The sequence below is a fragment of the Microcoleus sp. SVA1B4 genome (assembly GCF_036700545.1).
In the GTDB taxonomy this organism is placed as follows: Bacteria; Cyanobacteriota; Cyanobacteriia; order Cyanobacteriales; family Microcoleaceae; genus Microcoleus.
Map to the genome: position 1 here is coordinate 122,318 of NZ_JAUBPB010000003.1, position 57,671 is coordinate 179,988.

Consider the following 57,671-nt stretch of genomic DNA (forward strand, 5'->3'; position numbering starts at 1 on the left):
GAAAGTGGATTAACCAGCTACATTGAACGATTGAATAATACACTCAGGCAGCGAGTTTCGCGATTGGTCAGGAAGACGTTATCGTTTTCTAAGAAGTTGGAGAATCACAAGAGTGCTATTTGGAACTTCATTCATGACTATAATCACCAAATCAGATTAGCAATGCTGAAGGCTCGACTGCCTGAATTTTATCCATCCTTTACATAAAAGCACTACCGCATAAGTGTACAGATTACTGCCCGAACAGTGAAACTGAACTGGTTGAAAAGTGGAGAAAAGCATTGCTGATTGTCCAAAACGTTTTTCTTGACTGAACCACACAAAAATAAGGATTTGACATTATGAAACTCCAATTAAAAGTTCCCAATATGACCTGTGGTGGTTGTGTAAACACCATTACTAAAGCGATTAGAACAGTCGATGTTAAAGCTACCGTTCAGGGAGATCCAAAAACCAAGATTGTATCAGTGGAAACTCAAGCCTCAGAAGCTGCAATCAAGGATGTAATTACGGCGGCTGGCTACAAAGTGGCTTAACAAAGTTCTGAAGGGACAAGACAAGCTTATTGACGTATTCAGAAATGAGAGCGATATGCCCATTAAAACCACTTACCAACATCCCCTAACCCGCCGAAACTTTCTTCGAGGGAGTGGATTTGCAGGCGGACTTGTCATCGGAAGCGGAATTCACAGCCTGCTATCCAGTTGTTCGCCTCAATCTTCCACCACAGAAATGGCTCAGGGGAACACCGTAGCCCGTGGGCCGAATGCAAAATTTATTCCCGATATTGAAATCAACCTGAAGGCTGCACCGACAACGGTTCCAATCTTGCCGGGACAAATGACCCAAGTTTGGTCTTACGCAGCACAACTGGTCAAGGGCGACCCAAACAGCTTACAAACCATTCCCGATAGTTATTTAGGCCCCATTATTCGCGTTCGCAAAGGTCAGCGCGTGCGGGTCAACTTCCAAAATAACCTTCCTCAAGGACAAGCCAGCATTGTGCATTGGCATGGATTGATTTTACCAGAGGAGATGGATGGACATCCTCGCTTTGCGATTCAGCCAGGACAGACCTATGTCTACGAGTTTGAGGTGATTAATCGGGCAGGTATGAACTGGTTTCATCCTCATCCAGACGGGCTTACAGGGCAGCAAGCCTATGCTGGCTTGGCGGGACTATTTATAGTCACAGATGCAGAAGAAGAAGCCCTTAATCTACCCACCAAGGCTTATGATGTGCCGATCGTACTGCAAGATCGCACCTTAGATGCCGATAATCAACTCCTCTATCTCGGCAGCAAAATAGGTACCCCCCGTAATAGCAACATGGGCGGGATGCAACAGGGTAATTCCGGTCAATCCAGCAACGGCATGATGGGTGACATGAGCAGCATGATGGGCTTTTTGGGTCAAAAGATATTCGTGAATGGTAAGCCCAACTTCACACTTTCTGCGGCGACACGAGTCTACCGCCTTCGCATCTTAAATGGATCTAATTCACGTATCTACAAGCTTGCGTGGAGCAGTGGCGATCTACTGACCATCATTGGCACTGATGGTAGCTTACTGCCTCGACCTACCGAACGAAAGTATGTCATGTTAGCGCCAGGTGAGCGGATTGATGTTTGGGCAGATTTCAGTAAGTTGAAAGTTGGGACAGAAGTATCTCTAAATAGTCTGGCTTTTTCAGGAGCAGAAAATGTAGGAGGTAGCAGCATGAGCGGCATGATGAGTTCTGACAATGCCCCGGAACTTGGTTCAGCGATGATGCTATTCAACGTCAAGATTGAGCGCAAAGAAAAAGAAACTCTGCGACTCCCCAGTCAACTAGCAGCCCTACCACTATTGCGTCCAGAAGATGCCGTTAATGCCACCCAGCCACGACCTATTGAGCTTTCTCTCAAAGGTATGAAATGGGTGATTAATGGGCAGCCCTTTGAAATGAATACTGTATTACCGCAAGAAACCGTAAAGCTAAATTCGATCGAACAGTGGGAGATTATCAATAAACTCAACCCCGGAGCCATGATGGATGCGAAGGGGATGGCGCACCCTATCCATCTACACGGCGTGCAGTTTCAAGTTATTAGTCGGGAAGTGCTGCCAGAACTTGCCGCAGGATGGCAAACTGTCAAGGATGGCTATGTAGACGAGGGCTTGAAGGATACTGTAATGGTAATGCCGGGTGAGCGAGTGAAGCTGCTCATGAAATTTGAGAAATACAGCGGCTTATATACATACCACTGTCATACCTTAGAGCACGAAGACGCTGGCATGATGAGAAATTATCGAGTCAAGGAATAATCAGGCATCTATCAGGCTAGTTAACCCGCTGTAATTGGTTATAACTTCAATTTCAAAGCCTTTCACTGGATGTCTAATTCTCAGGCTACAGGCGCTACAGCGATATTGTAAAGATGTTTATTGTTCGAGAGACTCTCTTATGAAACCGGATTACCTGATTATCGGCAGTGGTTTATCAGCATTGACCTTTGGTGCTTTGATGGCAAACTCCGGCAAGACTGTGCAAATCCTCGAAGCTCACGAGCATCCAGGGGGATTTGGGCATACGTTTACAATGGCTAAAAAGTATACATTCAATGCTCAATTTCACTACGTCTGGAACTGTGGTGAAGGGCAAACTGTCAATCAAGTGCTCAAAAAACTGGGCTTGGATAAGGAAGTAACTTTTGAACGTTATGACCCGGACGGCTTTGACCATATGCGAATGCCAGGGTATGCGTTGGATATTCCCTCAGAACCAGAAGAACTGATCCAGCGATTATCGGCTCTATTTCCGGCACATGGCGATCGCATTCGCCAATTCGTTAACGAAGTAGAAAAGACTGGCGTAGGCTTGAAAATAATTGCTCCTCCAATCAAGCCGATTAAATTACTCAAACACCCAAGTGAAGCATTATGTGCTTTCCAGCATCTCAACAGCACACTTCAAGATGTATTTGACAAGTTTCAGCTACCCCAAGCCGCTCAAACCCTATTGGCTCTGCAATGGCTTGATTTTTTATTACCTCCAAATCAACTGTCGTTTTATGCTTGGGTGGCATTGTTCCGAGGCTATCAAGCAGGTGCATTTTACCCAACCCAGCATTTTGAGGATGTGATTAATTCCTTAGTCAAGGTGATCGAATCACATGGGGGAGAGGTGTTGCTAAACCATGAAATCACGAATTTTAGAGTCACAGACAGAACGGTTACGGGAGTTCAAGCAATGGATCTCACCAATAATCAAACCTCCGAATTTACGGGTGATACGGTGATTTGCAATATTGACCCTCAAAGAGCCGCCAAGATGATCGGTGAGGAAAAGTTCTCCAAAACTGTGCGTCGAAAACTTAACTATGAATATTCGGCATCTAACTACATGGCGTATTGCGTCGTCAAGGATATAGACCTGCGAGACTATGGATTTGGCAAGTGGAACCTCGCCCATAGCGGGCATCAAGACCTGAATGAATCCTTCGCACAGATGTACGATCGCCATGACTTTTCTAATCCTAGTTTTGCGATTACAACGCCTACTTTACTGACGGAAGCGAGTCGAGATTGCCCAGAAGATTGCCAAATTGTGGAATTTCTCACGGTTGCCAATTACGGCTATTTCAAGCAATTGCGGGAGAGCGATCGCAAAGCTTACAACCAGAAGAAGCAAGAAATCTTGGATTCCATCCTGGATGTTGTGGAAAAACACTATGTGCCGAACTTTAGAAAGCACATGGTCTTCCATATTACGGGCAGCCCGACCACCAATGAACGCTTTTGCTGGTGTCCCAGTGGGAATTCTTACGGCTCCATTCTGACACCGCGCAATGTGGGTCTAGGGCGACTGAATCATGAAACCTCACTCAAGCAGTTCTATTTCTGTAATGCCTCATCTGGCTATCCAGGCTTTGCTGGCACAGTTTGGACGGGAGCATTGCTCTATCAACGATTATCGGGCGACGTGCTTTTAGACGACTAAACAGATGATGTCTACGACGAACTACGCCTACGCGCATTATCCATTTCATAAACTTAGAGGTCAATTATGAGAATTGCTGTTATTGGTGGCGGAGCTAGCGGCATGGCTACAGCCTACCTGCTTGATAAAGAAGGGCATCATGTCACCGTGTTTGAGCGGCAGCCCATGTTAGGAGGGCACATTCGGACATTGAACAAGAACGTGCAGCCGAACCAGTCCGATTGCGATGAAATTTTGGAAAGTGGAGTGCTCGAATTCCCGACTGTCTTTTACAACTTCATCGCGCTGATGCAAGAACTAGGGGTAGAACTAGAACCCGTCGATATTGGTTCAGCCATGTTTCTTAAAGATGGCAGCCACTTTCTATCGGCAGTCACGATCGAGAAGAACTTTGTAGGTGTCCACGGGCTGATCGAACAGTTACGCCTCGATACCATCTATGCCCGTTCTGCGGGATTATGGCTGAGAACGAAATTTGCTAACTTGCAAAATTTGTCCAATCGTCCGCTGTCGGAATATTTGCCAGGCTCCGGTAGCCGCGATACCTGGCTAAAGTTGTTGGTTATGTATAGCTATTCAATCCCATTTGAACTGATTGATGATTTTCCAGCAGAGTTGGCGATTCCGATGTTACGCGACTATCTCGCAGTCAACTGGGTCAGGGTTAAGGGCGGCGTGTATGCTTACATTGAAAAAATCCTGGAACGCTTTAAGGGTGAGATTTTGCTGAATGTAGAGATTGACCGTATTTCCAGAAGCTCGGATGCTGTGAAAATTGTGCGCTCGACGGGTGAAATTCAGGAGTTTGATAAAGTCGTGTTTGCTACGCCCCCTGACCAGGTGATGGCGCTGTTAGCTGACCCGACCGACGCTGAAACTAAACAGTTTTCCGGCTGGAAAGCCCACTATGCAACGACCTTAGTTCATAGAGATATTTCCATGTACGCCCGACATGGCGTTACACAACCCTCAGAATTTGATTTCTTCCAAAAGCCAGACAGTCGCTGGGGCTATAACGCCTGCCTAAATCAGCTTTGCGGTATCTCGTCGCCACAGCATAATTTTTTATCGTTCCAACTAGAGGAGTTGATTGCACCCGATCGCATCATTCACACTCAGGAACATCACACCCCACTCTACACCACGGAGTCGTTCCGCTATCGGGATGAAGTAGTTGCCACCAATGGCGAGAACAATACCTACCATGCGGGAGCCTACCTTGGCGATGGCTTGCATGAAGGAGCGATCGCTTCTGCCTTTCGAGTCGCTCAACTGATTGGGTCAAGCCTTGAGTCAGCTCCTTGACCCAAAACAAGGAACTAAATTTTTATTGAAGTGAGTAACTATGCGTTTCTCAATTCTGCCGACTCCTGCCAATTCTGAACTTTCGATCGCACAAGTCCGGGCGGCTCATCAGGCAGAGCTAGACGCGATCGCGCATTATTGTCGCCTAACGAGTTACCTTGCGGCGGCTCAAAATGCGCTCGATCTAAATGTTGATCTTTATGGCTCGCTCGATTGGGCATATCGAGAGATGGCCTTGCTTAATCAGGGTATGAAAAAATAACTTTAAAATCGAGAAGCTTTGTGATACTGGTTTCTATGATTTGCATATTTAGCCTTTCATACCGTAAATCAGCAACGCCCGATTAAAAAGTTTCTTTTTTCCAGAAAGTTGAAGTTGAGTCAGGACTTCAGGCCAATTCGAGGCGTGTGGCTCCAGTTCAGACCGATCGCATCCGACTCAACATCACTCAACACTTTTGCTTCCATCCCGTACAAATCATTCAGCACCGCCTTGACGTTCGGAAACGCAAAATACTCTGTCAGCTTGCCAATGCGATAATTAAAAGCTTTGTACCGGTGCTTGAAGTACAGCTCCACATTCCCCCGGTGTTCCCACAGTCCCAGCAAATTGACGGTCACATCCGAGTAATGCGCTTTCACATCCCGCTGCACTTCCGCGATGCGTTCCTCGATCGATCGAGTTGTTACCCCAATTTTATAGAAGCAGCTTTCGTCAGCTTTTACCTCAAGGAAGTAGAGCGAGTTCACCAGAATCCGACGAAGCTGTGCTCGATAAATCAGCAAATCAGCCCGCCGTTCATCCAAACAAGATAAACCCGCAGCTTCAGCAATCTCTACAGAGCCTTCCAACGAAGCCAGCTCCGACAGCAGCAAAGGTTCCTGGACTTTGTTGAACAGCGCCAGGGGAAGCGCGCCAACGGGGATTTTACCCAAGTCGGTAAAGTGATAAGTGCGATCGCCCGACGACTCCACCAATCCTTTGAGTTCCCACCGAAAGTTTACCAAGTCTTTGGGAATGGCGTAATTTTGTGCGCCGTACTCTTTCCACAGCACTTTCAATTGCTCTAATTCCTCACCTTTAAGTCGCACGTTGAAGTTATCGTAGAGGGGAAGCGATGGAAACGCTTTGGTTTTAATCCGCTGCGAAACGGGCTTGCAAGTTTCCCCGGTGTGCGCGAAGTGATGTTCTTTCACGGAACCCTTTTTCGCTGTGAGGGAGCCTCCGCAGTAGAGGCAAGCGAGGTTAGTTTTTCCGCGCACAACCTCATCAATGCTCGCCAGTTCTCCGCTGGGAGCAACACCAAATTTAAGCCACATAGTCAAAAGTTCTCCTAAAAGCAGGTTTTCGTAGATGCACCTGCTCCACACGATCGAGAATTGTAACAAATCCAGGGGTGAGAACTTCTGGCGGGCGTGAGTAAAGCGATCAGCACTCGATGCTGTTGATGCGTGACTTTAATCCTTGCATCCACCAAAATCTAAAATCTAAAATCTAAAATAGACCTCTTGCAAAAAAAATATGTGTTATACTTAAAAGTTTGCTCAAGTTTAGGTCAAACTTTGAATTATTGGGTTGATTGGCCTCTCCTTAAACTTGCCCAGCCTGCTAGATTATAAAATTGGCTAAACTTTCCATAATAGCACAAAATTATTTTGCAAGAGGTCTAATCTAAAATTGCTCGTCACCAATCGGGAATTTCTTCAGTCCGAGGCTGATAGGTATTGTGAGAGTTGCTCTCTCGCTAACGGCACAGCGGGCAATTCATGCTCTAATCCGCTACTTGGTTCAAGACGGGACTGGACAAAATTAGCCCGTTCCTTCGCTGACCGTCATACAGCGCGATCGCACTACTTGGTCTGGTAAGCACGATTATGCTTTGCTTCGGCTGCTGTGGGGTAATGCTTTGAGACGAAACAACGGCGGCTGCGACCAACAAGCCGTTACCTAAATGCTTGCCTCTATGTTTTGAATGTTTTTACTGGCTTGGATCAGTAATTCGTTGATTAGAGCTTGTTTTTGCCTGCGAGCAAGTCCTAGATTTTGCGGCATTGGCGACGATAGAGTATTGGCTGTCAGTGGTTTTACGTTTGAGGTGGCTAGAGAAGTTCTAAAAACTCTCCAGGAGAAGTATCCGGGGCTTTTGAGCGATCGGGAGCCAAACCGGTTAATTTTTGTCAAGGAGTCGCAGGCAGGAGATTCTAAGCTGGTAGAGTTCGATGTGGGAAAAGTAGTAGCAGCTTGGGCTGAGGGTAAGTTTGTAGTACCGGTGTGGTTAGATGTGAGATGTGATTTATGGGCGGTTGCGTGAGAGAGTGGAGGGGTAAAGTGCGATCGCTTAAACTGGTAGAGTTTGATTGGGAGAGTGCGATCGCATCCTTAGATGAAGGTAAAGCTGTGATTCCTGTGTGGTTGGATGTTATTTATCAGAGGTTAATTAGTAGAGTGGGTGATTAATACTAAAGTCGCACGATATTGTATATTGTGATCATCACTTGCTTTTAATGAAAGTGTGTTGACTCTAAATAAACTTCTATGAACTCTATTTAAATATTATTGCAACAGTGAATAATATCCTTCTACTCTTGAAGAAAATCAATCAATATCATAACAAGGTGATGGTTGAAATGCGAAATTATACATACTTTAATGCAGCGTAAAAAACGGAATGTCACAGTCTGGACTACTTGAACTAGCACATAAAAACCTTCACTGGCCGACTCCACAACAAATTTTGGAGCCATCTGGTGCTGGACCTAGTATTTATGCACGAAAGGCTAAGGAAAAATTAGGAAGGACTATAAGCAGACTTCCAGATGGTGATGGTGTACAAATAGGAGTGCTGGCCGCAAATCCTCAAGGTGACTCAACAGAAGCCCCCATTGCTTTGGTGTGCGATTTTCCTAGAGAAGTATCAGAGGACACACTGAGAAAAACTTATAGACTTGCTTGGAGTTTTTCTCGTACACCATCATTAATCACAATAGAACCTAACCGATTAAGAATTTGGACGTGCTACGAAGAACCACCAAAAGCAGAAGATGCTATCAAGCCAGTAATTCATGTTTCCAGACAGGAACTTGAATTATTGAATCAGCCTTCTCTTTCTGCTCAAGCTGCTCAAACTTTGCGTTTACACTGGGCTGATTTATTATCAGGTCAATTTTTCCAAGAACATAGCGAACGATTTAAACGAAGCCAGGCTGCTGACCAAATGCTATTGAAAAACCTGAAAAGTGTTCGGGAGAGACTTCAAGAAGAACAACTTGACGATAACACTATTCATGATTTACTAGCAAGAATTATATTTATTCAATTCCTTTTTGATCGCCAAGATTCTGAAGGAGATCCCACTCTAAATACAAACTTACTGGATTATTTATATAGAATTGAAGAATTATCAGTTAAATATTCTAGCTTGCCTCACATACTAACAAATCATAGGGATAGTTATAAATTTTTCCGTTGGCTCAATGGTAAGTTTAATGGTGATTTATTCCCAGGTAAAGCATCTACAGCAGAAGAACGTGAAGCTGAATGGAAAACAGAAGAAAACAAAGTTAAAAAAACTCACTTAAATATACTTGCTTATTTTGTCAGTGGTCGTGTAGACATTGAAAGTGGACAAATGAGTCTATGGCCCTACTATCACTTTGACGTTATACCTTTAGATTTTATTAGCAGTATATATGAAGAATTTGTGAGTAAAGAATCTGGTAAAGGAGTTCATTACACACCAGAACATATAGTTGATTTTGTACTAGATGGTGTTTTACCTTGGGATAGTCAAGAATGGGATATTAAGATTCTTGATCCTGCTTGTGGTTCAGGAATTTTTCTGGTTAAAGCATTCCAGCGCTTAATTTATAGATGGGAACAAGCTCATCTTAATAGGACAATTCAGCCAAGTGATTTAAAGTCTTTACTAGAAAATAGTTTATTCGGAGTTGATGTAGATGCTCAAGCGGTAAGAGTAGCATCTTTTAGTCTTTATTTAACCATGCTTGATAAAGTTGAACCTCAATACTATTGGGAAAATGAGTTTCGCTTTCCAAGATTGCGTGAATGCCAATTAGTTACTGCTGATTTTTTTGAAGAAAATAAAGAAGGTTTTCGTTCTGTCCAAGATGCTGGTAAATATGATTTAGTTATTGGTAATGCACCGTGGGGTAAAAATTCTGAAAAGAAATCTTTATACATAGATTCTTGGAAAAAAAATCACACTCAATGGACTACTAGCACTTATGGTAATATTGGGCTTTTCTTTTTACCAAAAGCTGCTGCTTTGACAAAGGAAAGTGGACAAATATCAATGATACAGCCTGCTATGCCACTGCTTTTTAATCAAAGTGGCCCTGCTAGGGAATTCCGTAACACTCTCTTTTCAGAGTTCAAAATTGAAGAGATAGTTAACTTGTCTGCATTACGTTTTGGAATTTTCAAAGATGCTATTTCTCCAGCTTGTATTATCACAATGTCAGTCACACCTCCTGACGGTGAGCCTTTGACATACATTTGTCCTAAGCCAGTAATGACTAATGAAGATGACTATCATATAGTAATTGAGCCACATGATATTAATACAATTGACCCACAAGAGGCAATCGCAAACCCATTAGTTTGGACAGCTTTAATGTGGGGAGGGAGACGTGATCTCTCCTTGGTAAGAAGATTGAATCAAGAATTAAGTATTGAAAAGCTTAAAGCTCGTGGCATTGCTGAAACCCGTCAAGGGGTAACAAAAGGTAATAGAAAAAAATTGCAAGATAATTTAAGAAATAAACGAATTCTGAGAGAAATTGATTTCCTGGACAAAAGTTTTCTCTACCTAAATGCGGAACAACTTCCTATTAATGATGATCCATATATTGACTCCGGTACAGGTTTGAGTAGCCTATCTGCATTTCAACTGCCACAAATGATTTTAAAGCTCAGTTGGCAGAAAAAGAGCGCCAGATTCCGTTCAGTAATAATTGATACTGATAATACAAATGAAGGAATTATCTGCTCTAAAAGTTATGTAAGCATACATATTCCTGAAAAGCATATTTCACAATTGAATGCTGCTTGTCTAGCATACAACAGTAAGTTAGCTGTCTACTATCTACTACTTTCTAGTGGTCGTTTTGCCTCTTATATCCCAGAAGTTAATGTAGATGATTTACTGCGTGTGCCAATACCTGAATTATCGGTAGGAGAATTGCATAATATAAAAACAGTTGAGGATATAGATGAGCGCATACGACAAGCTTTTGAATTTAAAGATAGTGAATGGGTGCTAATTAATGATCTATTCAATTATACTCTGCAAGACTTTCAAGGAGATAGTGCTTCTCCAGGAAGACAAAGAACCCTTCGTAGAAATAATAGTCAATCTCAAAATAATAGTGAACCTGAACTTACAGCATACTGCGAGTATTTTTTGCGAGTTATTAAAGCAGGATTTGGACAAGATAAACAAGTTTGCGCCACCATATTTCAGGAAATAACTAACACTCTTCTTCCTATTCGTTTAGTTGCCATTTATCTTAATAGACCTGACTGTGAAGGAGTACATATCGAACCTATTGATTCCCCTGATTTACTGGAACTATTGCAGAAATTAAATCAGTTGTATCTGAAGAGAGGAAATATAGAAGACGGTAGCATCTTTTATCAGCGAGTTGCCAGGATTTATGATTCTGTCGAATTGAGTGGGGTGAAAATTCCTACTATTTATTTGATCAAACCTGACAAAATTCGTTATTGGACTCGCTCTATGGCTTTAAGAGATGCTGATCAAGTAGCAGCAGATATTATGACTTAGATATATAGTCATATTAATTAACTAATTGAAACGCAAAATTATTAGTGGTATAGGAGTTAAATTATGGTTAAAAGACGGCAGACAATTTCAGAATTAAGATGGCCAGATACAGATGAATTCATGGCCATTTCCAAGCACTGGTGTGAAACGGCATCAACTAATATACTTACTTTCGTGTGGGAAGGATATGATTTATTAGTAAAGGAGGTATTATCAGAAATTGATTGTAGTCAAGCTAAAGATGACATTGAACGAGACATCACTCAATTGCTTGAGCCAGAAATTCGCAAAGTTATGACAGGGGATGAGCCATATTATGTTCAACATGGTTCTTATGAAAGGGAGACTCGTCAACCTGCGCCAGCACAACCAAAAGAGTATGACATTGCATTTATTCTTAGTGCTAATAGAAGGATTATATGGCCTTTAGAAGCTAAAGTATTAAAAACAGATGGGGATGTAGGAGAATATATAAAAGAAATAAATGAAAATTTTATCCCCTGCCTATATGCACCCTTTTCTTATCAAGGAGGAATGCTGGGCTATCTTTTTTCCGGTGATTCAAACAAAGCTTTTACGAATATTGCAACCAAAGTACCATGTACATTAAGCGATCATCCAAATTTTCTAAACCGTGACCACAAAACCTCAGATCACCAAAGGATAGTTCCCGCCGAAAAAGAAAAATCATATCCTGCGGAATTTTGCTGTCACCATTTACTATTAAAAATAATTGCTTCAGTTCCTACTAATACATCTTCAGTATAGATCCAAAACTCGCAATTACTTCATCAGTATCTATACTAGATTAACTAAGTTTAGCTTGTAAAGTAATTGCAAAACAGCTTCATCTAAATTGGCAGATTTATCCTCAGCATTACTAAATATTTATTCTTTTAATATTTCTCTAGGCTTCTGATACTTTGCCCTCTCAGCAAATGTCATAAAACACCTCGGACACCACCCATCAACCCACAATGCTGGAATCTTAAACCTCGCCACACAGTGGGGACATTCCGACAGCAACATTAATTGATGCCGTAGCTTGCGGGGCGGAACGCCATCGCACCCCGTTGCCGTCTTAAACTGCCACTCAATCTTATGACAAGGCGACTGGGGATAACACGCCCCACACAACCTAATCGGTTTCAACTTCATCCTCCGGGTCAAAACAGAAGGTTGCATTTCTTGTAACCATTCCAGGCTACTTTGGAGTAACACCCTACGGCAAACCGAGATGCCGAAACTCAGTATAAGGGGCTTCGATCGCACTGATGACACATTGAAGATTTTAGAGAAGAGATATGGCACTAAGGCAAAGATTATCGACTTGATTAACCCCTAGCCCTAACACAAAAGCCCCCAACCTAAGTGCAGACGGCTTTTTTGGGGCGTGTCACCGCTGCATAACGACCTATACATTCTATCGATCGCCATCACCGCTCAAAATTTTTAAAATTGTCTCCACATCTGCCCAGTCCGTCTTACATTTCTTACGTCGGTCTTTCAACTGGCGCGAGCAAAGTTGCCGATTCTGACACATCCACACGGGCAGGCTGCGATCGCAGTTCGGCGATTTCCCTTACCAGTTCCCGGTTTTTTTCCAACTGCTGGAGCAATTTGCTATTAGCTTCTGTTAAATCGGCTTTAGCATCCCTCGCGGGCGTTCTCGCTGCCAGCGTACTGCCGGAGAGTTCGATCGCCCGCCCTTCAGGCGTGAACATCAGCCATTTTATCTCTCAACTCTTGCTTGAGCCGCGCTAGTTCTTGGCTCACGCCTGCAACGATCGCAAGCTGTTCGGTAAGATTGTACACCTCCAGTCCCAAGTCGCCGTTCCGGTCGTGCAATTGCAAAAGCTCCTTTTCCCGATCGGCGACTTGCTTCTGGGCCGCTCTCCACTCCTACGGCTCGTGATTTATCGTTGCCATCACGAGCGCCGACTATTTCCCACAGATCTGCGCTCAACTCTGCTTTTGCTTGCTCACAGGATTTTGCCATTCGATCGCTGCTTGAACTAGAGCGGTTCCTCTGGATAAAGCTTTAATAAATTGGTCGATATGTTCTGGGCTGTTGCCGTGTTGGGAATTAAAATAGGAAAGTTTTTTCTGGATGTAATCGCATTTAGCTGCATCGGTCAACCAAGATTTCTCTGGTTCCAAGACATTCCAAACATCTTTCCATGCCCCATCCAAGTCTTCCGAAACGTTCATATCACATTTTTATGTTTATCTGTACCGGGTAAGCTTCTTAGGATATCTTGAACTATTTTCATTATCCATGCCTATGTTGTTAGAAGTCGTAGAATTTTGGTGTCAGTATTTCGATCGAAGGAAGTTTGAGGGAGAATTTTCCTGATGGGGGCGATCGCTGCGTTCGAGCCAACCCGTGAGAATTTTCAGCAGGTTGAGGGTTTGTTAAGCCTGCGACCCCTAAGACTGTCAAAACCCGTGCCAGCACTCAGCACCTATTTCTACAATTTCTGCCGTTACAGAGTGGGTGTGCCACTAAAAATCTAGGCGGGAAAACGCAACTTTCCCTATCTAAGACTTGGAAGTGCTACCCGTAGAGTTAATTAAAAATAAAACTCTTATTTTCTATAATTTTTTCTGACGTGAATAATTAAATAAATCTTAAATACTATGAAAGAAAATAAGTTCATAGCTAAACTATTTTAATAAATTTAGGAGCGAGCTGTATGTTTCAGTATTTTGTAATGATTCCTTCCCTTCTTAAAGAAGAAGATGTAGAAAAAGACGTAGACAAAGAAAAAGTCAATTGGTCGATGCAAGTTGCTAAGTACAATTTTAATCTGGGCTTACAAGTAGGGGATGACATTGAGCTGATTCTCCACTACGGTGACGAATGCTTTTCGTTTGCAAGTAAGGTTGTGAAGATATTAAAAGTTATAGAAAATGACAAAGAAAGACTTGATGATATTTTCAGAATTGAGGCTCATGTAGAGATTTCGGACAAAGAAGATTTTGTAAAAGTTCGAGAAATTCTTAAGGGACTGAATTCATCGTCTCGCTCTGGTTTCCATCCAATGGGTTTTTCTAGCTAGTGAGGAGGGTAAATAGTAGATGTGTAGTATAGACCCGTTATTATAATGGTTTGACGCTCAAAACCAGAAAACGCTGAAATTTTTAGTATTCAATAAATATAAAGGCGTTACTGATTTAGGGTATAAAGGGCTAAATATGCAAGTCATAGAAAGCAGTATCCACAAAACTTCGGGATTTTCAAGTTATTTTTTTCATACCCTGACTAAGCAACGCCAAAAGCAAATGTCACCTCACCGCATCCGTCACTCGGCAATCACGGCGGCACTGGACGCAACAGACGGGGATGTGCGAAAAGTTCAGAAACTCAGCAGGCACAAGAATCTGAACACTCTGATGGTGTATGACGATAACCGGGGGCGTGACCAGCGAGACGTTACTGAATTGCTTGATGAGATGTTTTAGGCGATCGGCGTACTATCGGCTCAACAACAAAAAACTTGAAGTTAACTTAGATAAGTAATAAAATGAACATTTCACAAATAACAATTACTGAATTAACGCTAGTTATTACTGGGGATGGAGGCTGTTCACCTCGTAGAACTTATTCAGAACTTAGAAAATTTTTTGAGGAGTTTAAAAGAATTGATCCAGAGAAAACATATTTACCTACAGATAGAAAAGACTATACGGAGTACACAATTAAAAAAATTAATGGAACTTCTGATTTACGTAAAGTTTTCCGTAAAGTTTTACATCCTAAGTATTTTGATAAAACAGAAAAAAATTATAACCTTGAAGAAGTAGTAGAACATTTAAATAGTTTTTTAGAATTTGATAATTATAAAATCGTAAAAATAAACAAATTATATGAAGTCAAGGATAACCGAGATATAGCTGTTCAATTTGAAATGCTGTTTAATAATGCTTACATTGAAGAACTAAGCCAGAAATGTGAAGAAAAAATTATGAACGGTGATTTTGATGGTGCTATTACAAATGCTCGTACATTATTAGAAGCAGCCTTGCGGCATATAGAAAACGAATTAAATCAAGCTCCTCCTACGCAGAATGGCGATTTACCTTCATTATTAGCCCGTGTGAAAGAACTTCTCAAACTTGATACGTCAAGAAAAGATATTGCTGGCTCTTTACGCCAGATGATTCAAGGTTTAACTAATGTTGTTGATGGATTAAGTGGAATAAGTAATATTATGGCTGATAGACACGCTAGAGAATATGCACCAGCAAAATCTCATGCACAACTAGCTGTCAATGCTTCAAAAACAGCAGCAAACTTTATTCTTCAAAGTTTTTCGCATCAATTAACTACAGGAAGTATTATCCCTAAAGTCACTGAAACAACCTCAAAAAATGAAAAAGAAAACTTAGAAGAATCGGAATCATAAACTTATCCCATCAAATTGCATAATCAATTGAGCTTAAAATCATCCCTAAGTAGCATCTAGCCATTGCTTTCTATTTCTTCCCTGTAAATCCAGTTTTTTTTTTACTTTTTTATCAGCCCACAAAGCAAAAATTCTGGCGGAGTTCGTCTTCTGTAACATTGATGGGTGTTAGATTCCGGCAGGAATCTTGAATGGCAATTTGTTTCATAAACCCGATCGGCTGCACGGTCGGTACGGTCGGAGCGGTTGCCTTAAGTGCGATCGGCAAGTGCCGGACTGTGGCTGGCGGCAAGGCGATCGGGCTTTTTGTGTTCTAGTACGAAAAGTCTGATCGACGCGGCAAAAGCTGTAATGCTGTGTAGATCGGCTGCACGGTTCAGTCAGAATAGCCCATATTTACTGGCTGAAGCCTAACCTACCAATATCTAAATTGTCAGGTGGCTGATGGCGGATGCGGCAAGGCTCTCTGCCCATTGCTGGCTCTGGCGTAGGCTGGCTTCAAGCTTGTCGCAGAGTTGCATTAGCTCATCGACTTTGGCGACAATGCGTTTTTGTTCGGCTAAAGGTGGAATGGGCAAAGTCAAGATTTGGATTTTGTTGATATACAAACATGGTTGAGCGGATTGTTTTACGTTGCTCCATACCTGCTGTTGGAGAAGAGGACTATTGATTGCAAGTGCTACGTATTCAGGATAAATAAAGTTTGCAAATGTTCTTATTAGTGCAACACTACGAACAATCACAAAATCTGGAGGCTCTTTTATGAGGCATAATCGTCCAGTCGTTGCACCTACACAAACCATCAAAATATCATTGTGGGTAGGTTTGCATCTCCTCCAGCATTTTTCCGCTGTTTCAGTATTTACATAATCGGTGTTATTGAAATCTAGAAAACCATCTCGAATATTTTTTGCAGTACCCAGAGGAACTTCAGGATTGCTGACTCTTGGTGGGGTTGCGTGTTCACCATCGGTTATTGACAGAGTAATGTCATCTAGTCTTGCCCACTTCCAAGTCTTAGGTAACTCAAAGAACTGCTGCTCTACTAATGGTTTGCTAAAAAGTGCAGACTTTTTAATTTTGCCTTGTTGAATGAGTTCTTTTTTACTACTGCTGATTTTTCCTAATAGGACTGATGCCGATTCATCCGTATAATCCTGTGGTACTAATTTTCCTCGCAAAGCTAATTGCAAAACTGATTTTCTTAAGCTATCCACATCTCCGGGCTGTTGGCTGAGGTTCTGCCAGTTGTCGCGGACAAAGGCCCAAGCAGTATCCAACTCCTTATCTCTTTCGGAGTTCATGAGGGAGGCGATCGCACTTCCCCTCAGTTTTTGCCGCAGGCTGTCTCGCGTTTGCTTGGCCGCTTCGTAGCGATCGCACAACGCCATCAACTCATCCACCTTTTCAACAATCCGCTTCTGTTCAGCTAGTGGTGGAATTACAACTTCCAACTCCGATAGTTTATTAAGGTAAATCCCCTTTTGTGCCGTGCCTTTGCCATGTTGCTCATAATATTGAAGTGCTATTGGTGAGCGTAAAAATAAAGATAGATAGTGTGCATACAAGTCTGTTCTAATTAAAGCAATACTTCTTTGTAGAGCGCATCTTGGAAATTCTTCAGGAACAACGGCTGAACGTCCAATAGAACCAACAATCGATAAGAAAACATCTCCTGCTTGAATAGGAGTTCGAGACATTTCGTGTTCATACTCTTTTTCAGTTATATATCGAGAAGCGTCTAATGTTATGTATCCATCTCGAACATTTTGACCACTTAACATGGGAATGCCTTTTTCCTGCTTAGGTGGTGGATTATGAGAGCCATCCACCAACAACAAACAGAGCATTCCCAATGGAGCAATAACCCATCCATCCAATGGAACTTTTGTTTTAATTAAGCCTTGTGAAGGAAACAAAGTTTCTGTTTTACGGATTTTCTTTGCCTTTAATAATTCTTGCTTTGATTCGATGGTCTGCTTTACCAGGAAAATGGCAGGCTCATCTTCTGAATTTTGCGGTACTAACTTTCCCCGCACTGCCAGCTCTAAAATAAGCGATCGCAGTTTGGGAATACCACCGGGAGCTTCTGCGATCACATCAAACTTTTCTAAAAACGTGTTGAAATCCATCAATACTCACCTCGTTCTAGGGCTGCTACCAAGCTGTTTTTCAAGGCTTGGCGGTCATTTTCTGCCTTAATAACAGCTTCCTGATATTGTTTCAGCAGCGCTATTGGGTCTTCATGGATATTTTCTGGGGCGTTAGGGCTCTTGATATCCAGGTTGTAGCCATTGGAAGCGATCGTTTCAACAGAGGTAGTGCCCTGAAGGAAAGGATCGAGTAAGTTACTATTAGAGAGAAGTGTTTACCATAGTGTGATATGACAATAGAGATTCCCCATTGTCCTAATTGTGGCTCAAAAGAAGTTAGTCGGAACGGTCAAACTCGACATGGTAAACAAAACTATAAATGTCGAGAATGTGGCCGTCAATTTGTTTTAAATCCGGCATGGAAACCTATTACAAAAGAACAAAAGGAATTAATGTCACGGATGTTACTTGAACGTATTTCTCAAGCGGGGATTGCTCGGGTACTGCAAGTGTCAGAAGATACAGTGCAGCGATATGTCAATAGCCAAGCGGCTGCTGTTAAGAAGCAAGTAGAGGTGACTCCCAAGGAAAAAAAGCGCTTGAATGTTCAGATGGATGAGTTATGGTCATTCGTTGATAGTAAAGGGAATCAGCAGTGGGTCTGGCTGGCATTGGATGCCGAGACTAGGGAAATTGTTGGTGTACATATTGGAGATCGTAGCGCAGTATCGGCTCAATCTTTATGGAATTCAATACCACCAGTGTACCGTCAATGTGCAGTAATTTATACAGACCATTGGAGTGCTTATGATTCTGTATTGCCCAGCAAACGTCATCAAAGTGTAGATAAAGACAGTGGTTTGACTAGCTATATCGAGCGCTTCAACTGTACTATTCGACAAAGAGTTTCTCGACTGGTAAGAAAGAGCTTAGCCTTCTCTAAAAAATTAGAAAATCATATTGCTGCAATTTGGCGCTTCGTACATCATTACAATGCTAGTTTACAACTCTAAATGCCTACTTTTCTTTGAATTCAGTTTTATTCTCTCGATCCTTTCCTTCAGGGGACTACCTCAACAGAAACCTTCCAGGCATATTCAGTTTCCTCGCGGTTCTCCCACCAGGCTTTCTCGACATCAAACTCCTCAATCCGCATTGGCTTGGTCTTGTTGTAAGACTTCGCCCCCGCTGGGTAAGGATGCTCGTAATACCAAACTTCTGTAGTAGGTTCACCTTTGGTGAAAAACAAGACATTGGTGCGAATGCCAGTGTAAGGACTAAACACCCCATTCGGAAGCCGCACAATCGTGTGCAGATTACAGTCGCGCAGCAGCTTCTGTTTAATGCGAGACTTGATACCCTCCCCAAACAACGTACCATCCGGGAGAACGATCGCCGCTCTACCCCCATCCTTCAGCAGTTCCATTACCAGCACTAAAAACAGGTCTGCCGTTTCCCGCGTCTGAAACTCACTAGGAAAACCCCGCTCAATTCCATCCTCCTCCATGCCACCAAAGGGCGGGTTCGTCACCACAATATCCACCTGGTCTTCGCGCCCATAGTCCCGGAGCGGTTTGCGGAGTGTATTGTCGTGCAGCACAGTCGTCGGCACCTCAATGCCATGCACCATCATGTTGGTCACACAAAGCAGGTGAGGCAATTGTTTTTTCTCCACCCCCAGAATGCTTCGTTTCACCCGTTGTAACTGTTCAGGCGAATTCGCTTGTTTTTTCAGATGTTCATAAGCACAGGTCAAAAAGCCACCCGTACCGCAGGCAGGATCAAATACCTTCTCGCCCAGTTGTGGATTCACCATATCCACGGCAAACTGAGTCACCGCACGAGGCGTATAAAACTCTCCGGCATTCCCGGCACTCTGAAGGTTTTTGAGAATTTGTTCGTAAATGTCACCAAAGACATGGCGGGTTTGGGACTGGTTAAAGTCAATGCCTTCGTTAATCTTGTCTACCATCTGCCGCAGCAATGTACCCGACTTCATGTAATTGTAGGCATCCTGAAACACACTCCTGAGCAGCTTGGCTCGTTCTAGAGCAATTCCTTCGAGGTCATCAACCGCCAGTTCCTTGAGTGTGGGAAACAATTGTCCATCAACTAATTGCAACAAGTCCTCTCCCGTGGGTGCATTCTTGCCCAATTTCTTGCTATCTGCCCATTCATCCCAGCGCAGATCCAAAGGCAGCGGTGAATCGTAGTTATCATCATTCAACTCCAGCTCGGCATCCTGGTCGCTGAAAATTTTGTAGAACACCATCCAGCCAAGCTGACCAATGCGCTGGGCATCGCCATCCACCCCGACATCTTTCCTCATGATGTCTTGAATCGATTTAATGGTGGCACTCAACGACATAAAAACGTCCTTCTCAAAAGATACTAAAAAACAGTTGTACTCTAGTTGGGTAACAGGCTCAAGCCCCTCGGTTTTGGTACAACAGAGACTCTAGCTCTCGAATCGCGGCTTTGTACTGCTGTTTGTTACCAAAGCTGCGGACGAGCTCCATCGGAGTTCCCAGTTTGGCAAACGGGTCAAGCTGTAAAACAGTCGTATCTTCGATCGCGATGATGCCCCGATCTGCATACTTATCCAATAGAGCATTCAATACAATACAGGCAGTTGCACCATATTTGGCAAATACATCCCGCTTCCGTACTTTATCGGCCCGTTCTTTACGAGTTAGGGGTGGACGGTCAAAAGCAACATGGCAAACTAAGTCGAAGAGGTCATAGTCCTTACCGACCATATCTTCCAAAGCTTCTAGAATTACCCCATGCTCTTTCAACTCTTCAACAATCGCTTGTTTGCGATCGGCTTCGTTCCACTTATTGAGAAAATGGTCGAGAGACTGGTATGCCTCGCTGACAGTGCGACGAGTATAATCCTTGAGCGACTCTGTAGTCAGTTGTCCATCCTTGTTGTAATAGCTCACCCGCTCCTTTGCTACCTCGAACTCCTGCCGACCGACTCGATACTTGATGCGAACTGACAAGTCAGTGCCGATGCGATCGTCATTATCGCCCACGTCCCTGCCATCATCATTCCCTTTTGCTTCTGTACTAGCGACCGTTCCGGTTGGTGGACTCTCTTTACCAAAGTCTTCATCCTGAATCGGTGGGCCGTCCCAATCCGGATCATCAAAGCGGTGGCTGGCGTTGCGGAAATCAATAATCGTGAAGAAGTTCTTGCCATAGTCGGGGCGTAAGCGTGTACCCCGACCAATAATCTGCTTAAACTCCGTTAGGGATTCGATACGCCGATCCAACACAATCACATGGCAGGTTTGGGCATCTATCCCCGTCGTCATTAGCTTAGATGTCGTGGCAATCACTGGATACGTTTCTTTGGGATTGATAAAGTTATCGATTTGAGCTTTACCTTCCTTCTCATCCCCCGTAATTCGCATGACGTAACGATGGTCTTTGAGAACAAGCCCTCGATTCAGCGTTACGTTAGCCAAGGCTTCTCGCATTCGTTGGGCGTGGTCAATGTCCTCACAAAACACAATAGTCTTCCGCATTGGGTCGCCATCGTGAAGGAACTGACTGACATATTCCGCTACCCGTTGAGTCCGTTTGTCAAAGGTAATGCTTCGGTCATAGTCCAGCAGGTTATAGTCCCGCTCCTCAATTAGTTGACCGTTATCATCATATTCTCCTGCTTCTGGTGTCCAACCTTCCAGGTCTTTATCTAAGCCAACTTGTATCCTGCGGAAGGGAGCCAGGAAACCATCTTCGATTCCCTGCTTGAGGGAGTATTCAAAAATCGGTTTACCAAAGTAATCAATATTTGAGACGTATTTGGTTTCCTTTGGCGTTGCCGTCAGTCCTACCTGAATCGCCTCTGAAAAATAATCGAGTACCTGTCGCCAATTGGAGTCATCTGCTGCGCTGCCCCGGTGACACTCATCAATCACCACCAGGTCGAAGAAATCTCGGTCGAATTTCTCGTAGAGATTATCTCGTTCTTCATTGCCGATGATTGCTTGATACAGTCCCAGATAGATTTCATAGGCGGTAGTAATCTCCCCAGTTTCATTATCAACCAGGCTGCGGTCTAGCTTGGTCATGACCTCACCAAAGGGGCGAAAGTCATTAATAATCGTTTGGTCTACCAGTGCATTGCGATCGGCCAGAAACAAAACCCGTTTGACAACTTTCGTCTTCCACAGTCGCCAGATAATATTAAAAACTGTGTAAGTTTTACCTGCTCCGGTTGCCATCACCAACAAACACCGTCTCTGACCACGAGCGATCGCTTCAATTGTGCGATTGACTGCAAGTTGTTGATAGTAGCGGGGTTCCTTCCCGCCAATCTCAAAGAAATAGGACGACGTTAGCAAATCCTGATTAACGGATTGTAAATCTTTCCCCTGTTTATAGTGCTGCCATAGTTCCTCTGGTGATGGAAAGGCATTCAGGCCGAGTTGCTGTTCTATCTGAGCGTAGGTTCCACTCTTGTCATGGAATAAGAAGGCATCCCCATTCGAGGAAAAGACAAAGGGAACTCGCAGAGCCTTTGCGTAGGCCAGTGCCTGCTGTATTCCTGCTCTCACACTATGCTTGTTGTTTTTGGCTTCAATGACTGCGATCGGCTGATTTGCTGGATAATACAGCAGGTAATCTGCCCGTTTCCTAGCTCCTCGCGCCGCCATCTGACCCCGAACTATCATCTGACCGTCTGTAAAGCCATATTCCCGGCGAATCTGACTCTTTTTCCAACCCGCCTCATAAAGGGCAGGTGTAATGTAGCGATCGCAAATATCAGGTTCACTCAGGTCTTTCTTATTCATTATTTGTCGCCTGAAAGTCTCTCTATAAAGTATTCCCAAGAAATTAGCTCCATCAGTAATTATGAACCTAGCTGACGGAAAGGCTTTTGGGAGAGCTTACATCAAAGCTAACTCATTAGGCAGTATCTCGTACCTGGTAAACTCACGGAATTTGGGTAAGTGAAATGGCTGAAGCGGAGTGACGGGGCGATCTGATTTATGATTGTTCGCGTTATTTGGCGTGTCTAACCGTTAGATATGTTTTTAGTGTAAGAAATTTGCCTGTGAAGTTGTCAAGGTTATCTCCATCCAGTTAGCTCAAGTTAATCCAGAAAAATACTTCGCTCAAATAGCTTTGTGATATGCACTCATCCCTCCAAAAGGCAACCGACACCGCTCACAACACCCATGCTCCCACAACGCCGGAACCTTAAACCTCGCCCCACAGTTAGGACATTCTGACAGCAAGCGTAACTGATGCCGTAGCTTGCGGGGCGGAACGCCATCGCACCCCTGCATCCTTTTAAACTGCTAGATGAATTATTTTCTATTCTTGAAGAAGTTTCTACACGGGCTGCTGCATAAGGCACAGCAGTAAAACCTGGGGCGTTACAAATAATCTGGGTTGAAGCCCAATTGTGATGGTACTGAAACCTGGCTTTTGGTGTTAAGGAACGCGGGAAGTGGCAGTTTTCCTCGCTCTTGAATGTTTAAACCGAAGACAGCCAGCGTTCTTCTTGCCAGTATCGAGAATAACCGCCGTTGCTAAAACCAACACCCACCGGATTTTTAGTATCGCAGTCTAAAAAAGTGTACGTCCAAGTTCACCCCCACCCTGCCACTTTTCCTGAGTCGGAGCAAAAACGCGCCACAGTCCAATCCCTCCACCGCCCACAAGGAGCAACACGAGCAATAACCAAGGGGACGATCGCCGACAAGAAGCAGACTCTGAATGGATTTGAAGATTGGTGTTTGAAGAAGGTTGTAATTCCGATGATTCCAGAGTTTACTCATGATTTATCGCCAAGGAGTTTTGCTATCAGCCACCAGTAGTTAGCTGATAGCAAAATGTTTATAAATCAAGCATTTGAAACAAAAATCTGTTTCTCGGCTTCAGAAACAAAAAATGCGAGTATAACTATTCCACCTTTACCCAAAAATCAGCCGTGACAATTTGACCATTACGATTGAACTGCCCCCAAAGCTTATATTTTCCTGGTTGGGGGAAACTGGTCATAAAGTGAACCTCCCCTGCTGGAGTATCTTTCAAGGCATGAGCATGAATATAGTCGGCTTTTGTCAACGGTGATGACTGCTTGAGGATAACTAAGTGTCCTCTTTCCCCTAAATAGGGCTGTAAATCCTTCAGCGGTTGGTTGCTACTAGCATCTTGCAAATTGAAAATTAAGTTAACTCCTTGTCCAGCTTTTATTTGACGTTGAGAAAACGTGAGGTTAGCCTTAGTATTTCCCGAAGTTTTGGTGGTAGCCATGTCAACTTTGGACAGAGCTAAAGCTTGACCCGGAACTTGCATTTTTAAGACAGAAACTTGTTCTGATTTTTCGGCTGGTTTGTAATCACTGAACAACGTGTAACCACCTGAGCCGGGAAAATCCGTTTGAACTTCAAAGCGTCCATTTCCTTTATAGGTGGGGTGAATATGATTGAAATATTGGAGGTCATCGCTAACGACAATCAGGTGCATTAATTGTTCTTGGAATTTATCAAAATCAGCAATAGACTTTCCCTCTTTGTTTTGGACTTCAATTACCAAAGGTACGGGAGTTTTGGGCGCGATATTGGAGGGAACTGTCAGCTTAGCGATAGCATTCGCAGGTTCGGCATCTGAATGTCCCGAATGACCACCATCATGATGTTGTTCTCCAGCGTCATGGGTTTTGGAATCCTCCATATTATGACCCTCATGAAGATTTTTATTAGCTCCTGATGTCTGGGAATTATCCATTACATGACCCTCATGAGAACTTGTATTTGCCACTTGTGAGGCAGAAGAAGTTGATGTTTCGCCAGATTTCGTGCTTGAGGGTGAGGAGCAAGCTTGAGCTAGGATGAGAGTTGAAGTGATAGCAATTGCAGTTAAAAATGGGTTCATTGTTTTCTCCAGTTAGTAAACTTGAGGTTGTCGATTTATCAGGGGTTCAGACTTTGCTGTTCTCGTTTGGAGTTTTTAGTTAAGGGCATTCTTGTAAATGAATCCTCTAAACTACTGATAAACTCCAGAGTTAAGATGAATATTTAGGATTGGCGGCTAGCCAAAAGCTAACCGCTGGCAGGAAAAAAAACTAAAAGGTTTACACGGATGGATAGCCAGCCGCAGCTATTGCTTCTTTGATTGCTGTTTCGGAGGCTTGAGTTTCTATGCTGACAAGTTTGGTTTTTGGATTGGCTTGAACCGAGGCAGTAGAATCAAGTGTTTGAATAACTTTGGTGATAGCATTCACGCAAGCAGAACAAGCCAGTTTAGGAACAGTTAGTTGCAGTACCATAGCCTTCAATTTCTAATCGATGGTGATTGATGGGTGAACTTTGTTGAGTAAATCAATCGTGAACTTACTCAACCTACTAATAACAGCTTAAATTCTCTATTCGACTGGAGAGTCAAGGGGGTAGCGAAAAAATATTGACAAATTTTTCCAGAATAAATCGACATATAAGTAGGTAGGCGGGAAAAATTATCTTTATGTAACGAAAAGCCTAGTGTAGTGATTGGATTTAAATTTAACACGTTGGGTACGGTAGTTTTTTCTTTCTCCTCTATCTAACTTCTACTCCCTGAATTACGGCGTAGGCAAGCTCTAGCTCATTGTCAAATATTTGCCCTGCTAATTCATCTTTTTTAATGTGTTGCAACTCTAATATTTAGGCAGGCAGAAAATATATAAACCCTGATTTTTTCACTTTGACCATAACTGTTGGACTTGCCTTAATCAGTGTATGGGGCCGTTGTCTTGAGCGATATTATTTTTTGATAAAAAACCAGTGTGTCAACTTCTATAACCTCCGTTGACACACCGATCGAAACAATTAAGTTATAGAAGAATTTACTTTTTTTGAATCAGAGGACAAATGATGGAATCAACCTTTTCTAGTAAGGTGGGCGAACCTGAAAGTAATCCTTCCAACTCTAGTTTGAGGATAAGTAGTTGCTGCATTTGTAGATCGATAGCGAGCAGTTTATCTTGCAACTGGACTTTGATGTGTTCACAAGGCAACTCTCCCCCATCGTGAACCGTCAATAATTCTTGAATCTCGGCTAAAGTTAATCCCAAAGTTTGGGCGCGTTTAATAAACCTTAGCCGAGTCAAAATATCAGAATTAAATAATCTATATTTCCCTTCGGTTCTGCCTGATGCCTTGATTAAACCGAGTTCCTCATAGTAGCGAATGGTTTTGATCGGTACGCCGCTTTCCTTCGCAACTAAACCAATGAGTTTTTGCTTTTCTTGAACTAACATACTCATTTCCTCTACTGAATCCAACTCTAAGCTTATGATAAACTATCCAGTGGGATGGAGAGTCAAGAGGGGCTAGAAATTTTTTTGAATGCCTGAGTGGCGATCGCCTGAATGTCGCAACTTTGGGTAGCAGTAGGCGTTTGGACAAACCATTCGAGCGATCGCACTTGGTTGACGGTCAGTTATTTAAGGCTTGAGCAGCCATTTCATCTGGGTCAGAGACGTTAGCGGCTTGCACTTCTATGGTACCGCGAAACATATTCATGCCACAACTAAAAGTGTGGTTTCCTACGTCTTCGGGAGTGAATTCAATGGTTGTTACTTGATTCAAAGACAAATCGGTAGCAATGCCAAAATCGGGAATCAGCACTTTCGCTAAACAAGCACTAGAAGTTTCACGTAAAAAGTGGAGTTGAACGGGTTTACCTGCTTTAACTACCAGATGATTGGGCGTGTAGCCTTTGTTAACAATGATACTCACTTTCTGGATGCCCTGGTCAACAGTTGGATTGATTTGCATAGCTTCAGCGTCAATTATTGTTTCAGGCTGATGTGTTGACATGGATGAATTGAACTGGGATTCTGTTAGTGTTTGAGGTTCCTCGAACCCCGTTGATTCAAGTTGTGGGTCTTCGGTGGCGATAATTTCGCCTCGAAACATATTCATGCCACAGCTAAAGACATAACTGCCAGCTTTTTTAGGTGTGAATTCAACAGAGGTTACTTGATTCAGATGCAAATCTGCTGCAATATGAAAATCTGGAATTAAGACTTGTTCCAAACAACTGCTAGGATCTTGGCGGTGAAAGTTAAGACGCACGGGTTGTCCAGCTTGCACAACAATGCGGCTGGGTTCATAGCCACCATCAACGGTGACGGTTACTTCTTGAATTCCTCCACTGGCTGTAACTGCTTTCTGAGATTTGGGTTTGCTAAGGAGAAACCACCAAAGTTCTAAACTAATTAACCCGATTCCAGCCAAAGTAACTAAAATCTTGTTACTTAAGGGTTGTTCAATGCGCTGAAACTGACTTTTTTGCTGTGTTTGAGTTTGGTGTGTTTCATGGGTATTTTGCGCTATTCCTTCACCAGATAACATTCCTAGTACAACCCCCAGACTAGCAATAGTACCGATAATTGTTGTTTTGCCGATCATTTGAAAACCTCCTAAAAAATACACAAGATTATGGGAGTAAGAGCGGGTTTTGAACAAAGGTATTTAGTGAATTTCCTTCGTGATTGACTAAACCCGCGCTATCGTTCGATGTTTCATTCATCAGAGTGCAAAAATAGGCTACGTTAACACTCCAAAAATTGAACCGGAAATTACCCCAAGCAGAAATCCAAATCCTGCTAATGTTCCTAGAAATGTAAGTTGCTTGTTCATCATTATTCCCTCTTAAGCACGAATCAAATTAGCCAACATTTTTGGGTCGAAAGTTACGGAGACGCAACGCATTTGTTACTACAGAAACGGAACTAAATGCCATTGCTGCCCCGGCAATAATTGGATTGAGGAGCCATCCAAAAATCGGGAAAAGAATTCCGGCGGCGATCGGAATGCCTGCCACATTGTAGACAAAGGCAAAAAACAGATTTTGTTTGATGTTTTGGATCGTAGCGCGAGACAGTTGGATGGCAGTAACAATGCCTTGTAAGTCACCAGAAATTAGAGTGATATCGCTAGCTGCGATCGCGACATCTGTTCCTGTGCCAATTGCCATGCCTACGTCAGCTTGAGCAAGTGCAGGTGCATCATTGATTCCATCCCCCACCATTGCGACAATTTTTCCCTCTGCCTGAAGATTTTCGATTTGAGCGACTTTTTGATCGGGACGAACTTCTGCAATAACTCGTTTGATGCCGACTTCCTGCGCTATGACTTCTGCCGTGCGACGGTTATCACCTGTTAGCATTACCACTTCTAATCCCATCTTTTGTAAAGTGCGAATTGCGACAACAGAAGATGGTTTTACGGCATCGGCAATGCCCATAATTCCTTCTACTTTGCCATTTATGGCAATCCAGATAACCGTCTTACCGAGATATTCCAATCGATCCCACGGTGGCTGCAAACTACTGGTATCAATTCCCAATTCGTTCATCCAACGATGAGTTCCAATTTGCACCGATTGATTGGATACATACCCTTGCACACCACTGCCTGCGTGAGCCTCGAACTCCCGTGAATCCGTCAACTCCACTCCTTGAGATTGGGCATATTGCACCACCGCTTCTGCCAGAGGATGTTCTGAATTCCGTTCGACGGATGCAGCGAGGCGCAGAAGTTTTAGCTCGTTACCATTGGCGGTACCATTAACCGTTATAAAGTCCGTTACAGTGGGTTTACCTTGGGTAATCGTGCCTGTTTTGTCTAAAACAACAGTTTGCAGTTTGTGCGCCAGTTCTAAACTATCTGCACCTTTAATCAAAATTCCGTTTTCTGCCCCTTTACCTGTACCCACCATGATCGAGGTTGGCGTGGCTAAGCCAAGCGCACAGGGACAAGCAATAATCAGCACGCCCACGGTGGTAATCAATGCCATTGTGACGTTGCCCATGATGTTGTACCAAATGATGAAGGTAGCGATCGCAATGGCAATCACAACAGGGACAAACCATCCCGTAACGCGATCGGCTAATCGCTGAATCGGTGCCTTGGAGCCTTGCGCTTGCTGCACCAGTTTAACGATTTGCGCCAAAAACGTATCTTTACCCACTCGTGTGGCTCGGAATTTGAAGCTTCCAGTCTTGTTAATAGTCGCTCCAATCACTTCATCACCAGGCTGCTTTTTCACGGGTACACTTTCACCCGTCACCATTGCCTCATCAATCGTTGAGGAGCCATCAATAATCTCGCCATCCACGGGAATCTTTTCACCCGGACGAACTAGAATGACATCTTCCAACACTACCTCAGCGATGGGAATGTCCACTTCTCGTCCATTACGAATTACCCGCGCCGTTTTTGCCTGCAAACCCATAAGAGAACGAATTGCTTCTGAGGTTTGTCCCTTAGCGCGGTTTTCCAACAGTCGTCCTAGCAAGAGCAATGCAATAATTACAGATGCCGCTTCAAAGTACACATCTGGTTTAAGACCCTGACTGATAAACCACTGGGGAGAGAAGGTGGGAAATAGAGAATAGAGGTAAGCTGCCCCTGTCCCGATCGCTACTAGCGTATCCATTGTCGCGGTATGACGCTTCAAGGCTTTCCAGGCATTGATGTAGAAAGACCTACCCGCCCAAAACAATACTGGAGTAGTGAGTACAAGTTGTAGCCAGGGATGGTGCAGCCACATGGGAATCAAGGGAATAGGCAATCCCGTCATCGCAGGCAGCGAGCCAATCACGATAACGGCGCTGATAATACCGCTAACCCACACCTTGCGGGTCAAGTCCTGATTTTCACTTTGCCGCGCCTGCCGTTCTGCATCATCTTCTGGGGCAAGTACATCATCTTGCATCGGCAGAGCAGAATATCCAGCCGCATCCACGGCATCCTGAATCGCTGCTACATCAGTTTGGCTGGGATTATAGGTAACGCTGGCTTGTTCAGCTCCAAAATTAACATTGCACGTCTCAACTCCCGGAACTGAGCGGATTGCCTCTTCGATGTTACTTGCACAAGAGGCACAACTCATGCCTCGCAGTTTCATAGTGGCGTTTTCCATACAAAATCTCCTTATTTTCATCCTTAAAATGGGTCTGAGAAATCTTTAGTGACAGGTAACGGGATAACCTGCCACTGTAATTGCCTCTGTAATGGCGGCTTCAGATGCTTGAGTTTGGATATTGACCAGTTTGGTTTTGGGATCTGCCTGAACATTTGCGGCGGCATCTACTGTCTTGATGGCTTTGGTAATGGTTTCGCCACAAGCTGAACACGCCATGTTAGGGACTTTTAGCTGTAGTGTCATGGTTGTATTTTTCCTTTCCTTTGAGGGGTTAATCCTATCTTGCAGTATCCAGTCCACTGGAGTGTCAAGGGGGAATGAAAAGAAATTTTTGAGAACCTCTAAAAAGGAGAAATCAACACCCTGGACACCATGATCTGCTGTCTCTTGAATCCCTAGGGCGTGTTTTCAAAGTCGGTGTATCCTAGATTGGGGCGCCGATCGCACGCAGGGAGTCATGCTTCCCTTCAATCAAGGCCAAGTGTGGACCTGTCCCTTCTGCGCCAATACGGTTCAGTTAAGGGCTATGCAGTGCTTAAAACAATAAATACAGGAGGATTCATTATTATTCCAGTACCTCTGTGTTTAACTTGTTTAGAGCGAAATTTTGAGACAGGCTTTTTCACAACTCTTGGGTTGTTTCTATGAACCATTTCAGGTAGAAGTTGGTCAAGTATCTCTAAAGTTAACCAATTCAAAAGAAGAGAATTTCTTGTGGTTGTAACCGCTGGAATTTTGGCAGAGCACGACGAATCACTCGTAATGTTCCAGTAAAAGACAGACGCAATGGTGAAACACCGGCACTGCTTGCAGCTTGAAAAATTAATGACCGTACAGCTCTTCGGTCCTAGTAGTAAACCATAAATTTCTTGTACCACTTCTTTCGGTCTTTGAGAACGAATATGAGTTTTTCTTCCCAATAAATGTACTTTGACTTCATCAATAGTATTCTCGACTTCCCAACGTTGATGATATTCACAAGCAAGTGACTGGGCTGGAAATTTTTCAGCGTCCAACAAGCTCGTAATTAAACGATATCTAATTTGTGTGACTGGGTGTTCGGGAGCCTCAATTGTGTACTCAATTACTCTTACCTGTATGGGCTTAAATCTTTTTTTTCTTAGTTTGCCTGATGGATAAATCTTTCCTCAAATATGAACCATCATCTAATAGTGTTTGGTTTAAGAATTTAACGTTGGATGGAATTCGCACTCTTCTACTCACAACCTTTACTGACTGTAGCTTCTACCATCGCATAAGAATGTAAGCCTCTATCCCACATCAATAGCATTCCTGGCGTTACTGAGCGTAACAACTTTAACGCTCTTACTCTTTCTCCCATTTTATATGGACACATTAAGGCATCAAATATTAAATGTGTTCCTGCCTCTACCGCAATCGCAGATTACTAGAAAATAGTCTGCAATAACAGCCAACTATTTAATCCTACTATAATACTAGCCACTAACCAAGCTAAGGCTTTCAGCCAAAATGGATTCACAAACTCTCCCATTAAGTTGCGGTTTGAGGTAAACATTACCAAGGGAATTACTGCAAAGGGTAATTGCAAACTGAGAATCACTTGACTGAAAACCAGTAAATTAGTTGTACTGCCTTCACCAAACAAGATAATTACGATCAAAGCCGGCACAATTGCAATCAGTCGAGTCAGCAAGCGCCGCAACCAAGGTCGCAGCCGAAAATTTAGAAACCCTTCCATCACAATCTGTCCTGCTAAAGTTGCTGTCAAGGTTGAGTTCTGCCCCGAAGCCAATAAAGCAAAGGCAAAAATTGCACTAGCAGAACCCACACCCAGTACCGGAGAAAGCAGTTTGTAAGCATCTTGAATTTCTGCTACTTCTTGATACCCGGAAAAATGAAAGCTTGCAGCCGACAATATCAGAATTGCTGAATTAATAAACAAAGCTATTGACAGCGCTACGGTGGAATCAATTGTGCCAAATTTAATTGCTTCCCATTTTTTATCAGCAGTTTCTTCCCAAGAGCGAGTTTGCACGATCGACGAATGCAAGTAAAGATTGTGCGGCATCACAGTTGCCCCCAAAATACCCACCGCAATATAAAGCATTGCCTGATTTTGCAAAATCTCTAGGCTGGGAACATAACCGAGTAAAACTCCTCCGGCATCAGGTTTTGCAAAAATCATTTCTGCAATAAAACAACCGCCAATAATTGCAATAATCGTAATCACCAAAGCTTCGATATAACGAAAGCCTTTTCCTTGTAAAAATAATACCATTATTACATCTAGCGCAGTGATGCACACTCCCCAAACTAAGGGAATACCAAATAGCAATTGCAGTCCGATCGCACTTCCAACAAGTTCAGCTAAATCGCAAGCAGAAATAGCAATTTCACAAAGTATCCACAGCAAAAAACTGACTCGCGGACTGAAATAATCTCGACAAGCTTGTGCCAAATCTCGTCCCGTTGCCACTCCCAAACGCACGCAGAGTGATTGCAGCAAAATTGCCATCAAATTAGATAGCAAAATCACACTTAATAGCGCATAGCCAAACTTGGCTCCCCCCGCTAAGTCAGTCGCCCAGTTTCCGGGGTCCATGTAACCCACTGAAACCAAATATCCCGGCCCTGCGTAGGCCAGCATTTTACGCCAGAAACCTTTGCTGTTGGGAACGGGGACGCTGCGGTGGACTTCAGGAAGGCTGGGTCTGTTTTCGGGGTGAGTCATTGGTTTTATTGTTAAATAATTTTCATATTATTTTCATAATCTCACAAATTCTGTTAAATTTCATCAGTCGTATTGCTCAAAATCCGCCAAAGTTGCAAGAAATATGAAGTTGTGTATTTTTTATCTAACACTCCAGGTAATGTGAATGCAGCAACAGAATGTGTGATATGCTCTGAATATCAAATCGGTTCTGGTGAGGAACAGCCACCAGAGGTAACGGGGAAAGTTCGGTGTAAGTCCGGCACTGTCCCGCAACTGTGAAGGAGACAAGTTCTCCAAGTCAGGATGCCCGCCGATGCCCAAATTTACTTTATTCATCTGCGAGGTACATGATGACTACTCAATCTTCTTCTTCTTCGGTTTGGCAACAAACGGCACGGTTGACGCTTTCAACACCCGTGCAAGCGACGCTCTACATCTCCCTATGCGCTTTGACTGTCTGGACTGTTTACTTTACAACTTATCCCGCCGTCCATAACAAGGTACACTCTCTGCGCCACCACACTTTGATGGTTAGTTGTCACTAAACAAGATTGTTTTTATTTGAGATATTGCAGTGCGATTCGTTTAACCTGTTGGGGCGGGTAAACCTGCGAGCTTTCTCAGAGTGCAGACAGGTTAAATAAACCCGCCCCCACCCCGCGCGAGATTCCTTAAAAGTCCAGAATTAAAATGTCAAAATTAAAGTTTTCTGCGCTCATCAGTGCTGTCTGCATGATGAGTATCTTTTTCTATGGTTGGGTAGGGTTTTCGCAGTCTCCACAATCAACTGTGCGACTGACTTCTGAACCCCCAATCAGCCAGATTTTACCCTTTGAAGCCGAGGCAACTACACCTTTATCTCCAGTGTCGTTAAAGCTGCAAGCTTTAGATGCAGCGGGGATTCCTTTAGAGAATGCTCGAATTAGTTTGACAATTTTAACTCCGCCTAAAAATCATTGGTTTACCACCGATTTTCCGATCGTGGAGGGAACAAAGTTGCTGGATATAGAGGCTGTTGCAGCTAAAGGTGAGTTACAAATCCAGCAAATGCTGCCCATTAGGGGAAATTATCAATTGTTAGCAAAGGTGACTCCGATCGCAGAAAATGCTTTTACTCCTATTCAGCAAACTTTAACACTATCCGTGCCGGAAAACGGGGTGAAGTATCGCAATTTTGGGATTTTAGCTGTGATTTTGTTGGTTGTTGGGCTAGGTGGCGGCTTGGCGATTGGAGGAAAGCCCAAAATCCAAGCAGGAGAAATAGCGCCTGAAAGAGTGCGATTGCTGTTAAGTGGGGCGATAATAATTGCGATCGCTACCTTGTTATATGTTAATGTCAGTGCTGAAATTGCCCAGTCTGAGATGTCGATGCCAATGTCTCACATGACAGAATCTAAACCGACAGAAAAAACTAGCCCCATTGTGCAATCTCAGGGTTTACAGGTGCGACTTTCTGGAGATGTTAGTGCGACAGTAGGGAAAGCTGCTAATTTACAAGTTCAAGTCACCGATACCAAAACAAATCAGCCAGTCACAGATGTATTGTTCAATGTTAAAGTCACCCAACTCGAAAATGATTGGATTGCTTTTGCCTACAAAGGTGTCCCGGATGCAGCCGGAAAACTGATATGGCAAGAGCAGTTTTTTGATGGCGCACCTCACAAAGTAGAGGTAGAAGTTTCTCCCCAACCCAACGGGGCCCGTCAGTTTTCACCATTCCAGGTTTTACAAAGTATTGAAGTTGAGGGAGTCGCGCCTCCTCTTTCAGTGCGGTTGACTGTTTTAGCTTACTTTACAGGCATTGTAATCGCGGGGATGGCGATCGGATTTGGATTGCAGCGCCGTTTGCTTGGGCTGCGGGTGAGAGTAGGGCGCATTTAACCGGATTTCGGATAATTTAATTTAAGTGCGATCGACTATGATTAAGTCGATCGCCAGAAATCACTCTTGTCAACGTTCCTGATTTGAGAGCTCTTTAAATTCGCGAGTTCCCTGATAGCCAGATAAATCCGCTAACTCCTGCAAAGATTTTTGCCCTTGGTAAAACTTACCGTTAATTTCCCAAGTGGGAGTCCCTTGAATCTTCGCAGCTTCGCAAAGATCCCGCCGAGCATTTTTCCCTTGAGGATTGCACTCAATATAATTGATAATGCCCGCCGCTTCTTTGCCGAAACTTGCTTTCTGTGCTTGACAATGATCGCAGGTAAAAGAGCCGTACATTTTAGCACCCACTATTTTTAAATGCTGCGCTAAAGCAATTTCTGAAGTACCGGAAGATGTCGTAGTCTTGATGCTAGTCTCGTTAGCTGTACCGAGATTATTCACATCGGCATAAAGAGCCAGAGAGGAAATCAGCACTAACATAGACACCACAATTCCTATAAAAAATAGTTGCCCGATATCATCCCATTCGCGACCTATTAATGCTAAGACAAACAAGCTAGTTGCAAACAAAGCAGATGCAATACAGTAAATACAAGCTGCTTTAATATCAACAGCCAGTACATACATCAGATAGCCGCTGAAAATCGTCATAGCTGTGCTACCAGCAAACAGAAATAGTCCCGTCCAAGACTCTAACTTAGAGCGGAGACTCTTCTGTTCTGCGGGATTGACCAATAGGGGAGCTACGGCAAAAACTATCATGCTCAAATAGCCCAAAAAACCGAACAAAGAAAGAGGCAAACCAAAGACATAGGCATAAGGACTCGAAAGCACGATATCGCAGCCTTCGATCGGACAAACTGCCGTTCCGTTGGATAACTTAACCACTGTTAGATAAGCAGTGATCGCAGCCCCTATCGAGGCAATTCCTGCCGTGAGCGGACGAGAATAGCGGTGAATCCAAGGCATGGAACGTTGACGACGCATAATATTTTTTCCTGTGCTGGATATTTCCCAAGACTAAATTGTATTACCAACCATTTTACACTTTGATGAAATAAGCCACAATTCCTAGAAGGATTAATACTGCTCCGGTTAATCCTTGTTCGTGAGCCTCGAAAAAATGCAGCTTTTCTTCTAAAGCATTAACTCCTTTCATTCCCAAGTCTACTAGCAAAACCATTCCCAAAACTGTCACAACTAAGTAGACCACAGAAACTACAAGTATGCCGCTCAAACCAATCGTTCCTGCTGAAAAAAAATAGGCTTCTATTTCGATGCAAGGCGAGAAAAACATTCCTGTTCCTAAAACAGCTAGGATTTGAAATTGCGATCGCTTGGTAGTTAAATTAACTGTTTCCGCGTGATGGTGGTGGTGCCTGCGAGAACTATCTAACTCTGCCAAAAGATAGATAATTCCTAAAACTAATAAAACTAAAGGCGCAATTATTTCAGCGGCCTCTACATAGGTAGCAGCGAACTTGTAACCGAATAAGCCGACGACAATTCCAATTAGGATAATGCTGAGGGTATGAGCAACTCCTGTAATTACTGTAGCCCGCAAAGTTTCGCTGCGAGACCAATTTTCAGTTTTACCAATCGCAATTAAAGGCATCCAGTGGTTGGGAATTAATGCGTGAATAATACTAAGAGCTAGACTTCCCAACAGAATTTTGAGCATACTTTCCATTTGCTTTCCTCTACAAATTGCTACAAGGAGGAAGGAATTGCCCGCCCTCCTGGAGTTGTCAGCCGACTACTTTAAAACTCTAGTCGCATTGAAAATAGCTGCTAAAGCCACCCCAACATCAGCAAAAACTGCTTCCCACATTGTCGCTAAACCAAAAACACCCAAACCAATAAATATCGCTTTAATTGACAGGGCAAAAATGATATTTTGCCAAACAATATTGTGAGTTTTTCTGGCAATTTGGATGGCTTCAGCCACCTTGGAGGGTGCATCTGACATAATTACAACATCGGCAGTTTCGATCGCCGCATCCGAACCCAAACCTCCCATTGCTATGCCCACATCAGCTCTAGCAAGTACGGGTGCATCATTAATTCCATCCCCGACGAAGATAATTTTATCGCCTTTTTTAGATTGGGAGATCAGTTTTTCGATCGCCTCTACTTTTCCTTCAGGTAATAACTCAGCTAAGTAGGAATCTAAACCGAGCTTTTTCGCAACACTCTCAGCTACAGCTTGATTATCTCCTGTGAGCATCACGATTCGCTCAACACCCAGTTTCTTGAGGTCGCGAATAGCCTGTACAGCGTCTTCCTTAAGCTCGTCAGCAATCAAAATATACCCAGCGTAGCGGTTGTCTACCCCTAAATGTACGATCGTACCTTCAGCATTGCAGACATCGTGAGGGATATTTTCTCGGTGCAGCAAACGGTCATTTCCGGCAAGCACAATTTGATTATTTACTTTCGCCCGAATGCCGTGCCCCGCTATTTCTTCGTAATCTTTCACATCCGATGAATCTATTTTTCCGCCGTAAGCTTCCATAATAGATTTCGCGACTGGGTGATTGGATTGAGATTCTACTTTAGCCGCTATTGCCATCAACTCTGTTTGGGAAAAACCATTTTTAGGCACAATTTGTGCTACTTTAAAAACTCCTTTTGTCAAAGTTCCTGTTTTATCCAAAACAACTGTCTTGACTGCTGTCAGAGTATCTAGAAAAGTCGAGCCTTTAACCAAAATCCCGCGCTTGGCTGCACCGCCAATTCCCCCAAAGTATCCCAGAGGAATGCTAATCACCAATCCGCAAGGGCAGGAAATAACTAACAAGACTAGGGCGCGGTAAACCCACAAAAATCTGTCTGCATTAGTTGCTCCTGAAATGAACAAAGGCGGAATTAAAGCCACTGCTAGCGATGCAAAGACTACAAAGGGCGTGTAGTAACTGGCAAATTTGCTGATCATCTTCTCAGTCTCAGCTTTTTTGCTTCTGGCATTTTCTACTAATTCCAGAATTCGGGAGATTGAAGATTCACCGAAGAGTTTAGTAACTTTGACGGTGAGAACTCCTGTCTGGTTAATTGTTCCTGCTAAAACTGTTTCTCCAACTTTCACGGTTCGAGGTACTGATTCTCCAGTTAGTGCAGACGTGTCAAGCTGAGAATTGCCGTCTATAATTTCACCGTCTAAGGGAATTTTTTCTCCCGGTTTGACAAGGATGATATCGCCGATGACTACTGTTTCTGGTGCAACTTTTTTAATGTCGCCGTTGTCCTTGAGGTTGGCATAATCTGGGCGAATTTCTAAAAGCGATTTGATCGATTGACGCGATCGCCCTACAGCAAATTCTTGAAAAAGTTCTCCGATTTTGAAAAACAACATCACCCCGACTGCTTCAGGGAGTTTGTGAATGGCTACAGCGCCGAGTGTTGCTATAGTCATTAAGAAATTTTCATCAAAAAATCGACCTCGCAGAATGTTGCGACCCGCACTGGTTAAAACATTCCATCCGCTTAAAAGATAGGCTGGGATGAAAACCAGATATTCACCTATAGAATAGGGCGTGTTGTGCAGTTTTTCTTCAAAAATTAAACCGCCAACAAATAGGACAACAACCGATATCACAGGAATCAATTCTTGCTTCAGGTTAAAATCTCCGTTCCCGTGGTTGTGGCTGTGGTCATGGTTATGATTCTCATTACTGAGATCGGGGCGATCGTCGTGACTGCAACTACAGCAGCCGGAATCTGATGCTTTTGTCTTTTTCATGATGCCTCCTAGATGGAAAAACATAATTAACTTATGAACATATATTCATACTATATCTCCAAAGCTAACAATTTGGTAAATTATTGAGTTAAAAGTTTGGCTGCTAGTTAGCTCAAGTTTGCGGTCACAAGTTGCGATCGAGAGTAAGAATTATTATCGTTTTGCTCATGTTAAGTAAAAATTATTGACTCATATTATTTGCTTGCCTGTGTCACATCCCATTGCTTGGTTTACCATTGCTGCATTTTTGACGCTTTGACTATCCACGATGGCTTCAGACGGACTCACCGCTCGGTTGTGGCTAACTTTAACCCAGGCTCTAAGTCGGTCATGTAGCCTCAGCAAAGTTCCGTCTTTACGCCAGGTGCAGAAGTAGCGATAGACGCTCTGCCAAAGTGGGAAGTCTCCCGATAAGTCACGCCAAGTACAGCCTTGGGTTAACAGGTAAAAGATTGCATTCAGGACATTCCACACCTCAACCTTGGGTGACGATCCCTAGATGTTGGAGGTGAAATAAAAGGTTCAATCAACTCCCATTGTTCCAAAGTAAAGTTGCTGGAGTACATTTTACTCATAGCTATTTTTGGTACTGTTTCTATGTCTCGGCGATGAAAAAACTAAAACGAAGCGAGAAACGTTCAAATCGTTGCTGCAAAACCTGTTAAGCGGTATTACTACAGCCGTTGTTGCTTCATTCTGTCACGTTGTGTATCTCGAATAATACTGATTCCACCCCAAACGACTAGGCTTGCGATTCCCAATCCAACAATTAAATCAGGAAACCGAGAATTAAATAGAGTGACTAGGAAACCTGCGACGATCACACTAAAATTTGCAATTACATCATTCTGCGTAAATATCCAACTTGCCCGCATATGTACCTCACCCTTACGATGCTTTGAGAGAAGGTACAAACCATAACTGTTAGCAATCAGGGCCAAAAAAGCCATTGCCATCATCCAACCTGATTCCGGTGAACTTCCCCAAACAAACCGTCGAATCACATCGACGACAACCATCACGGCTAACGTGATCTGAAAAATACCACTTAGAGTCGCTGCACGATTCTTGTGATGCGCCGATTTGCCAACTGCATACAGCGACATCGTGTAAACTGAAGCATCTGCAAACATATCTAATGAGTCTGCAACTAAGGCAGTTGAATCCGCTAAAACTCCTGCCACAATTCCGACGACAAACATTGTGCCATTGATAAGTAACAGAATTCGCAACGTTTTACGCTCGGCTGCGTTCTTGGCTTCCATGTGACATCCACAGTCTGACATCGTGCCTCCTGTTTAGCTTGTTGTTATTCGTTCTCTGAGCAGTTGTAGCGGGTACATTCATAAACTCCTTTTGCTACATCAGCCAGTAACTCTTCAACCATTTCCAAAATCTCAGCAACTCGTGCATCGGCGAGTTGATAACTGGTGTACCGTCCTTGCTGCAGGGTGTTTACCAGACCGCAATCACGGAGACAGCCCAAGTGGTTTGAGGTGTTAGATTGCGATAGCCCGGTTGCTTCAACAATTTCACTCACGGTCATTGGACGCGATCGCAGCACGTCCAAAATCGCCAATCGTGATGGATCGGAAAACCCACGAAAGAGTTTTGCTTTCAAGCGAGTGGACTGGGATTGAGCAGAGACAATCATATGCTTAGCTTCAATACAAAGCTCTTTTATATCATCATATCAGCAACTAATGATATGTCAACACCTGAAAGCTTATTTATACCCTTACGTGAGCAGCGTCGCAGTTCCCACATCCGCTATTGCCCAAGCCGGAGCATCGTTAATCCCATCTCCCAGCATCGCTACAATTTTCCCTGGTGCTTGCAGTGTTTAGATTTGAGCTGCTTTTGGGTCTAGTCCAACTTCAGCAAAAACGCGCTGGATACCAGCAGAAGGGGCCATCGACTCAACTCATGCCTTGGAGTTTGACTGTGAGGTGATCCATATATGCACTCTGAAATTGGGAATGGGTAATATTCTGACTTCTGTCTTCAAGCGCCTGGATAGCCAACAGATGCGATCGCTTTCCTAACTTCATTTTCCGGTTTCACAGTTTGAATTGTCACCAACTTCGTCTTGAGATCGGCTTAAACAACGGCGGCTGAGTCAACTGCTTGGACTTCTCTAGTCCACTGGAGTGTCAAGGGGGATTGCGAAATTAATCAGGAATTATGGAAAAAGTGGTTTGACACCCTACCCATAGGGGTAAGGCGCGCACTGTGCACCCTACATAATTAGGTTGTGAGTCCTGTAAATCTTAAATTTGAGTTCGATCGACAGCACAGCAATAATTTTTTACAATTCCCAGTCGAAAATTTCATCCTAATTTCATTTATATGTGGAAAGCTGAAGATAAATAGTCGTTTTAAGCATATAAAATGTATGAAACCAATTTCATTAAAAACCGGCTTTGCAGGGCTGACATTGATCGCCACAGCCGCCCTAACCAGCGGAGTGCTCGCAGCTTGTTCAAAAGCTCCTACAAGCCAAACTCAAGCCCCAAACGTTACGGCTGCAACCGAAGTGAACAACAAGCCAGACGCGGCACAAGGTGGCATGGGTGGCATGAATCATGGCATGGATCACAATATGTCAATGGATTTAGGCCCGGCTGATGCCGAGTACGATTTGCGATTTATTGATGGCATGACACTGCACCATCAAGGTGCAGTAAACATGGCAAAAGAGGTACTAAATAAATCCAAACGCCCGGAAATGAAAAAAATAGCAAATGAGATGATTGCCGCTCAGAACCGCGAAATCAATCAAATGAAAGAGTGGCGAAAAGCTTGGTATGCCAAAGCCAGCAGTACGCCAATGGCTTATCACGCTCCAATGAGTCACACGATGGCAATGACTCCCGAACAAATGCAAAGCATGATGATGAGCATGGATTTAGGGGCCGCTGACGACCAATTTGACTTGCGATTTATCAATGCGATGATTCCCCACCACGAAGGAGCTTTAGTGATGGCCCAAGATGCTTTGAAGAAGTCGAAGCGGCCGGAAATAAACAAATTGTCCCAAGAGATTGTGACTTCGCAAAAGCAAGAAATCGAGCAAATGAAAGAGTGGCGGCAAGCTTGGTACAAACAGTAACACCATATTTCACCCGGATTTCATTTTTATCTGCAAAACTGATCTTTGAGTTCAGATTCTCCCCTACTCAATCATGCAATACTACCCCCGTGTCCGCTCCTCAGCACCGATTGTTCACTTTTCGGGAATACTCCTGACTCTTTTGTTATTCATCGAGTCCACCCCCGCTTTTGCCCACGCTGGCCACGGAGATGAATTTAAGCATAGCGACGAAGCAACTGAAACTCCTACTGCTATTTCTGTCGATGCTGAAACAGCAAAACGATTAGGTATTAAAGTCTCCCCTGCCGCTCGCCAGCGACTAGATATTGGCATCAAAACCACAGGACAAATTGAAACTTTACCCAACGAAAAAGTAGAAGTGACGGCTCCTGTTGCTGGGAAAGTAGTAGAGTTGCTAGTTAAGCCTGGGGACAAAGTATCAAAAGGTCAACCGGTTGCGGTTTTATCGAGTTCAGAATTAGGACAATTGCGGGTTGAATCTCTCTCGAAACGTGCTGAAGCTGAGGCAGATTTGCAGCAAGCACAAGGAGATCTAAAACTAGCACGAGAAAATTACGATCGCCAACTTCAAATATCCGCAGCAGAAATCGCCCAAGCCAAAACCCAATTGACGGCGGTAACTAAGCAGTACCAGCAAGAACAAGAATTAGTAAACAAGCGTTCAGTTGTGCAAGCCGCTAAAGAAAACTATCAGCGCCAAGTTGAAATAGCGCAAGCCGAAATAGCGCGGGCAGAAACTGAACTGACTGTGGCAAAAGAACAGTTCGAGCGCGACAAAGAATTAGTGGCATCAGGAGCGATCGCGCGGCGCACAATGCTGGAATCGCAAGCGCACTTCGCCGAAGCACAAGCCACTGTTGCTAAGGCAAAAAGCCGTCCTGAAGTTATCCAAGCCCAAACCGAAATTAAACAAGCCGAAGTAGACCTCCCAATGCGGGAATTGCGGGAATCTCAAGGCATGGTTGCAGAAGCAAAAGCTCAACTTACCAGAGCTCAGAGCCGCCGGGAAGTCCTAGAAGCCGAGAACCAACTCAAACGCGGCAAAACTGCCGTCCAAGTTGCTCAGTCGCGCATTCGTTTGGCTGACGCACCCTATCAAGCGCGGCTCCAACAATTAGGAACGGTTGCCAACGATCGAGGACTCGTTACCGTAGTTGCTCCGATTTCGGGGACGGTAGCCGATCGCGAAATCACTCCAGGAGAGTCAGTAAACGCTGAAAAACCGTTGATGAGTCTCTTAAATGACAGCCGCGTTTTTGCCACCGCCAATATCTACGAAAAAGACCTAAATAAAGTAAAACAGGGTCAGGTAGTCAGGGTAAAAGTCGCTAATTTACCTGATCGCATTTTCAATGGAAAAATCGCCTTCATTGGGTCATCCGTCGAAGGAGAAACGCGGGTTGTGCCGGTGAAAGCAGAAATAGATAATATTAACGGCGAATTAAAGCCAGGACTGTTTGCTGAGTTGGAGATTTTAACCGACAAAACTGCCACAAATATTTTAGCAATTCCGAGTGCAGCAATAGTGGAGGTTAGCGGGAAAAAAACCGTTTACGTCCAAAATGGCAATGCTTATCAAGCTGTTGAAATTGAACCCGGTCAAACTGCTGGAGATTTAGTTGAAGTTAAAACCGGTTTATTCGAGGGAGATTTGATAGTAACGCAGCGAGCACCTCAACTTTACGCCCAATCTTTACGGGGCGGCAGCGATAAACACTCAGAAGACGAGGAAAAGAAAGAGGCAACTCCAAAGGCAACAGAGGTTAATTTTAATAATTTACCCGTGTCTTTATGGTGGGCGGGAATAGGGGGAGGAATTGCGATCGCATCCCTAACTTTCACAGCAGGCGTGTTGTTGGGAAATCGGCGCAAATTGCCAGCATTAGCAGCGGATTCAGGAAACCATGCCGCAAATAATGGTTTTTCCGCCTCTGCATCGGCGTTAGACACTGAACTGGTGTTACACAATGACAACCATCACGTTAAAACTCAAGAGGAAGAAGTCAAGAGTTTGAAGTAAACAATTGCGTGGATATAGCAATTTAATGGCCAGAAGTATGTATCTATTAACTCAAAGCTAATAAAATGTTCAGCACTATTCTTAGATGGGTAATAAACCGCCGGTGGCTAGTCGTTGTCGCCACCATTATTGTTAGTCTTTGGACATTTTCTATCATCCCCCAAATGTCGCTCGATGTCTTCCCGCCTTTCGCACCGCCACAGGTAGAAATTCAGACGGAAGCACCGGGGCTCGCGCCGGAAGAAATCGAGTCTTTGGTAACACTGCCGATCGAAAGTGCGATTAACGGAACTCCTGGGGTAACAGCAGTGCGATCGGCTTCTGCTGTGGGCCTTTCTGCAGTTAAGGTAATTTTTGATTGGCAAACTGACATTTATCAAGCGCGCCAGTTGATAACAGAAAGGTTGCAGCTAGCGCAAAGCAAACTCCCGGCTGGGGTAGAAACACCGCAAATATCTCCGACAACTTCACCTGTCGGTCTGGTGATTACCTATGCTTTTACCTCGGAAACTACTCCTTTGATGGAAGTGCGCCGTCTGGTTGACTGGCAAGTCACAAACCGCCTTTTAGGCGTGACTGGCGTTGCCCAAGTCGTGGCTTATGGCGGCGATCAGAAGCAATATCAAGTATTAGTAGAACCTGCCAAGTTAAAAGCTTTTAATGTGTCGTTGCAGCAAGTTGCCGAAGCGACAGCGGCTGCGAATGTTAACGCGCCAGGGGGGTATTTAATTACGCCGGATCGAGAAACTTTAATCCGGGGGGTGGGGCGGATTGAGTCTGTGGAAGATTTGCAGCAATCTGCGATCGCATCTCGGCAAGGAACAGTCGTCAGAATTGGTGATGTCGCTGATGTCAAGGTTGGTGCTGCTATCAAGCGGGGCGACGGCAGCTTTAACGGCAAAAAAGCTGTGATTGTGATGGTAAACAGACAGCCCGTTGCTGATACTCCAGCGGTAACGAAAGCGGTTGAGGCAGCAATGGCTGAGGTACAGGAAGCTCTACCAAAAGATATTAAAGTTACTGTGACTTTCCGACAGGAAGAATATATTAATTCTTCGGTGGAGAATGTGCGATCGGCTTTAGTTGAAGGCAGCATCATCGTCACCCTTATTCTTATCCCGTTTTTGATGAATTGGCGCACTCTGGCGGTGGTTTTGCTGGATTTCTTTCTGACTTGGCTGTTGGCGCTGCTGGCGATGTATTGGCTGGGGCTGGGATTAAATACGATGACTTTGGGGGGTTTGTCGGTGGCGATCGGCACTGCGATCGACGATGCGATCGTCTATGCGGAAAATACCTACCGCAATTTGAGAGAAAATAAGGCTTCTCTTCATCCTCGCCCGGTAATGGATGTGATTTTTGATGGCAGTCAGGAGGTGCGCGATTCGTTAATTGGAGCGACTGTTATTGGGATTGTGGTGTTTTCGCCAATTTTTACTTTACCCGGTATAGAAGGTCGAGTTTTTACGCCTATGGGGATTACTTATCTGATAGTTGTGGTGATTTCTAGTCTGGAATCGCTGTTAATATCTCCGGCCCTCTGCGCTATCTTGTTGCCTACTAAACGCATGAGATCCGAGGAACCTTGGCTGCCGAGATTTTGCAAGCGCACCTATCTTTTTTTTGTAGAATTGTCAATGCGCTATTCGTGGATTATTTTAGCTTTTGCTGCTGCTAGCATGGTGGCTGCATTAATTATTTTGCCTTCGTTTGGACGGGTGTTTTTGCCTGAGTTTCAGGAGCAAACTTTGGTGAATACTATTCAGCTTTATCCGGGGGTGTCTTTGGAGACAACAGATAGCGCAGCTTTTGCTATTGAAGATGCACTTAAGAATGATAGCAGGTTTGAATACGTGCAAGTGCGATCGGGCAGAGCTCCGGGAGATGCGGATGCTGCGGGAGTCAATTTAGCTCACATTGATATCGGTTTGAGCGAGGAGGGCATGAAAAATAGACCGAAAACTTTGGAGGCGCTGCGGCAGGAATTTGCTAAATTGCCGGGAGTTGCACCAAATATCGGCGGTTTTATTTCTCACCGGATGGATGAGGTTTTATCTGGTGTCAGAAGTCAGATTGCTGTCAAAATCTTTGGCCCGGATTTGGATCAGCTTCGCAGCCTCGGGGCAAAAGTTGAAGAGCAAATGAAAACAGTTGAGGGAATTGTGGATTTGCAACTCGAACCGCAGGTGCCCGTGCAACAAATTCAAATTAAGTTTAACCGCCAAGCAGCGGGTAGATACGGTTTGAAAATCGGAGAGCTTTCTGAAATAATTGAGACAGCTTTAAACGGCAAAGTTGTTTCTCAAGTTTTAGAAGTTCAGCAAACTTTTGATTTAGTTGTTTGGTTGCAGCCTGAAGCCCGAAATAACTTAGAAACTATTCAGAATTTGTTGGTTGATACTCCAAGCGGTAATAAAATTCCCCTCGCCCAAGTTGCTACTGTCAAATACGGTACTGGCCCCAATACGATTAACCGCGAGAATGTTTCTCGCTTGATTGTGGCGGCCGCTAATGCTAAAGGTAGGGATTTGCGATCGGTTGTGAATGAAATTCAAGCTAAAGTCAAACAAGAGGTGGAGTTGCCTTTTGGCTATTTTATCCAGTACGGCGGTCAATTTGAAGCCGAGCAAAGAGCTTCGCAAAATATTATGATATTTAGTGCGATCTCTTTTCTTGTAATTACAGTATTGATGTACTTGTCCGTCAAGTCAATTCCTTCAACTGCGATGATTATGATTAATTTACCCCTCGGATTAGTGGGAGGAGTAATCGCGGTAGCTTTAACTGGTGGCATCATCTCTGTAGCTTCCCTGGTTGGCTTTGTTACATTATTTGGCGTTGCCACCCGCAACGGCTTGCTTTTAGTAGACAACTACAACACTAAATTTGCCGAGGGAATGCCTTTTAAGGAAGCAATTATTAAAGGATCGATGGAACGGCTCAATGCTATTTTGATGACCGCTTCAACTTCAGCTTTAGGTTTAGCACCTTTAGCATTAGAAGGCGGCGCGGGAAAAGAAATCCTGCAACCGTTGTCAGTAGTAGTTTTAGGCGGATTGTTTACTTCTACAGCATTAACGCTTCTGGTGTTACCCGCGTTGTACGCCAAGTTTGGTAGATTCTTAGTGCCTAAACAAACACCGCCAGTTTCTGACAACGGAAAGGTAGTTCAAGCTGTTTTTGAAAAGTGATTTTCGCGGTATATTGCTCCGATTTTCTTATTCGTTTAGGTTCCAAAAAAATAATGTGAAGAAAATACTAATTAATGCGGTTGCATTGACTCTGGTTAGTACAGTTTTAATGGCTCCTAGCTATGCAAGTTTCGAGACAGATGAGAGTAGGCTTTCCAATGTAGACGGAGACGTGTACTCTTCCCCTACTCGCTGGCGGCTTGTCAAACAAACTTTCGTATTACACTTTCCTGAAAACAGCAACCCTGTTACCCAGATAATTATTGCCATTCCACCCACTGTCGGTGTGAGTAATGATATTGAGGTGCTGGAACACAAGGGTGGGAAAATTAGCATCAATGTTTCTGTCAATGGCAGAAACATTATATTAGACTTCGTGGAACCCGTCGCTCCTGGCAGCAGGATTGATATTAATTTCAACAAAGTTAAACAACCCATTCTCGATTCTACTTCTGTGTACCGATTTTCAGCTAAAGTCATTGGTAGTGATACAGAGATTCCCATAGGTGTAGCTGAGTTTCGCACAGATTAATTAATCTAAAGATTGCCATTAATTCTTAGGGGAGTATGCAAGATAAAGATGATGTAAAATTTGTTAGAATTACTAATCATTGAATGCAACGAGTAAAGCACATGAATTTATTCAAATCAGGCTTGATTGTTCTAGGAAGTGTGGGTCTGTTTTTCTTGGGAGCTTGTGGGAACAGCAACCAAGCCGCCAATTCCGATGCTAGTTCTACTGGTGCACAGCCTGCCGAGTCCGCGTCGTCCGATGGAGCAGCAAAAAAAGAACCCTCTACCCATGCCGGCGCGTCTCACAAAGGCGCTCAAGTTGTCGAGTCAGATCCCTATCACTTAGAGTTTGTCTCTGAGAAAGAAGATAATGGAACTCGTTTAGATTTCCATCTTCTAAAAGAAGACAATAACGAAGAAATCTCTAATGCTAAAGTAACGGCTCAAATTCAGCTACCTGATGGTAGTCAAAAGACACTTCCCATGACCTATGGAGCTCAAGAAAAAAGCTACACGGCTTTGCTTCCTGGAAAGGCAGCGGGTCAGTATCAGGTGAAAATTACTTCGGATATTGGCGGGAAAAAAGTAGACGGTCGCTTTAGTTTTAATCAGTAAATTTTCCCTGTTGGGTAGGGCAAGAGAAACAAGCTTCAAGGGTAGCGATCGTGTCTCACAATCACAGTCACGGAGGACACGGACACGACCACGGAGGTGGTAATTACAACCGTGCCTTTGCCATCAGCATCGCACTCAACACGGGGTTTGTCATCATTGAGCCAGTTTATGGCATTCTTGCCAATTCCCTTGCCCTACTTGCCGATGCAGGTCACAATTTGAGTGATGTTTTAGGTCTGCTACTGGCTTGGGGAGCAACCATCCTGGCCCGTCGGCGACCTACAGCACGCCGCACCTATGGGCTGCGTCGTTCTTCCATTTTGGCGGCTCTGTTGAACGCTATTTTTCTGCTGGTAGCTTCAGGGGCGATCGCTTGGGAAGCTATTCAACGCTTTTCAGAACCCAGCTCAGTATCAGGCGGTACAATTATTGGCGTTGCAGCCGTAGGCAGCGCTATTAATACGGGAAGTGCCTTAATGTTTATGGCCGATCGTCATAATGACTTGAACATCAGAGGCGCGTTCCTCCACCTGATTGCTGATGCAGCAGTATCTTTGGGTGCGGTGCTGGCTGGCATCGCTATTGTGGCAACTGGCTGGCTTTGGTTTGACCCTATTATGAGCTTGATTATTGTTGTTGTTATTGTGTTAGGGACTTGGCAATTGTTCCAAGAATCCCTCAACTTAATAACAGATGCCGTACCAGCAAGCATTGAACCCCTTGCAGTCCGCACTTATTTAGCTGGACTCCCTGGCGTAACTGGTGTTCACGACCTTCATATTTGGGCAATGAGTACAACTGAGACAGCCCTCACAGCTCACTTGGTAATGCCTACAGCTTATACTGGTGATGCTTTTTTAGTGCAGATAAATCGAGAGCTGCACGACCTTTTTGGTATTGAGCATACTACGCTCCAAGTAGAAACAGGCGATCCGAGTTATCCTTGCCCTCTCGCTCAAGAAAATGTTGTGTTGTGAGTATAAAAAATATCTTGATACACACTATTCTTGATCCTATCCCATCGCACCCTCGGCAGTAGCAACTTACCACCACAGGAATGAATATTTTCTTTTGAAAATCTGATTTCTGGATAAATGTGCTTGAACGGTCAAAAATTTCATCCTGATTTCATCTCAATATGTCAATTTAGATAATAACAGAGTCGTTTACTAAGGATTCTGAGGCTTGATTAACGAGATCGGTTGTCATACAGGAGTAAAATAATGAAAAGGCTAATCTGTTCGGCTGTAGCTTTAGCTCTCACAGTTCCGATTGCTGCTGACTATGCCGGTGCCAGCATAGGATCTAGTCCTCATATTGATGGAGCTGTACAATTTCCTCAAACTCGGTCGAGGATTGTTCGGCATACGATTAGGTTGCACATTCCTCAAGGCCGTAGCCCTCTTTCTCATCTGATTATTGATGTTCCAAAGGGGTTAATAGTCAGCAACAATATCACTTTAACAGACGATGTGAAAGGAAAAATTAATGCTGATTTTTCTATTTTAGACAACCAAATTGTAGTGAAAATCTCTCAACCAGTTGCGTCAGAAGCGAAGCTTAAACTTGTTTTAAACGATGTAAGAATAAGAGGTGTTTCTAACGTTTGGCTATACCGAATTTCTACTAAATTTGTTGGCGTTAATAGAGAAATTCCTATTGGTGTAGCTCAATTTCGTGTCTATTGAGGCGCGGGAAAGGAAATTTTGCAACCTTTGTCAGTAGTAGTTTTAGGAGGATTGTTTACTTCTACTGCCTTGACTCTGTTAGTTTTGCCAGCTTTGTATGCTAAATTTGGGAAAATTTTACGACCTCAACAACCTCAGCCAGTTATTGAAGACGGGAAGGTAGTTAAAGCTGAAATAGCGAACTGATCAACCCTCCTTCATTCCCTCAATCAAAGTGCAAAGTTCCTCGCTATCGGGATTGTCTGAAGCTCGATTTGTCCAAAGTTTTTTATAAGCTTCCAACTCAGCTTTGAACGCACTCATGCGCTGAATTTCCTCCTCAAAGAAATCTATTTTGCGACTTAATAAGTCTTGCACTAGCGGACAAGCTGTTATTCCTTGACGGCGAGAGGCCAAAATTTGCTGAATTTCTTGAAGAGAAAAGTTGAGTCTTTGAGCTTTCTTGATAAATTGCACTTGTCTGGCAGCATCGGCTGTGTAGTAACGATAACCGCTACTGTTGCGTAAGGCAGGTTCCAGTAACCCTAGGCTTTCATAGTATCGCAGGGTGCCTACAGTAACACCAGTTTGCTTTGCTAGTTTTCCTATTTTTAGTAGGTGCTGTTCTAGGCATTCTGTTTCAAATTTTGTCATAGCAGTTCTAGGTAAATTGGAACCCTATCATTATAGCGATAGCCAGTTTCACTTTTTTGTGCTGTTTATACTTACCCAATTTGGGCGGATAAAATATTTTATTTTGTCCATAATTCTAGTGACTCAAAAAGCAGCAGTAACTCTGTTTTGAGTTACTGCTGCTGTCGGATATTCTCTTGCTTATCCCTGAAATATAAAAACCACTTATACCTGCGCTCTTTCCTATAATTTTTTAAATCAATGAACCTGACTTATTTCACCCCAATTTCATTCTGGCGTTGCAAGCTTGTAATTAGGCAAAGATGCCCTCTGGCTAATTGATGAGCATAATCTCGCGCTCAAATGCTGAAATTTCTCGCAGGCAAGGAAGATAGATGACCATGACTAACTACCGTGTATTTTGAAGGATCTAATTTTCCACCTATAGCGCTTTTGTCTCTACTCAGAAGCTATACATGGGAATTTAGAAATTAGATGCGTTTACCCTGATTGTGGCGTTGCAAGCTTGTAATTAGGCAAAGAGGGCTTCTGGCTTATTGATAAGCATGATCTCGCGCTCGGATACTAAAGTTTTCCGCAGGCAAGCAAGATAGATGACCAGGACTAACTACCGTGTATTTTGAAGGATCTAAATCAATGATTCAACTTCTACAAACAGCGCTGAAATCATCCCTAGCTGGCGATATCACCCAGGCAATTGGAAAGGTTCCCATTGTTCGTCTCAATCGCGTGAGCGAACTCTGTCAGCATCACGAATTTTATCTCAAATTAGAATCCTGTAATCCCGGTGGCAGCATTAAAGAGAAAAATGCTGTATGTCTGGTTCAACACGCAGAACGTACCAGGTTACTCGCCCCCGGCGGCACAATTGTTGAATCTAGTTCGGGTAATTTCGGCATTGGTTTAGCAATGATTGGTGCAGCGCGAGGCTATCGCGTGATGATTGTCATCGATGGTAAAACACCGCCCCCGATTCGGCGAATGCTGGCTGCCTATGGAGCAGAATTGGTAGATGTCCCCCTGAGTGCGGCAGATGCCAATGGATCGATGCAAGTTGCGAGGATGAAAAAAGCCAAAGAACTCGCCGAAACCATTCCTGGTGCCTGGTATCCTTGCCAGCACCGCAATCCCGAAAACCCAACTGCCCACGAGCAATTTACTGCTCGCGAAATCGAACAGGCTTTTCCCGTAGCACCAGATGTTATCGTTATTGGCGTTAGTACGGCGGGACAATTGGCGGGAATTAGCCGATATTTTAAACAGCGTCATCCCCAAACTCGAATTGTCGGCGTAGATGTGGCAGGTTCGGCTATTTTTGGCACGCCGTCTCACCCCTATAAAATGACAGGATTGGGGTTATCTTTTGTACCGCCCAATTTTGATCCAATGGCACTGGATGCAGCGTATTCTGTGAACGATCGCATTGCCTTTTCTGTTTGTCATGCCCTGGCACGTCGAGAAGGCTTGTTGTTAGGAGCATCCACAGGCGCTATCGTTGCCGCTGCCCTAGCTTACAGCCAGCAGCATCGCCATTCTCAACGCATGGTACTGTTGAACCCGGATCGGGGCGATCGCTATCTCGAAACAGTCTACAATCCAGAATGGCTGTCCGAGCAAGGGATTGAAATCTTGGAACAAAAAGCCCTCACCGCTACAATTAACGCCCTTCAAAGCGTCCCTCTTACCCTCGTGCGACAGCAACAACCTGTATAAACAATGACCTTAAAGGCTTCTCCAAGTCCGTCTAAAATCGGTCTGCTAGATTTATGGCGGCAATTTATTCCCCTCTCCCTCAGCGATGTGGCAATGGCTTTTGGCGATCCGATGATGACGGCTGCCCTAGCTCATTTACCCGATGCACGGGTGAATTTGGCAGCCGTGGGCATTGCCAAAGCCCTCGCGGTCTTTTTTGAAAGTCCGATTATTATGATTCTGCACGCCTCGAATGCCCTTGCACCGAATGGGCGATCGCGTCGCGCCTTGTGGCGATTTACGCTTTTAGCAGGCGGCGGACTGAGTGCGTTACTGTTGCTGCTGACGCTGCCGTTTATTTTCGCCACGCTGGGGGGGACGCTGTTAGGAATTCCACCCCAATTGCGGCAGACGGTGCAGACTGTGTTGACGTTAATGTTTCTCTGGCCTTTGGCGATCGCGTGGCGGCGTTATTTTCAAGGATTGCTCATCCACACAGGTCATTCTCAGGCGGTTGCCAAAGCTAGCATGGTTCGTTTGTTAATTGTAGCCCTAACGTTATGGGGCGGATTTGTGTTGAAAATGTCAGGCGCAGTGCTGGCGGGGACTGCTTTGATCGCGGGGGTTCTCTCAGAGGCGCTGGTTGTAACCATTGCGGCGCACCGGCTAGGAGCCACTCGTCTGCCTCGACCCATTGATTCTGAGTTAAAGCTACCCACCAATCTCAAAAGTGTGTGGAATTTCTACTGGCCTTTAGGCTCTTCAATGTTAGTAGTCTGGGGTGGACGTGCTGTCCTGGTGGGAATTATTGCCCGCGCCCAAGACGCTAATATTGCATTGGCGGCTTGGCCTGCGGCTTGGGGATTGGTTTTGGTGATTGCCAATGCGACTCGCATGGTGCAACAGGTGATTATCAAAAATCGAGATCGAGTGAGCGATCGCCAATTAATTGCATTTGCTCTCAGTGTGGGTGGATTTTGTTCGCTACTGTTGTTTTTAGGTAGTACAACGCCATTTGGGTTGCAGGTTGTGCAAAGTTTTATCGGCAACGATGAAGCCCTGGTTGAGAGTATCCGTCCCGTATTGCTGTTGTGCGCGTTTGTACCCCTTCTGGTGGCGGTGCAAAATGCTACTCAAGGTTTTTTGGTCGGGGCAGGTCAAACCAAAGGTCTGAATTATGCAACTTGGATTGGCACGACTATATTGCTTTTAGTTGCGTTCGGTGCAGTTCAGCTTGGGGCATCGGGTGCAATTGCGGCTGCGAGCGCGATGATTATTTCTTTAACAATAGAAGTATCCTGTCTCGCGTTCAATTTACGCAAACAATTATAGCAACCGCCAAGGCTGCGCCGGACGCAAGGCGTAAGACATCCTCGATCGCATGGAGTAAACCATCAAAATTTTGAGAGATCGCTAATCAGTATTTACTTCTTGGCATCATCATTAGTTTCTCCATCGCCGTCCCTTTAATTGTCGATTACAGTTGGCGGGGTTGTCACCCCGCCAGGGTGTTATACTATCTCAGCACTTACTTGTGTGCACACTATATGTAGTGTGCACACAAGCAAGATCGCACTATTCGAGAAGCAGGGTAAAAGAGCAATTAGAAAACTAGCTACCAGATTTGATGTGAGTAAGTATAATTGTTGAACGACTTTTTAGTAGCTGCTGTTCTAAGGATTCTGTTCCAAATTTTTTCATAGCAGTTTTAGGCAAGTTTGAACCCAATCATTATAGTGATAGCCACTTTCAGTTTTGTGTAGTGGTTATAGTCATCCAATTTTTCGATAAAATACTCTATCTTGTCCAAAATAATATTGAAAAAAAAAGCAGCAGTCACTCAAAATTGAGATCGTGCTGCTGTCGGATATTCTCTTGCTTATCCCTGTTAAAAATCCGTGAGGTAATCTACACACCGGGGAAAATAAGGATTATTTATCGCAATTAGCTTGAGGGCAGTCAGGAGTAGGAGTAGTACAGGGGCCGGCGGCAAAGACAACCGCGGCTGTACCTGCTGTCAGGAGAACTGCCGTCAAAGCTGCAAGAGTGAAGCGTTTAGTCTGAGTTGCTTTAATCATGAATTTTTACCGGGGAATCTAGGATCGAAAAGTTTCTTTGGGAAACTATATATAGCATAAACCCTCAAGTCGGCTATAGAGTCAAGGGGGGGAAAGATTAAAAATGATAAAAATATTGAATTTCCGAGGTCACGATCCGAATACCTGTATGAAAGTCTGAAGATTTCATCCAGATTTCATTTTTGGGTGTCATATTCTAATTATTGTACCCAAAAAATAAATCGAATGAAAGCGCTCAAGTCAAGCTTAGTTATTCTAGGCAGTGTCGGATTGCTGTTTTTGGGAGCTTGCAGCAAAAGCGACCAAGGAACCGGCCCAAACAGCAGCCCAACATCCGCTCCTGTTGCCTCTCAACCTAATACTTCCAGTTCGGCCGCTTCTCCTGCAGCATCTGCTAAAACAGAACCTCCCAAACCATCTAAAGGAGGTCAAGTTGTCGAGTCTGGACCTTACCACCTAGAACTTTTAACTCTGAAAGAGGATAGCGGAACTCACTTAGATCTTTATTTGCAAAAAGGCGATACCCACGAACCGATTCCTAATGCAAAAGTGACGGCACAAGTGCAGTCTCCGAATGGAGAGCAGCAAACGCTGGACTTCAAATACGATGCTGATGGCAAACATTACGCCGTTGTATTTCCAGGCAAAGATGCAGGAAGTTATCCCGTGAAAGTGACTGCGGATATTAACGGAGAAAAAGTTGACGGTCGTTTTAGCTTCAATCAATAGAATGCAAGTTTTCTTACAATTGATCGGAAATCCCCTAAAATGATTTAAACACAGGATAAGCAGCACAGCTTTCTCGCAAAATGAATAGTCTAAATTACCAAGATTATCCGGTTGAGCGAGGAATAGAAGGAATAATCATTTAGATGCTCTAGCATTAATGAAAGTCAATGCTCGGAAATTTATAAGAGTACAAAATCCCTAATCAAACGAGGAAAGACCATGAAAACAGTAAAGTCAGGTTTAATTATTCTGGGTACTGTGGGGCTAATATTTTTGGGAGTTGGAAGTAACAACAGCCAAGCTGCTACTTCAGCCAACAGTTCTGCCGTCTCGTCTTCAAAACCCATTACAAGAACAGAGATAGCCGCCGCTCAAAACAAAGGCGGTCAAGTCGTTGAATCAGGGCCTTATCATTTAGAGTTGGTGGTCGAGAAAGAAGCCACTCAAACTCACCTGGATTTCTATTTGCAAAGAGGCGACAACCACCAGACAATACCTAATGCGAAGATAACCGGTCAAATTCAGATGCCCGATCGCACTCAAAAGACTGTTACCTTCACTTATGACCAGAAAGACCAGCACTATACAGCTTTCCTGCCTGGAAAAGTTGTAGGTCAGTATCAGATGAAGATTACTGCTGATATTAACGGTCAAAAGGTAGACGGTCGATTCACCTTCACTCGGTAGACTTTTTAGTAGGTTGAATCTGCGGTTGACTGGTTGACGGGTTGCTGGCGGGCTGTTTGTTGTCGTGACCAACTAATGCCCGCCAACTTCCGTTTAGAAAGAAGAAAGCAGCCATAGGCACAAGGCAACACGCCAGCATTGCTATCCCCATACCCATCCATAGGAGAATTGGGTTTTTTAATTTTTGCTCGCTCATTTTTATAAGTTTCATTCTGTCATTTTCACAGTAGGGTAATTCGGCAATTTTATGATAGCATACCGGATTGCTGTCAGAGATGAGCTATTTACCTGCACTATAAGTCGCATCAATATTAAAATTTTCATCCTGATTTCATTTAGGAATGTAAACCTTAAGTTGAGCGCGGTTAAACGCTGTCTAATCAGAATGTAACGTTTCTGGTGTTGCACCCGCCAAGTAGTAGGGATACGTCACTGCCCGCAGGTGTCAACTTAAGACTGAAACCCTTGACAAATATCGTTTGCAGCCGAGTGTGGCTACCATCACTACCCCTGTTTTTACAATGCAAAAAGCATCTACTAGGTTTGCTGAATTCGATTTAATCAGAGCTTTGGCGATCGTCAGTGTTGTGATTATTCATGCTGGTTTTTTGTCATTACCCGATCGCAGAATTCTATTTATTTCGATCGATACACTCCAGCTTTTCTGCGTACCTGCATTTTTACTGATCAGCGGTTTTTTTCTTACCAACAAGCTTGAAAATCAAAATAACCCGACGCTGATATTAAAGAAAAGGCTGTCGAGAATTATACCGCCCTATCTTTTTTGGTCAGTAGCCTTCTACATTTTAAATAATTTGGGCAACCTCAAACGATTTGATTTACTTGGATTAGTTAGAGATGTGCTGACAGGTTCTGTGCTGCCCCCCTATTACTTTATAGTTGTGATTGTTCAATGCTATTTGTGGTGGTGGATTCTAGTTAAATTAAAATTTTTTGAGCCCCGAAAAGTTTTGGCTTTGGGTTTCACCATTCAAATAGCTTTTACCATAGTCTTTTACTTAGTTGCTTTCAAATACTTACCTTCCATACCTATACCGCTGATAGAGCGCTGGATTTTTAGTTGGATTTTGCCGTTTTCCACTGGTTTAGTTCTTGGCAGTTGCTATGACAACATTCAAGGATACCTTCAGCGCCAAAGAATGCTTATTTTAGCAGCAACTATCTTGTTCTATCTAGCGAGTATTTGGGAATTTTACCTACTCAGTGAAGTGAATTCGGATGCCTGGTTTGCCCGATCGTTTTTTAAACTATCTACTCAAGGATACGCAATTTGGTTCGTACTGTCGATATTGGCATTTTCTCAAAGCATCATACTTCCCAGTAAACTATCGAAATTAGTCAAAATATTGGCGGCTTACTCCTTTCCTATATACCTGCTAGATGTGATGGTAGTAAACTATGTTAATTTAGCGTCTTATAAATTTATGTATTCTGCCGAGCCACTGCTCAAGCTCGGAGTTTTAGTGACGGTAGATTTGCTAGTTTGTTTTGGGATTATTTACCTGTTGCAAAAACTTTTACCCAAGAATTACAGTCAGTACATTCTGGGAATTTAATCTGGATTTACGCAACATCCGTGGGGGCGAGGCGATCGAAAATGGGGAAATGGGTTTAACATTTAGTTCCAATATTCAATAAATTAATTATGAAACTCCAAAACATTGTAGGAACCAATAAGAAAGTGGATGTAAAGGCGATCGCTGCCGATAAAGAGCTAACTCGCCAAATCCAAATTCGTCTCATCGACTTAGGTTTGCTAGACCCTCCAGCCAACGGCATCTTTAGTCCAGTCTCTACTGCGGCTCTCAATCGATTTCACAAGCTGATTCAGTGCACTGATGAACCAGGATTTATCGGAGCAAAAACAGCCGAGAAACTTATTGAAGCCAAGCCATCGGATCTCAAATTTCCACCTCCTGTCCTCAAGATAGTTAATGAGACAGTTCTCAAGGCTAGACCTATCTATGCGTTAAATTTATCAGATGCAGAGAAACAAAAAATTGAAACGGGGAAAGTATTGGAGCTTGTCTCTTATGAAATGGTTCGCGATCACATCCGAGTAGCTTTGCGAAAAGATTCCTTTAAAAATTCTCAAATCTGGTATGTCTATAGGTCGCACGTCCAAATTTTACAAGAAGGAAAGGTAATTTATCCAAAAACTAAGCCTAAGAGCTTTCAACTTGCTAATTTTCCTTACAAATACCAACTGGATAATTACTATAATCCGACTGGTGCTTGCAATGTCACATCAATGGCAATGTGCTTGCAGTTCCTCAACAAACCGCGCCGGGACACGATCGGTCAATTTGAGGACGAACTCTACGCATATGCACTCAACAAAGGTTACAGTCGCTGGAACCCCTACGACTTGGCAAAAATTGTCAGAGAGTATGGTGCTCAAGATACCTTTAAAGAGAATGCGACCTTTGAGGAAGTTAAAGATTGGTTAGTAGATGGAAACCCAACTGTCATACATGGCTATTTTACTTCTTTCGGTCATATTCTGCCCGTAGTTGGATATGACGAAACTGGCTTGATTGTTCACGATCCTTATGGAGAATGGTTTGCTAGCGGGTATAACAACAATGCCAATGGAGCTTATCTTCACTATTCCTATGATTTAATCCGTCGCGTTTGTATGGCAGATGGAAATTTCTGGGTTCATTTCATTTCCAAGTAAGAGAGTAAAGCGCTTGTTTGCTATTAAAATTCACCTCTCACTGGTTCATATTTCATCTTGATTTCATAATTAGCTGTCAATCTAGTTAATAAGAAGCTAACTCTTCAAATATGAATGTTGAAGTAGGTTGGCGTACTGTACTTAATTTCCTAGAGAGT

55 protein-coding genes, 3 pseudogenes and 1 riboswitch (1 of these 59 cut by a window edge) are annotated in these 57,671 nt (G+C 43.7%); of the genes and pseudogenes, 31 read left to right on the forward strand and 27 right to left on the reverse strand.

Features of this window, described 5'->3' with window-relative positions; all coding sequences use genetic code 11:
* From QT987_RS02620 to QT987_RS02640, 5 genes are all read left to right on the forward strand, one after another.
* On the forward strand, positions 1-207 hold the 3' portion of the coding sequence (locus QT987_RS02620; RefSeq protein WP_333237042.1) for an IS1 family transposase. Its footprint begins 558 nt before the window's first position; only the last 207 of its 765 coding nucleotides appear in the window; the start codon falls outside the window, past its left edge; it ends in the stop codon at positions 205-207.
* Between the two features lie 134 nt (positions 208-341).
* Positions 342-536, forward strand: a complete 195-nt coding sequence (locus tag QT987_RS02625) for a heavy-metal-associated domain-containing protein (RefSeq protein ID WP_333237045.1) — start codon at positions 342-344, stop codon at positions 534-536.
* A 55-nt stretch (positions 537-591) separates the two neighbouring features.
* On the forward strand, positions 592-2,307 hold the full coding sequence (locus tag QT987_RS02630; RefSeq protein WP_333237047.1) for a multicopper oxidase domain-containing protein: 1,716 nt from the start codon (positions 592-594) through the stop codon (positions 2,305-2,307).
* Between the two features lie 139 nt (positions 2,308-2,446).
* Positions 2,447-3,982, forward strand: coding sequence for an NAD(P)/FAD-dependent oxidoreductase (locus QT987_RS02635; protein ID WP_333237051.1), 1,536 nt, complete (start codon positions 2,447-2,449; stop codon positions 3,980-3,982).
* A 66-nt stretch (positions 3,983-4,048) separates the two neighbouring features.
* On the forward strand, positions 4,049-5,287 hold the full coding sequence (locus QT987_RS02640; protein ID WP_333142781.1) for an FAD-dependent oxidoreductase: 1,239 nt from the start codon (positions 4,049-4,051) through the stop codon (positions 5,285-5,287).
* A gap of 38 nt (positions 5,288-5,325) precedes the next feature.
* Here QT987_RS02640 and QT987_RS02645 read toward each other — a convergent pair whose 3' ends face one another.
* Together QT987_RS02645 and QT987_RS02650 are read right to left on the reverse strand one after the other, a co-directional pair.
* A complete protein-coding gene (locus tag QT987_RS02645; protein WP_333233858.1) occupies positions 5,326-5,508 on the reverse strand; it encodes a hypothetical protein in 183 nt (60 codons plus the stop codon).
* Positions 5,509-5,668: 160 nt separating this feature from the next.
* Complete coding sequence (locus QT987_RS02650; protein ID WP_333142779.1) at positions 5,669-6,607, reverse strand: GIY-YIG nuclease family protein; 939 nt, start codon at positions 6,605-6,607, stop codon at positions 5,669-5,671.
* Between the two features lie 749 nt (positions 6,608-7,356).
* On the opposite strand from QT987_RS02650, the gene QT987_RS02655 reads away from it, so the two are divergent.
* The 4 genes from QT987_RS02655 (at position 7,357) to QT987_RS02670 (ending at position 11,862) form a co-directional block, all read left to right on the forward strand.
* Positions 7,357-7,599 carry a hypothetical protein gene (locus tag QT987_RS02655; RefSeq protein ID WP_333233857.1) on the forward strand — a complete coding sequence of 81 codons (243 nt, stop codon included), beginning with the start codon at positions 7,357-7,359 and terminating at the stop codon, positions 7,597-7,599.
* The gene (locus QT987_RS02660) at positions 7,584-7,745 is read left to right on the forward strand and encodes a hypothetical protein (protein WP_333237055.1); all 162 of its coding nucleotides are present in this window, start codon (positions 7,584-7,586) and stop codon (positions 7,743-7,745) included. The genes QT987_RS02655 and QT987_RS02660 overlap by 16 nt, the downstream gene beginning before the upstream one ends.
* Before the next feature lie 211 nt (positions 7,746-7,956).
* On the forward strand, positions 7,957-11,094 hold the full coding sequence (locus tag QT987_RS02665; protein ID WP_333151723.1) for an Eco57I restriction-modification methylase domain-containing protein: 3,138 nt from the start codon (positions 7,957-7,959) through the stop codon (positions 11,092-11,094).
* A 63-nt stretch (positions 11,095-11,157) separates the two neighbouring features.
* Positions 11,158-11,862: a hypothetical protein gene (locus QT987_RS02670; protein ID WP_333151725.1), complete on the forward strand. Its 705-nt coding sequence runs from the start codon at positions 11,158-11,160 to the stop codon at positions 11,860-11,862.
* Between the two features lie 725 nt (positions 11,863-12,587).
* Here QT987_RS02670 and QT987_RS02675 read toward each other — a convergent pair.
* The 4 genes from QT987_RS02675 to QT987_RS02690 all read right to left on the reverse strand — a co-directional run bounded on the left by QT987_RS02675 (position 12,588) and on the right by QT987_RS02690 (position 13,537).
* Complete coding sequence (locus QT987_RS02675) at positions 12,588-12,818, reverse strand: hypothetical protein (protein WP_333237058.1); 231 nt, start codon at positions 12,816-12,818, stop codon at positions 12,588-12,590.
* Positions 12,805-12,948 carry a hypothetical protein gene (locus QT987_RS02680; RefSeq protein WP_333237060.1) on the reverse strand — a complete coding sequence of 48 codons (144 nt, stop codon included), beginning with the start codon at positions 12,946-12,948 and terminating at the stop codon, positions 12,805-12,807. Before QT987_RS02680 ends, QT987_RS02675 begins: the two co-directional genes overlap by 14 nt.
* A gap of 108 nt (positions 12,949-13,056) precedes the next feature.
* On the reverse strand, positions 13,057-13,305 hold the full coding sequence (locus tag QT987_RS02685) for a hypothetical protein (protein WP_333203397.1): 249 nt from the start codon (positions 13,303-13,305) through the stop codon (positions 13,057-13,059).
* A gap of 79 nt (positions 13,306-13,384) precedes the next feature.
* Positions 13,385-13,537, reverse strand: coding sequence for a hypothetical protein (locus tag QT987_RS02690; protein ID WP_333203399.1), 153 nt, complete (start codon positions 13,535-13,537; stop codon positions 13,385-13,387).
* Between the two features lie 271 nt (positions 13,538-13,808).
* Here QT987_RS02690 and QT987_RS02695 point away from each other — a divergent pair, with 271 nt between their 5' ends.
* The 4 genes from QT987_RS02695 (at position 13,809) to QT987_RS02710 (ending at position 15,820) form a co-directional block, all read left to right on the forward strand.
* Complete coding sequence (locus QT987_RS02695; protein ID WP_333237062.1) at positions 13,809-14,156, forward strand: hypothetical protein; 348 nt, start codon at positions 13,809-13,811, stop codon at positions 14,154-14,156.
* A gap of 136 nt (positions 14,157-14,292) precedes the next feature.
* Positions 14,293-14,559 carry a tyrosine-type recombinase/integrase gene (locus QT987_RS02700; protein WP_333237064.1) on the forward strand — a complete coding sequence of 89 codons (267 nt, stop codon included), beginning with the start codon at positions 14,293-14,295 and terminating at the stop codon, positions 14,557-14,559.
* Positions 14,560-14,621: 62 nt separating this feature from the next.
* Positions 14,622-15,503: an abortive infection family protein gene (locus tag QT987_RS02705; protein WP_333237066.1), complete on the forward strand. Its 882-nt coding sequence runs from the start codon at positions 14,622-14,624 to the stop codon at positions 15,501-15,503.
* Between the two features lie 191 nt (positions 15,504-15,694).
* Positions 15,695-15,820, forward strand: a complete 126-nt coding sequence (locus QT987_RS02710; RefSeq protein ID WP_333237068.1) for a hypothetical protein — start codon at positions 15,695-15,697, stop codon at positions 15,818-15,820.
* Positions 15,821-15,928: 108 nt separating this feature from the next.
* On the opposite strand, the gene QT987_RS02715 is transcribed toward QT987_RS02710, so the two are convergent.
* Positions 15,929-17,635 carry a restriction endonuclease subunit S gene (locus QT987_RS02715; protein WP_333237071.1) on the reverse strand — a complete coding sequence of 569 codons (1,707 nt, stop codon included), beginning with the start codon at positions 17,633-17,635 and terminating at the stop codon, positions 15,929-15,931.
* Positions 17,636-17,886: 251 nt separating this feature from the next.
* Here QT987_RS02715 and QT987_RS02720 point away from each other — a divergent pair, with 251 nt between their 5' ends.
* The gene (locus QT987_RS02720) at positions 17,887-18,609 is read left to right on the forward strand and encodes an IS1 family transposase (RefSeq protein ID WP_333237073.1); all 723 of its coding nucleotides are present in this window, start codon (positions 17,887-17,889) and stop codon (positions 18,607-18,609) included.
* Positions 18,610-18,656: 47 nt separating this feature from the next.
* Here the strand turns inward: QT987_RS02720 and QT987_RS02725 are convergent, their stop codons facing one another.
* Together QT987_RS02725 and hsdR are read right to left on the reverse strand one after the other, a co-directional pair.
* Positions 18,657-19,964, reverse strand: coding sequence for a class I SAM-dependent DNA methyltransferase (locus QT987_RS02725; RefSeq protein WP_333237075.1), 1,308 nt, complete (start codon positions 19,962-19,964; stop codon positions 18,657-18,659).
* Between the two features lie 58 nt (positions 19,965-20,022).
* The gene (hsdR, locus tag QT987_RS02730; protein WP_333237078.1) at positions 20,023-22,401 is read right to left on the reverse strand and encodes an EcoAI/FtnUII family type I restriction enzme subunit R; all 2,379 of its coding nucleotides are present in this window, start codon (positions 22,399-22,401) and stop codon (positions 20,023-20,025) included.
* A 741-nt stretch (positions 22,402-23,142) separates the two neighbouring features.
* On the opposite strand from hsdR, the gene QT987_RS02735 reads away from it, so the two are divergent.
* On the forward strand, positions 23,143-23,433 hold the full coding sequence (locus QT987_RS02735) for a hypothetical protein (protein WP_333151729.1): 291 nt from the start codon (positions 23,143-23,145) through the stop codon (positions 23,431-23,433).
* A gap of 85 nt (positions 23,434-23,518) precedes the next feature.
* Here the strand turns inward: QT987_RS02735 and QT987_RS02740 are convergent, their stop codons facing one another.
* From QT987_RS02740 to QT987_RS02775, 8 genes and pseudogenes are all read right to left on the reverse strand, one after another.
* Positions 23,519-24,493, reverse strand: a complete 975-nt coding sequence (locus QT987_RS02740; RefSeq protein ID WP_333151731.1) for a hypothetical protein — start codon at positions 24,491-24,493, stop codon at positions 23,519-23,521.
* A 199-nt stretch (positions 24,494-24,692) separates the two neighbouring features.
* Positions 24,693-24,887 carry a heavy-metal-associated domain-containing protein gene (locus tag QT987_RS02745; RefSeq protein ID WP_015211780.1) on the reverse strand — a complete coding sequence of 65 codons (195 nt, stop codon included), beginning with the start codon at positions 24,885-24,887 and terminating at the stop codon, positions 24,693-24,695.
* A gap of 555 nt (positions 24,888-25,442) precedes the next feature.
* On the reverse strand, positions 25,443-25,856 hold the full coding sequence (locus tag QT987_RS02750) for a heavy metal-responsive transcriptional regulator (RefSeq protein WP_333151733.1): 414 nt from the start codon (positions 25,854-25,856) through the stop codon (positions 25,443-25,445).
* Positions 25,857-26,034: 178 nt separating this feature from the next.
* Entirely contained in the window at positions 26,035-27,012 is a 978-nt protein-coding gene (locus tag QT987_RS02755) for a cupredoxin domain-containing protein (RefSeq protein WP_333151735.1), read from the reverse strand.
* Between the two features lie 259 nt (positions 27,013-27,271).
* The gene (locus QT987_RS02760; RefSeq protein WP_333151737.1) at positions 27,272-29,530 is read right to left on the reverse strand and encodes a heavy metal translocating P-type ATPase; all 2,259 of its coding nucleotides are present in this window, start codon (positions 29,528-29,530) and stop codon (positions 27,272-27,274) included.
* Positions 29,531-29,575: 45 nt separating this feature from the next.
* Positions 29,576-29,776: a heavy-metal-associated domain-containing protein gene (locus tag QT987_RS02765; protein ID WP_333151738.1), complete on the reverse strand. Its 201-nt coding sequence runs from the start codon at positions 29,774-29,776 to the stop codon at positions 29,576-29,578.
* Between the two features lie 451 nt (positions 29,777-30,227).
* Positions 30,228-30,932 (reverse strand): annotated as a pseudogene (locus QT987_RS02770) (transposase); the annotation flags it as partial.
* Between the two features lie 9 nt (positions 30,933-30,941).
* Complete coding sequence (locus tag QT987_RS02775) at positions 30,942-32,246, reverse strand: Nramp family divalent metal transporter (RefSeq protein ID WP_333151740.1); 1,305 nt, start codon at positions 32,244-32,246, stop codon at positions 30,942-30,944.
* Positions 32,247-32,414: 168 nt separating this feature from the next.
* A riboswitch (cobalamin riboswitch) is annotated at positions 32,415-32,557 on the forward strand.
* An 18-nt stretch (positions 32,558-32,575) separates the two neighbouring features.
* Between QT987_RS02775 and QT987_RS02780 the strand changes: the two genes are divergently transcribed.
* Positions 32,576-32,773, forward strand: a complete 198-nt coding sequence (locus QT987_RS02780) for a CbtB-domain containing protein (protein ID WP_333151742.1) — start codon at positions 32,576-32,578, stop codon at positions 32,771-32,773.
* A 145-nt stretch (positions 32,774-32,918) separates the two neighbouring features.
* Positions 32,919-34,109, forward strand: coding sequence for a hypothetical protein (locus tag QT987_RS02785; RefSeq protein WP_333151745.1), 1,191 nt, complete (start codon positions 32,919-32,921; stop codon positions 34,107-34,109).
* Positions 34,110-34,178: 69 nt separating this feature from the next.
* Here QT987_RS02785 and QT987_RS02790 read toward each other — a convergent pair whose 3' ends face one another.
* From QT987_RS02790 to QT987_RS02820, 7 genes and pseudogenes are all read right to left on the reverse strand, one after another.
* Positions 34,179-35,099: a vitamin K epoxide reductase family protein gene (locus QT987_RS02790; protein WP_333151747.1), complete on the reverse strand. Its 921-nt coding sequence runs from the start codon at positions 35,097-35,099 to the stop codon at positions 34,179-34,181.
* 55 nt (positions 35,100-35,154) lie between these two features.
* Positions 35,155-35,802 (reverse strand): hypothetical protein, encoded by a 648-nt coding sequence (locus tag QT987_RS02795; RefSeq protein ID WP_333151749.1) that lies wholly within the window; start codon positions 35,800-35,802, stop codon positions 35,155-35,157.
* Between the two features lie 66 nt (positions 35,803-35,868).
* Positions 35,869-37,851 carry a heavy metal translocating P-type ATPase gene (locus QT987_RS02800; RefSeq protein ID WP_333151751.1) on the reverse strand — a complete coding sequence of 661 codons (1,983 nt, stop codon included), beginning with the start codon at positions 37,849-37,851 and terminating at the stop codon, positions 35,869-35,871.
* Positions 37,852-38,040: 189 nt separating this feature from the next.
* Positions 38,041-38,334, reverse strand: a pseudogene (locus QT987_RS02805) (transposase); the annotation flags it as partial.
* A 191-nt stretch (positions 38,335-38,525) separates the two neighbouring features.
* A complete protein-coding gene (locus tag QT987_RS02810) occupies positions 38,526-39,116 on the reverse strand; it encodes a cation transporter (RefSeq protein ID WP_333151753.1) in 591 nt (196 codons plus the stop codon).
* 44 nt (positions 39,117-39,160) lie between these two features.
* Entirely contained in the window at positions 39,161-39,505 is a 345-nt protein-coding gene (locus QT987_RS02815) for a metalloregulator ArsR/SmtB family transcription factor (RefSeq protein WP_333151755.1), read from the reverse strand.
* Positions 39,506-39,770: 265 nt separating this feature from the next.
* Positions 39,771-39,902, reverse strand: a complete 132-nt coding sequence (locus QT987_RS02820) for a hypothetical protein (RefSeq protein ID WP_333151757.1) — start codon at positions 39,900-39,902, stop codon at positions 39,771-39,773.
* Between the two features lie 344 nt (positions 39,903-40,246).
* Here QT987_RS02820 and QT987_RS02825 point away from each other — a divergent pair, with 344 nt between their 5' ends.
* The 8 genes and pseudogenes from QT987_RS02825 to QT987_RS02860 form a co-directional block, all read left to right on the forward strand.
* Entirely contained in the window at positions 40,247-40,963 is a 717-nt protein-coding gene (locus tag QT987_RS02825; RefSeq protein WP_333176548.1) for a DUF305 domain-containing protein, read from the forward strand.
* A 73-nt stretch (positions 40,964-41,036) separates the two neighbouring features.
* The gene (locus tag QT987_RS02830; protein WP_333176551.1) at positions 41,037-42,986 is read left to right on the forward strand and encodes an efflux RND transporter periplasmic adaptor subunit; all 1,950 of its coding nucleotides are present in this window, start codon (positions 41,037-41,039) and stop codon (positions 42,984-42,986) included.
* Positions 42,987-43,051: 65 nt separating this feature from the next.
* Positions 43,052-46,177, forward strand: coding sequence for an efflux RND transporter permease subunit (locus QT987_RS02835; protein WP_333176553.1), 3,126 nt, complete (start codon positions 43,052-43,054; stop codon positions 46,175-46,177).
* Between the two features lie 55 nt (positions 46,178-46,232).
* Positions 46,233-46,709 carry a DUF2808 domain-containing protein gene (locus QT987_RS02840; RefSeq protein ID WP_333176556.1) on the forward strand — a complete coding sequence of 159 codons (477 nt, stop codon included), beginning with the start codon at positions 46,233-46,235 and terminating at the stop codon, positions 46,707-46,709.
* Between the two features lie 101 nt (positions 46,710-46,810).
* A complete protein-coding gene (locus tag QT987_RS02845; protein ID WP_333176559.1) occupies positions 46,811-47,305 on the forward strand; it encodes a hypothetical protein in 495 nt (164 codons plus the stop codon).
* 50 nt (positions 47,306-47,355) lie between these two features.
* Entirely contained in the window at positions 47,356-48,282 is a 927-nt protein-coding gene (locus tag QT987_RS02850) for a cation diffusion facilitator family transporter (protein ID WP_333176562.1), read from the forward strand.
* Positions 48,283-48,528: 246 nt separating this feature from the next.
* Complete coding sequence (locus QT987_RS02855; protein ID WP_333176565.1) at positions 48,529-48,993, forward strand: hypothetical protein; 465 nt, start codon at positions 48,529-48,531, stop codon at positions 48,991-48,993.
* Positions 48,994-49,179, forward strand: a pseudogene (locus QT987_RS02860) (efflux RND transporter permease subunit); the annotation flags it as partial.
* On the opposite strand, the gene QT987_RS02865 reads toward QT987_RS02860, so the two are convergent.
* On the reverse strand, positions 49,180-49,626 hold the full coding sequence (locus QT987_RS02865) for a heavy metal-responsive transcriptional regulator (RefSeq protein WP_333233850.1): 447 nt from the start codon (positions 49,624-49,626) through the stop codon (positions 49,180-49,182).
* A gap of 636 nt (positions 49,627-50,262) precedes the next feature.
* Here QT987_RS02865 and QT987_RS02870 point away from each other — a divergent pair.
* On the forward strand, positions 50,263-51,339 hold the full coding sequence (locus QT987_RS02870; RefSeq protein ID WP_333142760.1) for a cysteine synthase family protein: 1,077 nt from the start codon (positions 50,263-50,265) through the stop codon (positions 51,337-51,339).
* 3 nt (positions 51,340-51,342) lie between these two features.
* On the forward strand, positions 51,343-52,650 hold the full coding sequence (locus QT987_RS02875; RefSeq protein WP_333142759.1) for a hypothetical protein: 1,308 nt from the start codon (positions 51,343-51,345) through the stop codon (positions 52,648-52,650).
* A gap of 599 nt (positions 52,651-53,249) precedes the next feature.
* Here QT987_RS02875 and QT987_RS02880 read toward each other — a convergent pair.
* Complete coding sequence (locus tag QT987_RS02880) at positions 53,250-53,396, reverse strand: hypothetical protein (RefSeq protein WP_015211800.1); 147 nt, start codon at positions 53,394-53,396, stop codon at positions 53,250-53,252.
* 225 nt (positions 53,397-53,621) lie between these two features.
* On the opposite strand from QT987_RS02880, the gene QT987_RS02885 reads away from it, so the two are divergent.
* Positions 53,622-54,125, forward strand: a complete 504-nt coding sequence (locus QT987_RS02885) for a hypothetical protein (protein WP_333142758.1) — start codon at positions 53,622-53,624, stop codon at positions 54,123-54,125.
* Positions 54,126-54,344: 219 nt separating this feature from the next.
* Positions 54,345-54,812 (forward strand): hypothetical protein, encoded by a 468-nt coding sequence (locus QT987_RS02890; RefSeq protein WP_333142757.1) that lies wholly within the window; start codon positions 54,345-54,347, stop codon positions 54,810-54,812.
* On the opposite strand, the gene QT987_RS02895 is transcribed toward QT987_RS02890, so the two are convergent.
* Entirely contained in the window at positions 54,802-55,023 is a 222-nt protein-coding gene (locus tag QT987_RS02895; RefSeq protein WP_333142756.1) for a hypothetical protein, read from the reverse strand. The genes QT987_RS02890 and QT987_RS02895 overlap by 11 nt on opposite strands.
* Positions 55,024-55,333: 310 nt before the next feature.
* Between QT987_RS02895 and QT987_RS02900 the strand changes: the two genes are divergently transcribed.
* Both QT987_RS02900 and QT987_RS02905 read left to right on the forward strand, forming a co-directional pair.
* Positions 55,334-56,389, forward strand: a complete 1,056-nt coding sequence (locus tag QT987_RS02900) for an acyltransferase (RefSeq protein ID WP_333142755.1) — start codon at positions 55,334-55,336, stop codon at positions 56,387-56,389.
* A gap of 89 nt (positions 56,390-56,478) precedes the next feature.
* Positions 56,479-57,513 carry a C39 family peptidase gene (locus tag QT987_RS02905; RefSeq protein ID WP_333142754.1) on the forward strand — a complete coding sequence of 345 codons (1,035 nt, stop codon included), beginning with the start codon at positions 56,479-56,481 and terminating at the stop codon, positions 57,511-57,513.
* Positions 57,514-57,671: the final 158 nt, after the last annotated feature.

What these genes read in the sequence shown, in the direction of transcription:
- QT987_RS02660 (WP_333237055.1), top strand. Translation starts at nt 7,584, where the DNA reads ATGGGCGGTTGCGTGAGAGAGTGGAGGGGTAAAGTGCGATCGCTTAAA.
- QT987_RS02650 (WP_333142779.1), bottom strand. Translation starts at nt 6,607, where the DNA reads ATGTGGCTTAAATTTGGTGTTGCTCCCAGCGGAGAACTGGCGAGCATT.
- QT987_RS02775 (WP_333151740.1), bottom strand. Translation starts at nt 32,246, where the DNA reads ATGACTCACCCCGAAAACAGACCCAGCCTTCCTGAAGTCCACCGCAGC.
- QT987_RS02825 (WP_333176548.1), top strand. Translation starts at nt 40,247, where the DNA reads ATGAAACCAATTTCATTAAAAACCGGCTTTGCAGGGCTGACATTGATC.
- QT987_RS02670 (WP_333151725.1), top strand. Translation starts at nt 11,158, where the DNA reads ATGGTTAAAAGACGGCAGACAATTTCAGAATTAAGATGGCCAGATACA.
- QT987_RS02855 (WP_333176565.1), top strand. Translation starts at nt 48,529, where the DNA reads ATGAAAAGGCTAATCTGTTCGGCTGTAGCTTTAGCTCTCACAGTTCCG.
- QT987_RS02740 (WP_333151731.1), bottom strand. Translation starts at nt 24,493, where the DNA reads ATGAACCCATTTTTAACTGCAATTGCTATCACTTCAACTCTCATCCTA.
- QT987_RS02725 (WP_333237075.1), bottom strand. Translation starts at nt 19,964, where the DNA reads ATGTCGTTGAGTGCCACCATTAAATCGATTCAAGACATCATGAGGAAA.
- QT987_RS02810 (WP_333151753.1), bottom strand. Translation starts at nt 39,116, where the DNA reads ATGGAAGCCAAGAACGCAGCCGAGCGTAAAACGTTGCGAATTCTGTTA.
- QT987_RS02845 (WP_333176559.1), top strand. Translation starts at nt 46,811, where the DNA reads ATGAATTTATTCAAATCAGGCTTGATTGTTCTAGGAAGTGTGGGTCTG.
- QT987_RS02755 (WP_333151735.1), bottom strand. Translation starts at nt 27,012, where the DNA reads ATGATCGGCAAAACAACAATTATCGGTACTATTGCTAGTCTGGGGGTT.
- QT987_RS02880 (WP_015211800.1), bottom strand. Translation starts at nt 53,396, where the DNA reads ATGATTAAAGCAACTCAGACTAAACGCTTCACTCTTGCAGCTTTGACG.
- QT987_RS02710 (WP_333237068.1), top strand. Translation starts at nt 15,695, where the DNA reads ATGGCAATTTGTTTCATAAACCCGATCGGCTGCACGGTCGGTACGGTC.
- QT987_RS02635 (WP_333237051.1), top strand. Translation starts at nt 2,447, where the DNA reads ATGAAACCGGATTACCTGATTATCGGCAGTGGTTTATCAGCATTGACC.
- QT987_RS02695 (WP_333237062.1), top strand. Translation starts at nt 13,809, where the DNA reads ATGATTCCTTCCCTTCTTAAAGAAGAAGATGTAGAAAAAGACGTAGAC.
- QT987_RS02645 (WP_333233858.1), bottom strand. Translation starts at nt 5,508, where the DNA reads ATGCCCAATCGAGCGAGCCATAAAGATCAACATTTAGATCGAGCGCAT.
- QT987_RS02885 (WP_333142758.1), top strand. Translation starts at nt 53,622, where the DNA reads ATGAAAGCGCTCAAGTCAAGCTTAGTTATTCTAGGCAGTGTCGGATTG.
- QT987_RS02800 (WP_333151751.1), bottom strand. Translation starts at nt 37,851, where the DNA reads ATGAAAAAGACAAAAGCATCAGATTCCGGCTGCTGTAGTTGCAGTCAC.
- QT987_RS02685 (WP_333203397.1), bottom strand. Translation starts at nt 13,305, where the DNA reads ATGAACGTTTCGGAAGACTTGGATGGGGCATGGAAAGATGTTTGGAAT.
- QT987_RS02865 (WP_333233850.1), bottom strand. Translation starts at nt 49,626, where the DNA reads ATGACAAAATTTGAAACAGAATGCCTAGAACAGCACCTACTAAAAATA.
- QT987_RS02795 (WP_333151749.1), bottom strand. Translation starts at nt 35,802, where the DNA reads ATGGAAAGTATGCTCAAAATTCTGTTGGGAAGTCTAGCTCTTAGTATT.
- QT987_RS02900 (WP_333142755.1), top strand. Translation starts at nt 55,334, where the DNA reads ATGCAAAAAGCATCTACTAGGTTTGCTGAATTCGATTTAATCAGAGCT.
- QT987_RS02820 (WP_333151757.1), bottom strand. Translation starts at nt 39,902, where the DNA reads ATGAAGTTAGGAAAGCGATCGCATCTGTTGGCTATCCAGGCGCTTGAA.
- QT987_RS02745 (WP_015211780.1), bottom strand. Translation starts at nt 24,887, where the DNA reads ATGGTACTGCAACTAACTGTTCCTAAACTGGCTTGTTCTGCTTGCGTG.
- QT987_RS02875 (WP_333142759.1), top strand. Translation starts at nt 51,343, where the DNA reads ATGACCTTAAAGGCTTCTCCAAGTCCGTCTAAAATCGGTCTGCTAGAT.
- QT987_RS02625 (WP_333237045.1), top strand. Translation starts at nt 342, where the DNA reads ATGAAACTCCAATTAAAAGTTCCCAATATGACCTGTGGTGGTTGTGTA.
- QT987_RS02830 (WP_333176551.1), top strand. Translation starts at nt 41,037, where the DNA reads ATGCAATACTACCCCCGTGTCCGCTCCTCAGCACCGATTGTTCACTTT.
- QT987_RS02835 (WP_333176553.1), top strand. Translation starts at nt 43,052, where the DNA reads ATGTTCAGCACTATTCTTAGATGGGTAATAAACCGCCGGTGGCTAGTC.
- QT987_RS02705 (WP_333237066.1), top strand. Translation starts at nt 14,622, where the DNA reads ATGAACATTTCACAAATAACAATTACTGAATTAACGCTAGTTATTACT.
- QT987_RS02630 (WP_333237047.1), top strand. Translation starts at nt 592, where the DNA reads ATGCCCATTAAAACCACTTACCAACATCCCCTAACCCGCCGAAACTTT.
- QT987_RS02640 (WP_333142781.1), top strand. Translation starts at nt 4,049, where the DNA reads ATGAGAATTGCTGTTATTGGTGGCGGAGCTAGCGGCATGGCTACAGCC.
- QT987_RS02780 (WP_333151742.1), top strand. Translation starts at nt 32,576, where the DNA reads ATGATGACTACTCAATCTTCTTCTTCTTCGGTTTGGCAACAAACGGCA.
- QT987_RS02790 (WP_333151747.1), bottom strand. Translation starts at nt 35,099, where the DNA reads ATGCGTCGTCAACGTTCCATGCCTTGGATTCACCGCTATTCTCGTCCG.
- QT987_RS02815 (WP_333151755.1), bottom strand. Translation starts at nt 39,505, where the DNA reads ATGATTGTCTCTGCTCAATCCCAGTCCACTCGCTTGAAAGCAAAACTC.
- QT987_RS02765 (WP_333151738.1), bottom strand. Translation starts at nt 29,776, where the DNA reads ATGACACTACAGCTAAAAGTCCCTAACATGGCGTGTTCAGCTTGTGGC.
- QT987_RS02890 (WP_333142757.1), top strand. Translation starts at nt 54,345, where the DNA reads ATGAAAACAGTAAAGTCAGGTTTAATTATTCTGGGTACTGTGGGGCTA.
- QT987_RS02750 (WP_333151733.1), bottom strand. Translation starts at nt 25,856, where the DNA reads ATGTTAGTTCAAGAAAAGCAAAAACTCATTGGTTTAGTTGCGAAGGAA.
- QT987_RS02700 (WP_333237064.1), top strand. Translation starts at nt 14,293, where the DNA reads ATGCAAGTCATAGAAAGCAGTATCCACAAAACTTCGGGATTTTCAAGT.
- QT987_RS02870 (WP_333142760.1), top strand. Translation starts at nt 50,263, where the DNA reads ATGATTCAACTTCTACAAACAGCGCTGAAATCATCCCTAGCTGGCGAT.
- QT987_RS02665 (WP_333151723.1), top strand. Translation starts at nt 7,957, where the DNA reads ATGTCACAGTCTGGACTACTTGAACTAGCACATAAAAACCTTCACTGG.
- QT987_RS02720 (WP_333237073.1), top strand. Translation starts at nt 17,887, where the DNA reads ATGACAATAGAGATTCCCCATTGTCCTAATTGTGGCTCAAAAGAAGTT.
- hsdR (WP_333237078.1), bottom strand. Translation starts at nt 22,401, where the DNA reads ATGAATAAGAAAGACCTGAGTGAACCTGATATTTGCGATCGCTACATT.
- QT987_RS02675 (WP_333237058.1), bottom strand. Translation starts at nt 12,818, where the DNA reads ATGTTCACGCCTGAAGGGCGGGCGATCGAACTCTCCGGCAGTACGCTG.
- QT987_RS02760 (WP_333151737.1), bottom strand. Translation starts at nt 29,530, where the DNA reads ATGGAAAACGCCACTATGAAACTGCGAGGCATGAGTTGTGCCTCTTGT.
- QT987_RS02895 (WP_333142756.1), bottom strand. Translation starts at nt 55,023, where the DNA reads ATGAAACTTATAAAAATGAGCGAGCAAAAATTAAAAAACCCAATTCTC.
- QT987_RS02905 (WP_333142754.1), top strand. Translation starts at nt 56,479, where the DNA reads ATGAAACTCCAAAACATTGTAGGAACCAATAAGAAAGTGGATGTAAAG.
- QT987_RS02785 (WP_333151745.1), top strand. Translation starts at nt 32,919, where the DNA reads ATGTCAAAATTAAAGTTTTCTGCGCTCATCAGTGCTGTCTGCATGATG.
- QT987_RS02715 (WP_333237071.1), bottom strand. Translation starts at nt 17,635, where the DNA reads ATGGATTTCAACACGTTTTTAGAAAAGTTTGATGTGATCGCAGAAGCT.